Annotated in this window: 50 protein-coding genes (2 of these 50 only partly in view); 21 read left to right on the top strand and 29 right to left on the bottom strand. The window is 73.2% G+C overall.

Going from position 1 to position 56,081, the window contains the following annotated elements:
* The 3 genes from ACZ6WH_RS11335 to ACZ6WH_RS11325 all read right to left on the bottom strand — a co-directional run.
* Positions 1-1,082 carry the 5' portion of a hypothetical protein gene (locus ACZ6WH_RS11335; RefSeq protein WP_469727636.1) on the bottom strand. 901 nt of this gene lie to the left of the window's left edge, so only the first 1,082 of its 1,983 coding nucleotides appear in the window; the start codon lies at positions 1,080-1,082; its stop codon lies beyond the left edge, outside the window.
* A gap of 51 nt (positions 1,083-1,133) precedes the next feature.
* Entirely contained in the window at positions 1,134-1,370 is a 237-nt protein-coding gene (locus ACZ6WH_RS11330) for a DUF397 domain-containing protein (protein WP_361565653.1), read from the bottom strand.
* A gap of 133 nt (positions 1,371-1,503) precedes the next feature.
* Entirely contained in the window at positions 1,504-4,653 is a 3,150-nt protein-coding gene (locus tag ACZ6WH_RS11325; RefSeq protein WP_469727635.1) for an alpha-N-acetylglucosaminidase, read from the bottom strand.
* Positions 4,654-4,964: 311 nt separating this feature from the next.
* Here ACZ6WH_RS11325 and ACZ6WH_RS11320 point away from each other — a divergent pair, with 311 nt between their 5' ends.
* The 4 genes from ACZ6WH_RS11320 (at position 4,965) to ACZ6WH_RS11305 (ending at position 8,951) form a co-directional block, all read left to right on the top strand.
* Positions 4,965-5,753: a GNAT family N-acetyltransferase gene (locus ACZ6WH_RS11320; protein ID WP_469727633.1), complete on the top strand. Its 789-nt coding sequence runs from the start codon at positions 4,965-4,967 to the stop codon at positions 5,751-5,753.
* A complete protein-coding gene (locus ACZ6WH_RS11315) occupies positions 5,750-6,607 on the top strand; it encodes a lysophospholipid acyltransferase family protein (protein WP_469727632.1) in 858 nt (285 codons plus the stop codon). The genes ACZ6WH_RS11320 and ACZ6WH_RS11315 overlap by 4 nt, the downstream gene beginning before the upstream one ends.
* A gap of 63 nt (positions 6,608-6,670) precedes the next feature.
* The gene (locus ACZ6WH_RS11310; RefSeq protein WP_469727631.1) at positions 6,671-7,432 is read left to right on the top strand and encodes a hypothetical protein; all 762 of its coding nucleotides are present in this window, start codon (positions 6,671-6,673) and stop codon (positions 7,430-7,432) included.
* A 70-nt stretch (positions 7,433-7,502) separates the two neighbouring features.
* Complete coding sequence (locus ACZ6WH_RS11305; RefSeq protein WP_469727629.1) at positions 7,503-8,951, top strand: PepSY-associated TM helix domain-containing protein; 1,449 nt, start codon at positions 7,503-7,505, stop codon at positions 8,949-8,951.
* A gap of 64 nt (positions 8,952-9,015) precedes the next feature.
* On the opposite strand, the gene ACZ6WH_RS11300 is transcribed toward ACZ6WH_RS11305, so the two are convergent.
* The 3 genes from ACZ6WH_RS11300 to ACZ6WH_RS11290 form a co-directional block, all read right to left on the bottom strand.
* Positions 9,016-9,576, bottom strand: coding sequence for a winged helix-turn-helix domain-containing protein (locus ACZ6WH_RS11300; RefSeq protein WP_469727628.1), 561 nt, complete (start codon positions 9,574-9,576; stop codon positions 9,016-9,018).
* Between the two features lie 334 nt (positions 9,577-9,910).
* Complete coding sequence (glnII, locus tag ACZ6WH_RS11295) at positions 9,911-10,939, bottom strand: glutamine synthetase (RefSeq protein WP_432853403.1); 1,029 nt, start codon at positions 10,937-10,939, stop codon at positions 9,911-9,913.
* Between the two features lie 184 nt (positions 10,940-11,123).
* A complete protein-coding gene (locus tag ACZ6WH_RS11290) occupies positions 11,124-11,537 on the bottom strand; it encodes an organic hydroperoxide resistance protein (protein WP_469727627.1) in 414 nt (137 codons plus the stop codon).
* A gap of 198 nt (positions 11,538-11,735) precedes the next feature.
* On the opposite strand from ACZ6WH_RS11290, the gene ACZ6WH_RS11285 reads away from it, so the two are divergent.
* The 4 genes from ACZ6WH_RS11285 to ACZ6WH_RS11270 all read left to right on the top strand — a co-directional run bounded on the left by ACZ6WH_RS11285 (position 11,736) and on the right by ACZ6WH_RS11270 (position 16,158).
* A complete protein-coding gene (locus ACZ6WH_RS11285) occupies positions 11,736-12,245 on the top strand; it encodes a MarR family winged helix-turn-helix transcriptional regulator (protein ID WP_469727626.1) in 510 nt (169 codons plus the stop codon).
* Positions 12,246-12,437: 192 nt separating this feature from the next.
* Positions 12,438-13,310 (top strand): HalD/BesD family halogenase, encoded by an 873-nt coding sequence (locus ACZ6WH_RS11280; protein ID WP_469727624.1) that lies wholly within the window; start codon positions 12,438-12,440, stop codon positions 13,308-13,310.
* Positions 13,311-13,423: 113 nt separating this feature from the next.
* On the top strand, positions 13,424-14,305 hold the full coding sequence (locus ACZ6WH_RS11275) for a class I SAM-dependent methyltransferase (protein ID WP_469727623.1): 882 nt from the start codon (positions 13,424-13,426) through the stop codon (positions 14,303-14,305).
* An 89-nt stretch (positions 14,306-14,394) separates the two neighbouring features.
* Positions 14,395-16,158, top strand: coding sequence for a choline/carnitine O-acyltransferase (locus ACZ6WH_RS11270; protein ID WP_432864293.1), 1,764 nt, complete (start codon positions 14,395-14,397; stop codon positions 16,156-16,158).
* Between the two features lie 69 nt (positions 16,159-16,227).
* Here ACZ6WH_RS11270 and ACZ6WH_RS11265 read toward each other — a convergent pair whose 3' ends face one another.
* On the bottom strand, positions 16,228-16,500 hold the full coding sequence (locus ACZ6WH_RS11265; protein ID WP_469727622.1) for an effector-associated constant component EACC1: 273 nt from the start codon (positions 16,498-16,500) through the stop codon (positions 16,228-16,230).
* Positions 16,500-17,060, bottom strand: a complete 561-nt coding sequence (locus ACZ6WH_RS11260) for a hypothetical protein (protein ID WP_469727621.1) — start codon at positions 17,058-17,060, stop codon at positions 16,500-16,502. The genes ACZ6WH_RS11265 and ACZ6WH_RS11260 overlap by 1 nt, the downstream gene beginning before the upstream one ends.
* Positions 17,061-17,416: 356 nt before the next feature.
* Between ACZ6WH_RS11260 and ACZ6WH_RS11255 the strand changes: the two genes are divergently transcribed.
* A complete protein-coding gene (locus ACZ6WH_RS11255) occupies positions 17,417-18,172 on the top strand; it encodes a GNAT family N-acetyltransferase (RefSeq protein ID WP_432853383.1) in 756 nt (251 codons plus the stop codon).
* A 116-nt stretch (positions 18,173-18,288) separates the two neighbouring features.
* On the opposite strand, the gene glnA is transcribed toward ACZ6WH_RS11255, so the two are convergent.
* Positions 18,289-19,698 (bottom strand): type I glutamate--ammonia ligase, encoded by a 1,410-nt coding sequence (gene glnA, locus ACZ6WH_RS11250; protein ID WP_432853351.1) that lies wholly within the window; start codon positions 19,696-19,698, stop codon positions 18,289-18,291.
* A gap of 306 nt (positions 19,699-20,004) precedes the next feature.
* Here glnA and ACZ6WH_RS11245 point away from each other — a divergent pair, with 306 nt between their 5' ends.
* A complete protein-coding gene (locus ACZ6WH_RS11245; protein ID WP_399708260.1) occupies positions 20,005-20,472 on the top strand; it encodes an RDD family protein in 468 nt (155 codons plus the stop codon).
* A gap of 84 nt (positions 20,473-20,556) precedes the next feature.
* On the opposite strand, the gene ACZ6WH_RS11240 is transcribed toward ACZ6WH_RS11245, so the two are convergent.
* The 4 genes from ACZ6WH_RS11240 to lipB all read right to left on the bottom strand — a co-directional run bounded on the left by ACZ6WH_RS11240 (position 20,557) and on the right by lipB (position 23,738).
* Positions 20,557-21,255, bottom strand: coding sequence for a DUF4191 domain-containing protein (locus tag ACZ6WH_RS11240; protein WP_432853348.1), 699 nt, complete (start codon positions 21,253-21,255; stop codon positions 20,557-20,559).
* 10 nt (positions 21,256-21,265) lie between these two features.
* On the bottom strand, positions 21,266-21,502 hold the full coding sequence (locus ACZ6WH_RS11235; protein ID WP_432853345.1) for an SCO2195 family GlnR-regulated protein: 237 nt from the start codon (positions 21,500-21,502) through the stop codon (positions 21,266-21,268).
* Positions 21,503-21,867: 365 nt separating this feature from the next.
* Positions 21,868-22,818: a lipoyl synthase gene (gene lipA, locus ACZ6WH_RS11230; RefSeq protein WP_361565591.1), complete on the bottom strand. Its 951-nt coding sequence runs from the start codon at positions 22,816-22,818 to the stop codon at positions 21,868-21,870.
* 137 nt (positions 22,819-22,955) lie between these two features.
* Positions 22,956-23,738 carry a lipoyl(octanoyl) transferase LipB gene (gene lipB, locus ACZ6WH_RS11225; RefSeq protein ID WP_361565588.1) on the bottom strand — a complete coding sequence of 261 codons (783 nt, stop codon included), beginning with the start codon at positions 23,736-23,738 and terminating at the stop codon, positions 22,956-22,958.
* 876 nt (positions 23,739-24,614) lie between these two features.
* Here lipB and ACZ6WH_RS11220 point away from each other — a divergent pair.
* Positions 24,615-26,126 (top strand): regulator, encoded by a 1,512-nt coding sequence (locus tag ACZ6WH_RS11220; RefSeq protein WP_469727619.1) that lies wholly within the window; start codon positions 24,615-24,617, stop codon positions 26,124-26,126.
* A gap of 342 nt (positions 26,127-26,468) precedes the next feature.
* Here the strand turns inward: ACZ6WH_RS11220 and ACZ6WH_RS11215 are convergent, their stop codons facing one another.
* Positions 26,469-28,055, bottom strand: a complete 1,587-nt coding sequence (locus tag ACZ6WH_RS11215) for an NAD(P)/FAD-dependent oxidoreductase (protein WP_469727618.1) — start codon at positions 28,053-28,055, stop codon at positions 26,469-26,471.
* Positions 28,056-28,879: 824 nt separating this feature from the next.
* Between ACZ6WH_RS11215 and ACZ6WH_RS11210 the strand changes: the two genes are divergently transcribed.
* Positions 28,880-29,206 (top strand): hypothetical protein, encoded by a 327-nt coding sequence (locus ACZ6WH_RS11210; protein ID WP_469727617.1) that lies wholly within the window; start codon positions 28,880-28,882, stop codon positions 29,204-29,206.
* Positions 29,207-29,220: 14 nt separating this feature from the next.
* Here the strand turns inward: ACZ6WH_RS11210 and ACZ6WH_RS11205 are convergent, their stop codons facing one another.
* A complete protein-coding gene (locus ACZ6WH_RS11205) occupies positions 29,221-30,123 on the bottom strand; it encodes a TIGR01777 family oxidoreductase (protein ID WP_469727616.1) in 903 nt (300 codons plus the stop codon).
* Between the two features lie 38 nt (positions 30,124-30,161).
* On the opposite strand from ACZ6WH_RS11205, the gene ACZ6WH_RS11200 reads away from it, so the two are divergent.
* The gene (locus ACZ6WH_RS11200; protein WP_469727615.1) at positions 30,162-30,671 is read left to right on the top strand and encodes a GNAT family N-acetyltransferase; all 510 of its coding nucleotides are present in this window, start codon (positions 30,162-30,164) and stop codon (positions 30,669-30,671) included.
* 210 nt (positions 30,672-30,881) lie between these two features.
* Here ACZ6WH_RS11200 and ACZ6WH_RS11195 read toward each other — a convergent pair whose 3' ends face one another.
* Entirely contained in the window at positions 30,882-31,409 is a 528-nt protein-coding gene (locus tag ACZ6WH_RS11195) for a DUF4240 domain-containing protein (RefSeq protein ID WP_361565847.1), read from the bottom strand.
* Positions 31,410-31,619: 210 nt separating this feature from the next.
* On the opposite strand from ACZ6WH_RS11195, the gene ACZ6WH_RS11190 reads away from it, so the two are divergent.
* Positions 31,620-32,567 (top strand): SDR family oxidoreductase, encoded by a 948-nt coding sequence (locus ACZ6WH_RS11190; RefSeq protein ID WP_469728005.1) that lies wholly within the window; start codon positions 31,620-31,622, stop codon positions 32,565-32,567.
* 10 nt (positions 32,568-32,577) lie between these two features.
* Here the strand turns inward: ACZ6WH_RS11190 and ACZ6WH_RS11185 are convergent, their stop codons facing one another.
* From ACZ6WH_RS11185 to ACZ6WH_RS11160, 6 genes are all read right to left on the bottom strand, one after another.
* Positions 32,578-33,597: a helix-turn-helix transcriptional regulator gene (locus ACZ6WH_RS11185; protein ID WP_469727613.1), complete on the bottom strand. Its 1,020-nt coding sequence runs from the start codon at positions 33,595-33,597 to the stop codon at positions 32,578-32,580.
* Positions 33,598-33,877: 280 nt separating this feature from the next.
* Positions 33,878-36,550, bottom strand: coding sequence for a pyruvate dehydrogenase (acetyl-transferring), homodimeric type (gene aceE, locus ACZ6WH_RS11180; protein ID WP_469727611.1), 2,673 nt, complete (start codon positions 36,548-36,550; stop codon positions 33,878-33,880).
* Between the two features lie 241 nt (positions 36,551-36,791).
* Positions 36,792-37,415: a GntR family transcriptional regulator gene (locus ACZ6WH_RS11175; protein ID WP_361565568.1), complete on the bottom strand. Its 624-nt coding sequence runs from the start codon at positions 37,413-37,415 to the stop codon at positions 36,792-36,794.
* 145 nt (positions 37,416-37,560) lie between these two features.
* A complete protein-coding gene (sucB, locus tag ACZ6WH_RS11170) occupies positions 37,561-39,306 on the bottom strand; it encodes a 2-oxoglutarate dehydrogenase, E2 component, dihydrolipoamide succinyltransferase (protein ID WP_469727609.1) in 1,746 nt (581 codons plus the stop codon).
* 54 nt (positions 39,307-39,360) lie between these two features.
* Positions 39,361-40,749 carry a dihydrolipoyl dehydrogenase gene (gene lpdA, locus ACZ6WH_RS11165; protein ID WP_399708235.1) on the bottom strand — a complete coding sequence of 463 codons (1,389 nt, stop codon included), beginning with the start codon at positions 40,747-40,749 and terminating at the stop codon, positions 39,361-39,363.
* 307 nt (positions 40,750-41,056) lie between these two features.
* Positions 41,057-42,586 carry a leucyl aminopeptidase gene (locus ACZ6WH_RS11160; RefSeq protein WP_469727608.1) on the bottom strand — a complete coding sequence of 510 codons (1,530 nt, stop codon included), beginning with the start codon at positions 42,584-42,586 and terminating at the stop codon, positions 41,057-41,059.
* Positions 42,587-42,902: 316 nt separating this feature from the next.
* On the opposite strand from ACZ6WH_RS11160, the gene ACZ6WH_RS11155 reads away from it, so the two are divergent.
* Positions 42,903-43,769, top strand: coding sequence for an endo alpha-1,4 polygalactosaminidase (locus tag ACZ6WH_RS11155; RefSeq protein ID WP_469727607.1), 867 nt, complete (start codon positions 42,903-42,905; stop codon positions 43,767-43,769).
* Positions 43,770-43,786: 17 nt separating this feature from the next.
* On the opposite strand, the gene ACZ6WH_RS11150 is transcribed toward ACZ6WH_RS11155, so the two are convergent.
* From ACZ6WH_RS11150 to ACZ6WH_RS11130, 5 genes are all read right to left on the bottom strand, one after another.
* Complete coding sequence (locus ACZ6WH_RS11150; RefSeq protein ID WP_469727606.1) at positions 43,787-44,602, bottom strand: adenosylcobinamide-GDP ribazoletransferase; 816 nt, start codon at positions 44,600-44,602, stop codon at positions 43,787-43,789.
* A 9-nt stretch (positions 44,603-44,611) separates the two neighbouring features.
* Positions 44,612-45,220, bottom strand: a complete 609-nt coding sequence (locus ACZ6WH_RS11145; protein ID WP_469727604.1) for a hypothetical protein — start codon at positions 45,218-45,220, stop codon at positions 44,612-44,614.
* Between the two features lie 357 nt (positions 45,221-45,577).
* On the bottom strand, positions 45,578-46,675 hold the full coding sequence (locus tag ACZ6WH_RS11140; protein ID WP_469727603.1) for a nicotinate-nucleotide--dimethylbenzimidazole phosphoribosyltransferase: 1,098 nt from the start codon (positions 46,673-46,675) through the stop codon (positions 45,578-45,580).
* 67 nt (positions 46,676-46,742) lie between these two features.
* On the bottom strand, positions 46,743-47,231 hold the full coding sequence (locus ACZ6WH_RS11135; RefSeq protein WP_469727602.1) for a hypothetical protein: 489 nt from the start codon (positions 47,229-47,231) through the stop codon (positions 46,743-46,745).
* A 63-nt stretch (positions 47,232-47,294) separates the two neighbouring features.
* Positions 47,295-48,533: a bifunctional adenosylcobinamide kinase/adenosylcobinamide-phosphate guanylyltransferase gene (locus tag ACZ6WH_RS11130; RefSeq protein ID WP_469727601.1), complete on the bottom strand. Its 1,239-nt coding sequence runs from the start codon at positions 48,531-48,533 to the stop codon at positions 47,295-47,297.
* A gap of 173 nt (positions 48,534-48,706) precedes the next feature.
* On the opposite strand from ACZ6WH_RS11130, the gene ACZ6WH_RS11125 reads away from it, so the two are divergent.
* Positions 48,707-48,940, top strand: a complete 234-nt coding sequence (locus tag ACZ6WH_RS11125) for a hypothetical protein (protein WP_432864284.1) — start codon at positions 48,707-48,709, stop codon at positions 48,938-48,940.
* 64 nt (positions 48,941-49,004) lie between these two features.
* On the opposite strand, the gene ACZ6WH_RS11120 is transcribed toward ACZ6WH_RS11125, so the two are convergent.
* Together ACZ6WH_RS11120 and ACZ6WH_RS11115 are read right to left on the bottom strand one after the other, a co-directional pair.
* Positions 49,005-49,712 carry a class I SAM-dependent methyltransferase gene (locus tag ACZ6WH_RS11120; protein WP_469727599.1) on the bottom strand — a complete coding sequence of 236 codons (708 nt, stop codon included), beginning with the start codon at positions 49,710-49,712 and terminating at the stop codon, positions 49,005-49,007.
* Between the two features lie 86 nt (positions 49,713-49,798).
* Entirely contained in the window at positions 49,799-50,398 is a 600-nt protein-coding gene (locus ACZ6WH_RS11115) for a DUF3043 domain-containing protein (protein ID WP_469727598.1), read from the bottom strand.
* A 268-nt stretch (positions 50,399-50,666) separates the two neighbouring features.
* Between ACZ6WH_RS11115 and ACZ6WH_RS11110 the strand changes: the two genes are divergently transcribed.
* From ACZ6WH_RS11110 to ACZ6WH_RS11090, 5 genes are all read left to right on the top strand, one after another.
* Positions 50,667-51,452 carry a PspA/IM30 family protein gene (locus ACZ6WH_RS11110; RefSeq protein ID WP_469728004.1) on the top strand — a complete coding sequence of 262 codons (786 nt, stop codon included), beginning with the start codon at positions 50,667-50,669 and terminating at the stop codon, positions 51,450-51,452.
* A gap of 54 nt (positions 51,453-51,506) precedes the next feature.
* On the top strand, positions 51,507-51,785 hold the full coding sequence (gene pspAA / locus ACZ6WH_RS11105) for a PspA-associated protein PspAA (protein WP_432853296.1): 279 nt from the start codon (positions 51,507-51,509) through the stop codon (positions 51,783-51,785).
* Between the two features lie 153 nt (positions 51,786-51,938).
* The gene (locus tag ACZ6WH_RS11100; protein ID WP_432853293.1) at positions 51,939-53,228 is read left to right on the top strand and encodes a sensor histidine kinase; all 1,290 of its coding nucleotides are present in this window, start codon (positions 51,939-51,941) and stop codon (positions 53,226-53,228) included.
* The gene (locus ACZ6WH_RS11095; protein WP_432853290.1) at positions 53,225-53,902 is read left to right on the top strand and encodes a response regulator; all 678 of its coding nucleotides are present in this window, start codon (positions 53,225-53,227) and stop codon (positions 53,900-53,902) included. The genes ACZ6WH_RS11100 and ACZ6WH_RS11095 overlap by 4 nt, the downstream gene beginning before the upstream one ends.
* A 159-nt stretch (positions 53,903-54,061) precedes the next feature.
* On the top strand, positions 54,062-56,081 hold the 5' portion of the coding sequence (locus ACZ6WH_RS11090; RefSeq protein WP_432853287.1) for an efflux RND transporter permease subunit. 1,142 nt of this gene lie beyond the right edge of the window; only the first 2,020 of its 3,162 coding nucleotides appear in the window; it begins with the start codon at positions 54,062-54,064; its stop codon lies beyond the right edge, outside the window.

Here is a 56,081-nt window from a genome sequence, read left to right as displayed (position 1 = left end):
AGCAGCACCACCGCCGCCCGGTCCACCTCGCCCGCGTACAGCAGCTGCGCCGGCCCGGCGGCGGGCCCGGACGGCGTGCCGGGCGTCGTGGAGACCTGGACCCGATCGCCGGGGCGGGCCCAGGCCGCCAGCGCGCGGCGCAGCAGGGCCGTGTCGTGCGTCCGGCCGCCGCGCGCCGGCCAGGCCGAGAAGTCCTCCCGCGCCGCGGTCCGCCAGGCGTCGGCCGGGACGCGGGTCAAGTCGCCCGGCTTCAGCGCCGCTTCGGCCGCGGCGTTGCGCGCGTACGGAGGCGCCGCCGCGCCGTCCCGCCCCCAGCCGTCGCCCGGCAGGGCCAGCAGCGCCCCGCACACCACCGCGGCGACGCCCGCCGCCAGCGCGACGCGTACGTGCTGGCGCCGCCGGATGAGGTCCGTCGGCCGCGCCTGGAGCGAACAGGGGTCGAACTCGGCGGAGTCCAGCAGCGAGCCGTCCCGGCTGCCCGCCGGGGCCGGGGCGCCGTCCGCCTCGGCCAGCGCCTCGCGCGGCTCCGCGATGCCCACCGCCGCCAGCACCCGCCGCACCTCGCGGTCGCCCATGCCCTCCAGGCCACGCAGTGCGTAGGCCGCGCGGGCCGGTGCCGACAGCGCGGAGAGCGCCTGGTCCAGGGCGAGTTCGTCGGCGCCGCCCGAGCGCGGGAAGAGCCGCAGCCCCCACACCTGGGGGAGCGGCGGCGGGAGCTGGGGGAGCGGCAGCCGCAGGCGCCCGAACCGCAGCGCCGGGCGGTCGGCGGCGAGTGCCGCGCGCAGCACCCGCTGCCGTACGAAGGCGTATCCCGGGTCCGGCGCCGGCCGGCCGCCGGCGCGCTGCGCGGGCAGCACGGTCTCCTCGGCGGCGGTGCGGTGCCGGGGGAGGGCCCGCTGGGCGACGGCGTGCGCGGTGAGCACGCGGCGATTGCGGCCGAGGCGGGGCGGCAGGACCAGATAGGCCAGCCGGACCAGCCGGGGATAGTGCTCCACGAGCGCGGCTTCCGCCTGCTCGACGTCGATGACGCCGAGCGGGGAGGTGCGGTCCGGTGGTGGGGTTATTGCCTGCTGCTGCTCCACGTTCCGTAGAACGAGTGATTCATGGGATGGTCACTTTGACCATCCGGCGGGTCAGCGCTGCCGGTCGAGGTCGAACTCGCCGTCCCGGGCGCCCAGGACGAAGGCGCGCCACTCGCCCTCGGTGTACCGCAGCACCACGTCGGGGTCGGTGGAGTTGCGCATGGCCACGGCACCGCGCTCCAGGAACGCGATCTCCACGGCCTCCTCGGAGTCGCCGGGGGCGCGCTGCCAGACGGCATCGGAGATGTCGAGGGCGTAGAGCCACTCCTTCTCAGCTGCGGCGCTCATGCGGTGCACTCCTCGCGATAGCCGGGACGGTACGGAGGTCAGCGTACGCCGAGCGCGGCGGCTACGGGGAGCGAACGAACGACCCCGGACGGTGCCGCACCGTCCGGGGTCGCCGTCTCGCCACCGCGTCGCGTCAGTCCGTCCGCCAGCCGCTGAACTCCACCCGGCCGCGGGCGCCCGAGCCGCCGTTGGCCGCCGACATGTGCAGGCCGGCGTCCTGTGCGGCGGCCGCGCCGGGCACGGTGGCGGTGGCCACGGTGCGCCAGGTGGCGCCGTCGTCCGTGGAGTACTCGCCCTTGAACGCGCCGCCCGCCTCCCGGGAGAGCCGGAGCGTCACCGGTGCCTTGACGCCCGTCACGCGCTCGTAGCGGTCCAGGGTGCCGTCGCCGTCGGTGTCGTAGGAGAGCGCGACACCGTTGTCCGGTGTGACGGAGAGGTTCACGAAGCCCGCCGAGCCCCCGGCGCCCAGGCTGTTGCGGGCGGCGATCCCGGCCCGTGCCCAGGGCCCGGTGACCGACTGCCCGGTGACCTTCACCGTCATCGAGCCGCCCGCGCGGAGCGCCTGCGGACGGTAGACGGCGCCGAACTCGGCGGTGGCCTTCCACAGGTCGGTGCCCGCCCCGTCGATGGCGAAGCGCCCGTCCAGCTGACCAAAAACCGCCTCGTTGGTGGTGACCGTGCGCAGGTCCTTGTCCAGCGGCCCGGCCACGAAGAGCGAGCCCGACTGCACCGCCGAGACCGCCGTCTCGCCCTTCGGCCCGTAACTCACCGTCAGTTCGTACGGCATCGGCTTGAGCGGCGACGTCAGTGGCTCGGCGGGTGCCGCGACCCGCCAGTCGACGTCTCCCTTGCCGCCGGCCGGTATCGACGGCAGCGAGACGGGGCCGCGGTCCTCGGCGTCCAGCCCGCTCAGCGCGAAGTCCACCCGGCCGGTGTCCCGCAGCCCGCTGAGGTTGTGCAGGGTCGCGGTGAGGGTGGTCGCGCCGCCCGGCTCCATGGTGGCCGGCTCGGCGGCGACGACGACCCGGCCCTGGTACGGAGCCTTGGCGAGCGCGTCGTGCACCCGCTGCGCGGTGCGGTGCGCGTCGGTGGTGGGCCGCAGCGGGTAGTCCTTGCGCTCCCGCGTCCACGGCTCCTCAAGGGCGTACCAGTCGAAGGTCTTCGGCTTGCGGCCGGCCGCGAGCGCGTCCTCCAGCTCGTCGAGGTACCGCTGCCACTGCGGGAGGTGGAAGTCGCCGATGAGGCCGTGCCAGTCGCGGTTGGCGTAGTTGGCGAGCTTCCCGCCGTCCGCGGTGGGCCGGTCGGCCCAGGTGGTGATCAGGGCCCGCGCGGAGTGCTCCAGCTGTGCCTTCTCCTTGTCGCCGGTCCCCATCCGCTTGGCGGCGTCCAGCCAGGGCCCGAGGAGGAAGTGCCGGTGCGCGCCCGTCATGTCCTCGCTGAGCCGCATCAGTTGCAGCCACAGCTTGGCGAGGGTGCGGAAGGCGTCGAGGTCCTTGCGCTTGTACGCGTCCTCCAGCTGCGGGATCAGCTGCCAGGATCGATTCGCCAGTGCCTGCCGGCCCAGGTCGGTCAGGTCCAGGCGGTAGGCGTCGCTGTTCCGCAGCGCGGGCCGGACGCCCAGCAGCGCGGCGAACGCCACGTCGAACCGCGCCAGGTCGAACGCGGGCGTGTGCGTGGCGTAGTGCGTGCCGGACCGGGCCGACAGCGACGGGCGCGCCGCGAAGATCGAGTCGTGCGGCCGGCCGTCCTTGCTGCTGATCTCGTACGTGCTCTCCCGGAGCGCCGCGAACGCCGCCCGGGCCTTGGCGTCCCGGCCGCCGTACCGCGCGTCCGCGTAGCCGTCGAACCACGCCGCGCGGTCCACCGGGTCGTCCCGCCAGGCCAGCTCGCTGAAGAGCTCGAACGCCGCCGGGTCCCGCTCGGCGGCCTCGGGCATGTACGCCGTGCCGACCAGCTTGCTGCCCTTCTTGTCCCGCCATGTGGTGAACCGCTCGGCCCACATGTGGGTCTTGGCCCCTATGGTCGTGCGGCCGCCGAAGTTCGGGATCGAGCCGAAGACGTAGGGAACGTTCCCCCAGTCCTTCTCCCGGTCCTTGACCGTCTCCAGGTCGGAGAGGCCGTCCACGATCAGCAGGTGCCCGGGATCGAGGGCGTCCAGCAGGTCGCGCCGCGGGTTCTCCTGCCAGCCGAGGATCACCCAGACGGCGTCCTTGTGCGCGGCGAGCATCGCCCGCTCCACGGCCTTCGCCGCGGCCGGCACCGGGACCTTGCCGGGGTCGCCGCCCTCGTGCAGCAGGTCCATCTTGAAGTGCCGGACGGTCCCGAAGACCTCCTTCTGGTGGCGGTAGAAGGACCGCGCCACCTTCGTGAAGACCGCGGTGCGCGGGTCCAGCCAGTCCGGGCGCTTCAGGCCCGACCAGGTGCCCTGCGGGACGACCGCGGCGCCGGGATTGCGCTTCACGAAGCCGTCCGGGACGGTGCCGAAGTAGCCCGGCAGGACCGGGTGCATGCCCAGCGACCGCAGCCGGTCGGCGATCCGGCGGCCGAGGTCGGTGCGCTTGGCGAGCAGTTCCTTGCTGACCGGGCCGCCGTAGCCGCTCATGTTCTGCAGCAGCCACCACGGCTGGTGGGTCGGGGCCGGCAGCCAGGCCCGTGCCTCGGCGTCGGAGTACCCGAAGTCCTTGAGCATCCGGTGGTACACGGCCTCCGAACCGGCCGTGACCAGCACCTCGTTCACACCGTGCAGCGCGAGGACGTCGATGGTCCGCTCCCAGTGCGCCCAGTCGGCGTACGGCGCGGTGTACCCGTCGTGCGTGTCGTTCAGCGCGAAGCGGTGGGGGAGCTTCGTGGCGCGTTCCAGCGGTGCCTTGGGCGCGGGAAGCTTCGCGGGGAGGTTCAGCTGCTCGCCGGCCCAGGAGATATGGGCCTGGCAGACGTACTTCAGGTACCAGTTGACGCCGGTCAGCATCGCGGCCGGGCTGGTGCCGGTGACCTCGATGCGGCCGGGGGAGCCGGTGACGCGGAACCGCTCGGAGGTGCCGGCGGCCCGCTTCTGGGGGGTGAGACGGAACTGGTCGGCGTGCCGGGGGAGGAGGCGGTGGAGCGCGGCGCGCGCCGGTGCGGAGTCGAAGGGAGCTGCGAGGGGGGAGCCCGTCGGGCCCGCGGGGCGCGCCGGCCCCGGTACGGCGGAGGCGGCCATGGCGGGGGTATGCCCGCCGACCGCCGCGGCGACACCCAGGGCGCCTGCGGTACCCAACACGTTGCGTCTCGTGACGTGGCTCACACATGCCCCCACTGCTCGGCAGTATCAACGGTTACGTGCGAGGGGAAACGCTAACGGTCGATCAGCTCGTAACCAAGGATGCTGATACGACCAGAACGCGCCGAATGTCGCTGCTGTGGACCAGTGGAGTGAAAGGGGGCCGGCATGCACCCGGACACCCTCGTGGCGGCGGCGCCGGGCGTTGCCCCGGCCCTTCGGGGGCCAGTGTTCGGCGGTTTCTTACCCGCGCTCCTTCTGGGCTTCACGCGACGGGGCGGCGGACGGGGGGACAGTCGGCCGGGCGGACCCCGCTCAACCGGATCGGAGCTGTCATGTCCACATCTCTTCCGACGACGACGCCGTACCCGCAAGGCCGGCCCACCCCGCCCGCCCCCGCCGCGTACACCACCACCATCGCCGACTCCACCGCGCAGATCCGCGCCGCGCAGCGGCTGCGCCACCGGGCCTTCGGCGAGGAGATGGGCGCCACGCTGCACTCCCCGCTGCCCGGCCACGACATCGACGCGTACGACGACCTCGTGGACCACCTGATCGTGACCGAAACCGCGACGGGCGAGGTGGTCGGCACCTACCGGCTGCTGCCGCCCGGCCGCAGCGAACGGCTCTACTCCGACGGCGAGTTCGACCTCTCCGCGCTGGCCGGGCTGCGCCCCTCGCTCATCGAGGCCGGCCGCTCCTGCGTCCACCCCGACCACCGCACCGGCGCCGTCATCAACCAGATGTGGGCGGCCCTCGCCCGCTACACCCTGCTCTCCGGCCACCGCTATCTCGCCGGCTGCGCCTCCGTCCCGCTCGCCGACGGCGGGCAGTGTGCCCGGGCCGCCTGGGAGCTGGGCCGCACCAAGCACGCCGCGCCCGACGAGCTGCGCGTCCGGCCGCTCCGCCCCTGGCTCCCGGACGCCGGCACCGCCACCGCCGGCGGGGCCGCCGCCTACGCGCAACTCCCGCCGCTGCTCCGCGGCTACCTGCGGGTGGGCGCGTGGGTGTGCGGGGCGCCCGCGCACGACCCCGAGTTCGACGTGGCCGACTTCTTCGTCGTCCTGGACATGGACCGGCTCAGCGACCGGTACCGGCGGTTCTTCCTGGGCGACCAGCGGTGAGCGCGCACAGCGCGGCCCCCGCCGCCGTCCGGCCCGGCGTCTGGGACACCCTCTCCACCTGCACGTCCGGATGCATCGCGCACGGCGCGCCCCGGGTGCCGCTCGCCGGGACCGCGCGCCGCGCCGCGTCCTTCGCCCACGTACTGCTGCGGGCCGCGGCCGACCGGGACCGGCTCGCCGAACCCGGCCGGCTGCGCCGCCACGCCCGTGCCGCACTCGGCGCGCTGGAGGTGGCGCTCGACCACGACGGCCCGCTGCTGACGGTCGCGCCGGAGGAAGCGGGCGGCGGCGCGGGGACCGGCACGCTCGTCGTCGCCAACCACATCTCCTGGCTCGACATCCTCGCGCTGCTCGCCGTCGAACCGGTCCCGATGCTCGCCAAGCGCGAGGTCGCCGGTTGGCCCGTCATGGGGCCGCTCGCCCGGCGCGCCGGCACCCGCTTCCTCGACCGCGGCAGCCCGCGCGCCCTGCCGCTCGCGGTGGCCGACCTCGCGGCGGCGCTGCGCGGCGGCCGGTCGGTGGTGGTCTACCCGCAGGCCACGACCTGGTGTTCGGCGACCGACGGGGACTTCCGGCGGGCCACGTTCCAGGCGGCCATCGACGCGGGCGCGCCGGTACGGCCGGTCACCGTCCGGTACCTCCAGCACGGCGCGCCCTCGACGGTGGCCTCCTTCGTCGGCGAGGAGGACCTGGCGTCCTCGCTGCGCCGGGTGCTCGCGGCGGGCGGGCTCACCGCCCGGGTCACGGTGCACCCGCCGCTGCTGCCGGACGGGCGGGACCGGCGGGAACTGGCGGCGGCCGCCCAGGCGGTGGTGCTCGGCCGACGGTACCGGGAGCCGGCCCGGCCCGCGTGACGCCGCCCGGTACGGCCCACCCGGGGACCGGCGGGCCCCTCCCGGGTGACAGGATTGCGGCCCGTGACCTCCGATGCCCGCCCGCCGTTCCGCGCCGTGCGCGCCGCGCTCTTCGCGGCCGTGTGCGTGACGCTGGCGGCGGCCGGGCACGCGGTCATGTCCGGGCACGGCATCCCGCCCGGGGTGCTGGGCGCGGCCCTCGCCGTCGTCGGCGCGGCGGCCTGGCTCGCCGCGGGCCGGCAGCGCGGCCTGCCCGCCATCACCGGCGGCGTGCTGACCGTACAGGCCGCCCTGCACCTGGCCTTCGCCGCGGCACAGGGCTCCGGGGCCGGCGCCCCGATGACGTGCGGCATGTCCGGTACGGCCGGAGCGCACGGTGCCACGGGTACGCACGGCGCGACAGGCATGCACGGGATGACGGGCGCGCACGACATGGCGGGCATGCACGCCGGCCATGACATGGCGGGCATGTCCGGTGGCGGCGCGGCCATGGGCACCGGGCACGACATGGCGGGCGGGATGTCCGCCGGCATGACGGCCGCGCATCTCCTCGCCGCCCTGCTGTGCGCGCTCTGGCTCCGGTACGGCGAGGCCGCCTTCTTCCAGCTGCTGCGCTGCGTGGCAGCGCCGGCCTTCCGGGCGCTGCGGCTGCTCGTCGTGATCTGCCGCGGCCCGGCGCCGGAACGCCGCACGCGCGTCCCCGCACGTACCCGGCCGCGCGTGCCCCGCTGGGAACTGATCGCCGACGCCGTCAGCCGGCGCGGCCCGCCCCCGGGCGCGGTGCTTCGTATCACCGCGCCCGCCGGACCGCCCCTGCCCCGCTGACGACCGGGCCGGGACACGGCCGCGGCGCGGACATTCCGCATGTTCGCCGCTGAAAGGTGAAGGCATCACCATGTCCGTACCCGCCCCTGCCCGCACACCCGCGGTCGCCGAGCCGCCGCCCCGGCCCTCCGGATGGCCCGCGCTGCGCCCGCTCGTGCTGCGGCTGCACTTCTACGCGGGACTGCTGATCGCCCCGTTCCTGCTCGTCGCCGCCGCGACGGGCCTGCTCTACGCCGGCTCCCTCCAGGCGGAGAAGATCGTGTACGCGCACGAACTCCGCACCGAGCCCGGCGGTACCGCCCTCCCGCTCTCCCGCCAGGTGGACGCCGCACTGCGCGCGCATCCCGAGGGCACGGTGACGGCGGTCCGGCCGCCCGACGGTCCGGACGCCACGACCCGGGTGATCCTCGACGCGCCGGGCCTGCAGGACGACAACTCCCTGGCCGTCTTCGTCGACCCGTACACCGGCACGGTGCGCGGCGCGCTGGAGAGCTACGGCAGCTCCGGCGCGCTGCCGCTGCGTGCCACCATCGACCACCTCCACCGCGACCTGCTGCTCGGCGAGCCCGGCCGGCTCTACAGCGAACTGGCCGCCAGCTGGATGTGGGTGGTCGCGCTCGGCGGAGTGCTGCTGTGGCTCGGCCGGCGGCGCTCCGCACGCCGGCTGCGCGGCACGACGGGGCGGCGGCGCACGCTGTCCTGGCACGGCACGGTCGGCCTGTGGTCCGCCGTGGGCCTGCTCGCGCTGTCGGCCACGGGCCTGACCTGGTCGGCGTACGCGGGCGAGCACATCGGCCGGCTGCAGGACGCGCTCGGCGGTGCCACCCCCGCCGTGTCCACGCAGGTGCCCGGCGCCCCCACGGAGATGCCGGGCATGGACCACGGCACGCACGCCGGACACGAAGGCCACACCGGGCATGAGGGGCATGCAGGGCACGAGGGGCATGGTGGCGGAGCCGACCGGCCGCTCGCCGGCCTGGACGCCACGCTGCGCACGGCGCGGGCGGAGGGCCTGTCCGGGCCCGTCGAGATACGCGTACCGACCGCCTCGGCACCCGCCTTCGTCGTCCAGCAGACCGACAAGGAGTGGCCCGCGCACCTGGACTCGATCGCGGTCGACCCGGCGAGCGGCCGGGTCACCGACCGGCTGGACTTCGCCGACTACCCACTGCTCGCCAAGGCCACCCGATGGGGCATCGACCTCCACATGGGCCTGCTGTTCGGCCTCGCCAACCAGGTGGCGCTGGCCGCCCTGATGATCGCGCTGATCCTGCTGATCGTCTGGGGTTACCGGATGTGGTGGCAGCGCCGTCCGCGCCGGGACGCCGGGCTCCGGGGCGGCCGCGCCCACCCGCGCGGGGCCTGGCGGCGGGTGCCGGTGACGGTACTGCTGCCGCTGGCGGCGGCGACGGCCGTACTGGGCTGGTTCCTGCCGCTGTTCGGCATTCCGCTGGCCGGCTTCCTGGTGCTCGACGCGTGTGCCGGGGCACTGTCCCGGCGGCGCGCACGGGCCGCCTGAACCCGGCGTCCCGCAAGGAGACCCGTGGGGCCCGGCCGGTGCGGCCGGGCCCCACGGCCCGCGGTCAGGAGACCGGCACGTACTTGTAGCCGACCCGCCGCACCGTGACGATCGACGAGCGGTGCGCCGCGCCCAGCTTGCGGCGCAGCCGGGCGATGTGGACGTCGACCGTGCGGCCGTCGCCGACATGGCCGTAGCCCCACACCGTCGTCACCAGCTGGTCGCGGGTGTGCACCCGCTGGGGGTGCGCCACCAGGTGGGCCAGTAGCTCGAACTCCAGGAAGGTGAGCTCCAGTTGACGTCCCTCGACGTGGACGGTGCGGCGCTCGGGATCGACCTGGACGCCCCCTTCGCCGTAGATGGCGGCCGGGGTGGCGGGGACGGCCGGTGCCTCGGGCTCGGGCCGCTTCTGCTCGGCGGCGGGTACGAGCACGAGGTAGCCGACCATCGGGGGCCGGCCCGGCAGCTCGGGCAGGGTGTGCGGGGGAGCCGGCAGCCAGGTGGCGTCGGCGCCGAACAGGTCGGCGACCGGCGGTACCTCGCCGGGTGTCACCGCACGCAATCGGGGCGGGGCGGGAACGGTGGCCGTCGGAGGAGTGGCAGGAAGGGTGCGGAGATTCGTCATGAGGGTCGGCTCTTTCGCGCAGAGGGGCGTCGTGGGGACGTCGTCGTGCGCGGGGCTGCCGCTTCAGGTGCGTTGCGGGCCCGCGCTCAATGCGCGCGGCAACACAGACGGTCGAAGAGGTGATCCTGCCGGGACGGCCAGAACGGCTCCAGGTCGGTGCGACCCGTCGCGCTGTCGTTGAGGCTGGCCATGTCCCCATTGAACCAGACCGGACGTGATCTGTCCTTCGTCCGCCCGTCACACGGACCGGCATGCGCGAGGGGCGCCCCGCATCAAGCGGGGCGCCCCTCAAGGGAGTTGCGTGGCCGGGGCCCGTTGTCCGGCCGGGCCCGGATCAGACCTGGAGGGCCTTCGCCAGTGCGGTGCAGCAGGTGTCCACCATCAGGCGGGTGACCACGTACGGGTCGACGTTCGCGTTCGGGCGGCGGTCCTCGATGTAGCCCTTCTTGTCCCGCTCGACCTGCCACGGGATGCGGACCGAGGCGCCGCGGTCGGACGCGCCGTAGCTGTACTCGTCCCACGGGGCGGTCTCGTGGGCGCCGGTCAGGCGGTCCTCGATGCCGGTGCCGTACTGCTTCACGTGCTCCAGCGGCTTGTCGCCCTCGCCGAGCGACTCGCACGCGGTGATGATCGCGTCGTAGCCCTCGCGCATCGCCCGGGTGGAGAAGTTGGTGTGCGCGCCCGCGCCGTTCCAGTCGCCCTTGGCCGGCTTGGCGTCCAGGGTGGCGGAGATGCCGAAGTCCTCGGCGGTGCGGTAGAGCAGCCAGCGGGCGACCCACATGTGGTCGGAGACCTCCAGCGGCGGCAGCGCGCCGACCTGGAACTCCCACTGGCCGGGCATGACCTCGGCGTTGATGCCGGAGATGCCCAGGCCCGCGGCGAGGCAGTTGTCCAGGTGCTTCTCGACGACGTCGCGGCCGAAGATCTCGTCGGCGCCGACACCGCAGTAGTAGCCGCCCTGCGGGGCGGGGAAGCCGCCCTCGGGGAAGCCGAGCGGGCGCGTGCCCTCGAAGAAGGTGTACTCCTGCTCGATGCCGAAGATCGGCTCCTGGTCCGCGAACTTCTCCGCGACCTCGCGCAGGCCCGCGCGGGTGTTGGAGGCGTGCGGGGTCATGTCGGTGTTGAACACCTCGCACAGGACGAGGATGCTCTCGCCGCCGCGGATCGGGTCCGGGCAGCTGAAGACGGGCTTGAGCACGAGGTCGGAGGCGTGGCCCTCGGCCTGGTTGGTGCTCGAACCGTCGAAGCCCCACAGCGGCAGCTCGGCAAGCTCGGTGGGCTCCGAGAGGATCTTCGTCTTCGAACGGAGCTTGGCCGTCGGCTGCGTGCCGTCGATCCAGATGTACTCGGCCTTGATGGTCACGGGGGCTTGCCCTTCCTGCGGGGTAGTACGAATACGCGTGCGGGCGTACTCATGCACCCTGGCAATGAGCCGTTTCCCGGCCATTGCTCGAATGTGAACCCCGTGTTACTCGGGCCCTTCCGTGACGCACCCCACCCCGGGAGGGGCGGGGCGTTCGCGGTGATAAAGGGTCATAGCGCCCCGGTCACTCGACGACGATCTCCACGGGAATGTTGCCGCGGGTGGCCTTCGAGTACGGGCAGACCTCGTGCGCCTGCTCGATCAGGCGGGCGCCGGTCCCGTCGGCCAGCGCGTCCGGGAGCTCCACGCGCAGGGTGACGGAGAGGCCGAAACCGCCGGCCGGATCGGAGCTGATGCCGACCTCCGCGGTCACCGACACGTCCTTGGTGTCCACCTTCGCCTGCCGGCCGACCAGCCCCAGCGCGCTGGCGAAGCAGGCGGCGTACCCGGCCGCGAACAGCTGCTCCGGATTGGTGCCCGCGCCGTCGCCGCCGAGCGCGGGCGGCATGGCCAGCGCCAGGTCCAGCTGCCCGTCGGAGCTCACGGCCCGGCCGTCGCGTCCGCTGGCGGTGGCCACGGCGGTGTACAGAGCGCTCATCAGAACCATCCCTCTCCGAGGTGCGGGGCCGGCCGGCCGTTCGTCCCGGCCCGGTCTCCCTGATCGTGCTGCCACTACAGCACACAATTAAATGGTGCACAACTTAAACGTGTGTCACTGTGATGTGCGCAATGAAGCTGTGCCCGATAGGGCCGCGCACGATAAGAGCGTGCGCAAAGTGGCAGGTAGGCTGTGCGTATGGAGGAGAAGAAGGCCGGCCGGGCGGACGCGGGACCGGCGGCGGAGGCCGCGCCGCAGGACTATCTCCGGCTCGACCAGCAGATCTGCTTCGCGCTGCACGCGGCGACCCGCGCCTTCGGCGGCCTCTACCGCACCGCCCTGCGCGACCTCGGCCTCACCTACCCCCAGTACCTGGTCATGCTGGTCCTCTGGGAGCACGGCGAGATGCCCGTGAAGCAGATCGGCGCCCACGTGCGGCTCGACTCCGGCACCCTCTCCCCGCTGCTCAAGCGCCTGGAGGCGGCCGGCCTGGTGCGCCGGGAGCGCAGCGCGGCCGACGAGCGCTCCGTCACCGTACGGCTCACCGCCGACGGAGCGGCTCTGCGCGCCCGGGCCGAGGAGGTGCCCCGCCGGATCGCCGGCGCCACCGGCCTCCCCCTCGCCGAACTGGCCGATCTCCGCGGCCGGCTGAACGCCCTGACGGAGACCCTCGACGCCGCCGCCCTCGACGGCCCCGGCTGCGACTGACCCGGCTGCGACCGGCCGGGCTGTGACGGGCCCGTCCGCCCCGGCCGGCCGCCGGACGCTCCCCCTCCGCGCCCCCGGACATGCCTGCCGGGGCCGTGTGCCGTGTCACAGCCGCAAAGTTGCGACTGTGATACCTCAACTGCGTTACCCATCCGTAGAGTTGGGGCGTCCGCCCCGCGTGGAGAGGATCGCATGAGCACTCTGGAAGCCCTGACGCTCGACCAAGTGGTCGACACGGCCCGCTATCCCTTGACGGCACTGGACGGAGCCGAGGGCCGGGCCGTGATCGACCGGGCCCGCCGGGACCTGGCCGACGTCGGCTGCACCGTACTGCCGGACTTCGTCCAGCCGGCCCTGCGCGACCTGCTGCGGCAGGAATGCTCCGCACTGGCGTCCCGGGCGCACTACGACGTCGAGACGGTCAACGTCTACAACATAGCCGTCGACGACTCGCTGCCCGCCGACCACCCCGGCCGCATCCCCTTCGAGCGGGGGAACGCCTTCGTCGCCAGGGACCGCATCCCGCGGGCCGCGCTGATCAGCCAGCTCTACACCCACGAGGCGTTCCGCACGTTCATCGCGCGCTGCTTCGGCCTCGCCGAGCTGCACGAACTCGCCGACCCACTCGCCGGACTGGTCCTCAACGTCGTCGAGCCGGGCCGGGAACACCCCTGGCACTTCGACACCAACGAGTTCACCGTCAGCATGCTCACCCAGGAAGCCGAGACCGGCGGCGCCTTCGAGTACTGCCCCGGCATCCGCTCCGCCGACGACGAGAACTTCGACGACGTCCGCGACATCCTCTCCGGACGGGGCGGCCGGCCGGTACGCCGCCTCCCGCTGCACACCGGCGACCTCCAGCTCTTCAAGGGCCGCTACTCCCTGCACCGCGTCAGCCCCGTGGCGGGCGGCACATCGCGGCACTCGGCGATCTTCGCGTACAGCGAGCGCCCCGGCGTCATCGGCAGCGTGGCCCGCACCCGCCAGCTCTTCGGCCGGGTGCTCCCCGAACACCTCGCCGCAGCCGAGAAGCGCGCCGTGCGCGGCGACCGACTGCTGGACTGACCCGCCACGGGGCATCCTCCGTAGGACAGGGCGCCCCGACGCACACCGCAGGAGACCCCACAGCACCACCCGCAGGACGTTTTCCCATTCGCGATCCACGGAGGAGCAACCCCGTGCGCTTCGACACGACCGGAAAAGTCTCGCTCGACCACATCTACACGCAGCCCGACCCGCGTGCGTACTACACCGTGCTCCGCACGCTGGACTACTGCGTGCCGCAGCTCGCCAAGCCGTACTTCGCCAAGCTCGTCAAGGAGTACCGCGAGGACCACCGGGTGGCGGCGCCGAAAGTCGTCGACATCGGCTGCTCGTACGGCATCAACGCCGCCCTGCTGAAGTACGACGTGGGCATGGACGAGCTGTACGCGCGCTACGGCGACGAAGCGGCCGCCGGCCTCTCGCGCGAGGAACTGCTGGCCCGCGACCGCGAGCTGTCCCGCGCCCGCCGGCCCGCGCACCCCACCCGCGTCGTCGGCCTGGACTCCTCCGGGAACGCGCTGTCGTACGCGCGGGAGGCCGGCTTCCTCGACGACACCGTCCACGCCGACCTGGAGAACGACGACCCCACGCCGGACCAGCGGGCCCGGATGGCCGGCGCCGACCTGGTGTTCTCCACCGGCTGCATCGGCTACGTCACCGAACGCACGCTCACCCGCGTCATCCGCGCGCAGGGCGCCCACCGGCCCTGGATGGCCCACTTCGTGCTGCGGATGTTCCCCTTCGACCCGGTCGAGCGCGCGCTGGCGGGCCTCGGCTACGAGACCACCCGCGTCGACGGGATGTTCAAACAGCGGCGGTTCGCCTCTCCGGAGGAACAGACGCTCGTCCTGGACACCATGTCGGAGGCCGGAGTGGATGCGACCGGGCTGGAGGCGGAAGGCTGGCTCTACGCACAGCTCTACGTCTCCCGCCCGTACGGCCCGGCAGGACGCGCCAGGCCCCTCGGACGCACCAGGTCCCTTGATCGTCACGACCCGAATCGAGAGCAGCTTTGAACCCCAGTCGGTCCACGGCCACCGCCCCCTCGGGCAGCGCCGCCCCGTCCGTCTCCGCACCTCCGTCCACCTTCGCCCACGAGGACACCCTGCCGCGGGTGCCGCTGCCGACGCTGGCGGACAGCTGTACGCGGTTCCTCGACTGGTGCGGTCCGCTGCTGACCCCCGAGGAGCGGGCGGCGACCGAGGCGGAGGTGGCCGCCTTCAGCGGCCCGGACGGACCCGGCCCGGCACTCCAGGCGGCGCTGGAGGAGTACGACCGCACCCCCGGCGTGCACAGCTGGCTCGACACCTTCTGGCCGTACCGCTACCTCGGCCGCCGGGACCGCATCGCCCTCAACGCCAACTTCTTCTTCCTCTTCCAGGACACCGGGCTGCCGCAGCTGGAGCGGGCGGCCGGGCTGATCGCCTCGGCCGTCGCCTACAAGCGGCGGCTGGACCGGGAGGAGATCCCGCCGGTGCTGCTGCGCGGCGCGCCGCAGACGATGGAGCAGAACAAGTACCTCTTCTCCACCACCCGCATCCCGGGCGCCCAGCAGGACACGGTCCGCCACCCGTACTCGGCGGAGTGGCCGGGCCCGTCCGACGCGCGCCACGTCGTGGTGTTCTTCCGGGGCGCGATGTACCGGATGGACGTCCTGGGCGCCGACGGCACCCCGCACACCCCCGCCGACCTGGAGGCGGGGCTGGCCGCCGTCATGAAGGCGGGTGCGGAACCGGCGCCGCGGGACACCTCCGTCGGCCATCTCACCACGATGGCCCGCGCCGACTGGGCGGCCACCCGCGAGACGCTGCGCGCGCACCACCCCGGCAACGCGGCGGCCCTGGACGACATCGAGACCGCCCTCTTCTGTGTCTGCCTGGAGGACTTCGCGCCCGCCGACACCCAGGAGACCTGCGACGAACTCCTCTACGGGGACCGCGGCAACCGCTGGTTCGACAAGGCCGTCTCCTTCGTCGTCTTCGCCGACGGCCGGGCCGGCATCAACGTCGAGCACTGCGGCCTGGACGGCACGACGATCCTCAGCTTCGTCGACACCCTCCTCGGCACGCCGGCCGAGGAGCAGTCCCGGCAGTCGGGCGCCCGCTCCCAGGGCCGCCCGGAGTTCTCCGCGCTCACCTGGCACCTGGACGACGCCCTCCGGGCGCGCGCCCGCGCCGCCGCCGAGGCCTTCGCCCAGTACGGCGCGGACACCGCCACGCAGACCGTTACCTTCGAGGACTTCGGCTCCACGGCGGCCAAGGCGCTGCGGGTCTCGCCCGACGCGTTCGTGCAGCTCGCGTACCAGCTCGCCCACCAGCGCGCGAAGGGCAGGCTGGGCGCCACGTACGAATCGATCGCCACCCGGCAGTGGCGGCGCGGCCGTACCGAGGCCATGCGCGTCGTCACCCCCGAGATCCAGGCGTTCGTGGCGGCCATGGAGGACCCGGCGACCGATGCCGGGACCCGCCGGGCGGCCTTCCGCGCGGCCGCCACGGCGCACGTCACCCGGGCAAAGGAGTGCCAGGCCGGGGACGCCCCCGAACAGCACCTCTGGGAGCTGGAACTCATCCAGCGCCGCCGCGGCACCGAGCTGGGCATCACCGAACAGCCCGCCCTCTACCGCTCCCCGGGCTGGCTGACGATGCGCGACGACTACCTGAGCACCAGCTCGGCCCCGTCCGAGAACATCCAGTTCTTCGGCTTCGGCTCCACCAGCAGCCGCTGCATCGGCATCGCGTACGTCCTCCTGCCCGACCGCTTCAACCTCTACCTGAGCACCCCCCGCCCGGTGGCCGACCAGATGCACGCCTTCGCCACCCACCTCCGCACCACAGTCACCGAACTCCGGGAACTGCTGGCGGGGGAGTAGCAGGCACTCTCGATCGCCGTACGGCCGCCGCCCCGCATCCGGAGCGGCGGCCGTGCCGGTCCGCGGGCCTCACTGTTCCCGGGGCGTTGCGGACTGCGGGCCGTCTCCGTTCGCGTGGCCCGAGCCCTCGACATCCTCGGCGTCCAGACTCGCCAGCGCCCGGTGGACCTGCTCCGCATCGGCTCCGGAGACCGTGATGCGCACGCTTCCGCTCTGCCGGGTCACCACGACATCGGGATGGTGGTCCCGCTTTCCGCGCCACAGCCGGAAGGCGATGGACGTGGCCACGGCGCTGATGCTCGCGCCGAGCCCGGCCGCGATCTCAGGGATGAGTGCCCACATCAGGCCTGCTCCCATTCTGCGATGAAGGTGCTCGCGCCGGCGGTGACGAAGGTCGCGATGAAGAGGACCAGCGAAGACCCGGTAACGGATCCCTGGTCCAGCTTCTGGCTGACCTGCGGGGCCGAGGTGACAAAGGCGAAGAGGCCCGCTGTCACGCACGCCATGGCGATGTTCGAGAACGCCAGGAACCCGACGATGTTCCGCAGGCCCGAGCCCGACCGGGTGATGATCTGTCCCGCGGCCGCGGCGGCGAGACTGGTGGTGACGATCAACAGCTCGCCCCGGCTGAGGATTTCCGACAGGCTGACCCCGCGGTGGGTGAAGGAATTCATGACGTAGCCGAGGCCGATCGGCAGGACGCCGAAGCCGACACCGAAGAACAGCCAGTGCAGCATCTTCGGCCCCACGACCGCCCACGGCGACGGAGCTGTGGCGGTGGGCCCCACGGGTGCGCCCGCCGTATCGGCGGTGGACGTCCCGTTCGGTTCGCCCACCGCATCCGCTGGTGATCCCGCTTGCCCGGTGACGACCGGGTCATGGGGCTGCTGCGAAGTCGCCACTCACGTCCCCCTGCTTCGATGCCCGCTCGTCCGCCCCGCCCGGAGCATGTGCGTCGGCATCACGTTCTTACCCCGATGACACGTCGGAGCGCAGTGGTTCGACCGAACCGGTACGCACCCGGCACGGGGTGGCGGCCCTCATGGATGTATCACTCATGAATGTGCTGGTGGGGCCGGATTTGCCCCGGCCCCGGGGCGGTATGTCACAGTGGGCCGTCCTGGTGGGCCGGGCGCGCGCGTGCGCTGCCGCTGCCGGGAAACCCCCTATCTCAGACGAGCCTTCCGGTCGCGCCTGCCACGTGCCCGGAATGTCGGAGTCTGCGCATCTTCCTGTCCCTACCTCCCCTCAGAGAGCGATGCTGGCAACGACTCTTGTCCCCCGGACCGCCGACCTGTTCGACCAGGGCCTGGAGAGCCGTACCGGCTCGGCCCTGTTGCGTTTCGGCGCCGCGCGGCAGCGACCGGCCGGCCGGGCCGGCTGGACCGGCGACGGTGCCGCCGCCTGGCTCGACGACGCCCGCGGCCATGTGTGGAGCGTCGGCGAGCCGGAAGCCGCCGCCGGACTCGTCCTGCGCGCGGCCCTGGGCCTGCCCGACCGGGTGCGGGAGTTCACCGGCCCCCGCGGCACCGAGACCCTGGTCGGCCGCCACCTCCCGGTGACCGGGATCGTCGAGTGGATCTTCCGCTGGACGATGGACGAGCCGCCCGTCCAGCGCGGCGAGGACCGGGTCGTCGCCCTCGACGAGTCCCACCACGACGAGCTGCTCGCCTTCCTCAACGCGCACAGCCCCGCCCACTCCACCGGCCCCGGCGCCGAGGGCGTCAGCCTGTGGGCCGGCATCCGCGACGCGGACGGCCGGCTGGTCGCCTGCGGCGCCCTGAGCAGCCTCCGGGACAGCGGAGCCCCGCTGATGGCCTCCGTCGCGACCGACGCCGCCCTCCGCGGCCAGGGCCTCGGCGCCGCCCTCACCTCCTGGCTCACCCGCTACGCAGTACGCCGCCACGGCTACTGCACCCTCTGGCAGCTCACCGACAACACCCCGGCCGAGCGCCTCTACGACCGCCTCGGCTACCGCAACGAGGACCCCTGCGTCTCGGCGCGCATCGCCTGAAGCGAAAGCGGGAGCGGAAGCACCGAAGCGGAAGCACCGGAAACGGCCGAGGGCCGGCAACCCCCTGCGGGGTGCCGGCCCTCGGCCGTGCGAGCGGCGCTCTTCAGCGGTGTTTTTTAGATGTCGAAGTACAGCTCGAACTCGTGCGGGTGCGGGCGGAGCTGGATCGGGGCGATCTCGTTGGTGCGCTTGTAGTCGATCCAGGTCTCGATCAGGTCCGAGGTGAAGACGCCGCCCTGCTGGAGGTACTCGTTGTCCGCCTCCAGGGCGTCGAGGACCGCGGGGAGCGAGGTCGGGACCTGCTGGACGTTCGCGTGCTCCTCGGGAGCCAGCTCGTACAGGTCCTTGTCGATCGGCTCGGCCGGCTCGATCTTGTTCTTCACGCCGTCCAGGCCCGCGAGCAGCAGCGCCGAGAAGGCGAGGTACGGGTTGGAGGACGGGTCCGGGGCGCGGAACTCGACGCGCTTGGCCTTCGGGTTCGAGCCGGTGATCGGGATACGCATGGCCGCGGAGCGGTTGCGCTGCGAGTACACCATGTTGACCGGGGCCTCGAAGCCGGGGACCAGGCGGTGGTAGGAGTTCACCGTCGGGTTGGTGAAGGCCAGCAGCGACGGGGCGTGCTTGAGGATGCCGCCGATGTAGTAGCGGGCGGTGTCGGAGAGACCCGCGTAGCCCTGCTCGTCGTAGAAGAGGGGCTCGCCACCGGACCACAGGGACTGGTGGACGTGCATGCCGGAGCCGTTGTCACCGAAGATCGGCTTGGGCATGAAGGTCGCGGTCTTGCCGTTGCGCCAGGCGACGTTCTTCACGATGTACTTGAAGAGCATCAGGTCGTCGGCCGCGGCGAGCAGCGTGTTGAACTTGTAGTTGATCTCGGCCTGGCCGGCGGTGCCGACCTCGTGGTGCTGGCGCTCGACCTTCAGGCCCTGCTTGTCCAGCTCCAGGGAGATCTCCGCGCGCAGGTCGGCGAAGTGGTCGACCGGCGGGGCGGGGAAGTAGCCGCCCTTGTAGCGGACCTTGTAGCCGCGGTTGTTCTCGACCGCGCCGGTGTTCCAGGCGCCGGCCTCGGAGTCGATCTCGTACAGCGAGCGGTTCGCGGAGGTCTCGAAGCGGACCGAGTCAAAGACGTAGAACTCGGCCTCGGGGCCGAAGAACGCGGTGTCGGCGATGCCGGTGGAGGCGAGGTAGGCCTCGGCCTTCTTCGCCACGTTCCGCGGGTCGCGGCTGTACTGCTCGCCGGTGATCGGGTCGTGGATGAAGAAGTTGACGTTGAGGGTCTTGTCCCGGCGGAACGGGTCGACCCGCGCCGTGGACAGGTCCGCGCGCAGCGCCATGTCGGACTCGTGGATGGCCTGGAACCCGCGGATCGAGGAGCCGTCGAACGCCAGCTCCTCCGTCGGGTCGAACGCCTCCGCGGGCACCGTGAAGTGCTGCATCACACCGGGCAGGTCGCAGAACCGGACGTCGACGAACTTGACGTCCTCATCCGCGATGAACTTCTTGGCCTCGTCGGCGTTCTGGAACATCCAACTCCTCCTAGCCCGGTCACCGGTCGGCGGCTCGGGGTTGCTCCTCGGATCGCGACCATGTGCGGTGGCGCGCTCGCCCGACCTTAGGTAGGCGGGATTTCCCAAGCATGACCCATTTGTTTCGCTCAGGTTAACCGGCGCGCGGTGGCCGTGGCCCGTAGTGCCGGGCGGCCGTGGCCCGGTGTGGTGGCCGTGCCACGTACCGGTTCGGCCGTGTCATGCCGTACGGCGGGGCGGCCCCCGTACCCCGTTCCGGACGCCCCGCCCGGCGGGAAATGTATGCGGTCGCAGTACCGTGGACGGGTGGACAACAGGCAAGCAATGGGATCGTGGCTCTCGGGGCCCCGCGCGGCGGCCGAGGACATGGGCATCGACTTCGGTTACCGGGGCCAGCAGCTGGGGCTGCCGGAGCACGGACCCGGCTCGATCGCCCGGCCGGGCCGCCGGATCGTGGCCCTCCTCGTCGACTGGGCGCTGTGCATGCTCATCGCGTACGGGCTCCTCAGCGGCGGCAAGGCGAACGCGGCGAGCAACTGGGCGCTGCTGGTCTTCCTCGTCCTGAGCCTGCTCACCGTCGGCACGGTCGGCTTCACGCCCGGGAAGCGGCTGCTGGGCCTGCGGGTCGTCGCCGAGGGGGGCGGCCGGCTCTCGCTGCCGCGGGTGCTGGCCCGGACGATCGCGCTGATGATCGTCATCCCGGCCGCGATCTGGGACCGCGACGGCCGCGGCCTGCACGACCGCCTGGCCCGGTCCGTACAGGTACGGATCTGAGGCGTCGTTCCGGCACAATCGAGAGCGGCCCGGGACCATGAGGTCCCGGGCCGCAGCCGTGTCGTCACAAGGACGCCGGAGGCGTCACCGCATCCGGCCGCCCTTCGGCATCCGCATGCCCTTGGGCATCGGCCCCTTCGGCACCGGCATGTTGCTCATCAGGTCGCCGAGCGCCTTCAGCCGGTCGTTGGTGGCCGTCACCTGGGCGCCGGGAAGTACGCGCGGCAGCTTCATCAGCGTCGTGCGCAGCTTCTTCAGCGGGACCTGGCCCTCGCCGTCACCGACCACGAAGTCGTGGACCGGGGCGTCGGAGACCGTACGGGCCATCCGCTTCTTCTCCGCGGCCAGCAGGCCACGGAGCCGGTTCGGGTTGCCCTCGCCGACGAGCACGATGCCGGGCTTGCCGACCGCACGGTGCACGACGTCCTGGTTGCGGTTCATCGCGACCGCGGGCGTCACCGACCAGCCGCGGCCGATGTTCTCCAGTACCGCGGCCGCGGCTCCCGGCTGGCCCTCCATCTGACCAAAGGCGGCCTTCTCGGCGCGCCGGCCGAAGATGATCGCCATCGCCAGGAAGGCCAGCAGGAAGCCCAGGATGCCGGCGTACACGGGGTGGCCGATCAGGAAGCCGATGGCAAGGAGAACGCCGAAAACGACGATGCCCACGCCCGCGACGACAAGACCGACCTTGGAGTCGACCCGACGGGTCATCTTGTAGGTCAGGGCGATCTGCTTGAGCCGCCCGGGGTTCGCAGAGGTGTCTGCGTTTTCCTTCCTCGCCATGTACGGAAGTTTACGTGGCCGAGGTGCTCCGGGTCGCCGCGGCCTCCAGTACGTACTGGGCGGCCCTTCGGTCCTCCGCCCGGCGCCGGTCCTCAAGGACGGCAGTCCAGGCATTTCGGCGGGCGGTGCGCTGACCGTTGCGCATCAGCAGCGACTCCACGGCGCGCAGGGCGCCGGTGACGGACGGGATCGGCAGAGCAGCCGGGGTGGGCAGAGCAGCGGTGTCGCGGACGGGCGCGGCCTGCATGGCGTGAGTCCCCTTCGGGGTGGTGGGAACAACGGGGGTGTGAGCGGTGCGTGCATCCATCGTCACTGAAAGCCTTACGGAACGGTGTTACCAACGGATGACCGCACGGTCAAACGCCCATGAAACGTCAGTGCGGCCCGCACCCCTCCAGCCTGGGAGAAGTGCGGGCCGCACCGTCCGGCGTGTGCCGGGATTCACATCCCCTGGGCCCGAAACGAGCGCTCACGAATGCAAAGAATTCACGAATGATCATGCGGATGGGCGGCGCCCGAAGGTGATCGACGTGGTGCGACGGCGCCCCGTCCACCATGCGGGCGCTTCCCGATGGTGATCACACTGCCGGGCGTCCCCGCCCGGCGGAGTGCTCACACCGCCGGGCGCTCCGCCTCTTCCGCGCGCTTGTCCATCGCCTGCTGGTAGAGCCGGCCGGCCCGGTACGAGGAGCGGACCAGCGGCCCGGACATGACGCCCTTGTAGCCGATCTCCTCCGCCTCCTCCTTCAGCTCGACGAACTCCTGCGGCTTCACCCAGCGGTCGACCGGGTGGTGCCGCACCGACGGGCGCAGGTACTGGGTGATCGTGATCAGCTCGCAGCCCGCGTCGTGCAGGTCCTGCAGCGCCTCGCTGATCTCCTCACGGGTCTCGCCCATGCCCAGGATCAGGTTCGACTTGGTCACCAGGCCGTCCTTGCGGGCCTCGGTGATGACCTTCAGGGACCGCTCGTAGCGGAAGCCCGGACGGATCCGCTTGAAGATCCGCGGCACCGTCTCCACGTTGTGGGCCAGCACCTCCGGGCGCGAGGAGAAGACCTCGGCCAGCTGGTCGGGCTCCGCGTTGAAGTCCGGGATCAGCAGCTCCACGCCCGTGTCGGGCATCAGGCCGTGGATCTGCCGGACGGTCTCGGCGTACAGCCAGGCGCCGCCGTCGTCCAGGTCGTCACGGGCGACGCCGGTGATCGTGGCGTAGCGCAGCTCCATGGTCTGGACGCTCTCGGCCACGCGGCGGGGCTCGTCGCGGTCCAGCTCCTGCGGCTTGCCGGTGTCGATCTGGCAGAAGTCGCAGCGGCGCGTGCACTGGTCACCGCCGATGAGGAAGGTCGCCTCGCGGTCCTCCCAGCATTCGAAGATGTTGGGACAGCCCGCCTCCTGGCAGACCGTGTGCAGGCCCTCGCTCTTCACCAGGCCCTGCAGCTGGTTGTACTCGGGGCCCATTTTCGCCCGGGTCTTGATCCACTCGGGCTTGCGCTCGATGGGGGTCTGGCTGTTCCGGACCTCCAGGCGCAGCATCTTGCGTCCGTCGGGTGCGACAGCGGACACTCCGGCTCCCTAAGCTTCGTTTCTTCGGCGTACCCAGGGTACGCCCGTTGATTCGCACGTCTTTACGTGCTGCGCAACCCGCTACCGCCGGGCTGCATTCCGCCGGGCCCCCTCGTGGGAGGCGCCGGCGGGCCGGGTCAGACGGCGCGGGGCAGGAGCTCGGCGTTCTCCAGCACGTCCGCCAGGTGCTTCTCGGCGACCGGCAGTACTTCTTCGATGGTGACCTCACGGCCCAGTTCGTACGAGAGCGAAGTCACGCCCGCGTCCCGGATGCCGCACGGCACGATCTTGTCGAACGAGGTGTTGTCCGGGTTCACGTTCAGCGCGAAGCCATGCATGGTGACGCCCTTCGCCACCCGGATCCCGATCGCGGCCAGCTTGCGGTCCTCACGGCGCTGCCCGGCGTTGGACGGGGCGTACTCCGGACCGTTCAGCCGCGGGTCGAACAGCTCGTCGTTCACGCGCGGGTCGAAGTCGAGGTTGAGGCCGCCCAGGGCCGCGCGCTGCTCCACCGGGTCGCCCAGCACCCAGACGCCGCTGCGGCCCTCGATACGGGTGGTCGCCACGCCGAACTCCGCCGCCATGAGGATCAGCGCCTCTTCGAGGCGGCGTACGTGCGCCACCACGTCCACGGGGCGCGGCAGCTTCTGGATCGGGTAGCCGACCAGCTGGCCCGGGCCGTGCCAGGTGATCTTCCCGCCGCGGTCCACGTCGACGACGGGGGTGCCGTCCAGCGGGCGCTCGTTCTCCGCCGTACGCCGGCCCGCCGTGTACACGGGCGGGTGCTCCAGCAGCAGGCAGGTGTCCGGAATCTCGTCGGCGAACCGGGCGGCGTGCACCCGGCGCTGCTCCTGCCACGCCGTCTGGTACTCCACGGCGTCGGCGCCGAAGCCCATCCGGACAAAGCGCAGCTCACTCATGGCGGCTCCTCTTATCGCAACCTTCGCGCCCGTCCCCACTGTACGGCCGTGCCCGAAAAGCACGTCGGGCGGCCGGTTACGAGGCGGTACGGGGGCCGGGAGCGGGGTGGTGCGGGGGCCGGTGGCCGCCGGTCGCGGGGGGCGGAGGTCGGTCACGGGAGGGTGCGTCGGCCGGTCATGGGATGGCGGGGCCGGGCACGGGACGGTGCGGTGGCCGGTCATGGGAGGGTGCGGGCGCCGGTTGCGGGACGGTGTGGCGGGGCCGGGCACGGGATGGTGGGGCCGGGCACGGGAGAGTGCGGCGGCCGGTCACGGGCGGTACGGGCGCGCGCGGAGCCTGCCGGGCCTCCTTGCTCCCCGCGCGCACGGCGCTCGCCGCATGTGCCCTTGCCCCGCGCGCACGGCGCTCGCCGCACGTCCTCGTTTCCCGCGCGCACGGCGCTCGTCCCGCCGTGGGGTTCCGGCGTGCGCCGCCGCGGGTGGCTGTGGAGGCGGCCCGGCACGCGTGCGGGTGATCGTCCTCCACTGTGCGTGCGGACGGCCGTCAGATGTGCATGCGGGCAGCCCTCCGGTGTGCGTGGCGGCGGTCGCGACGAGGGACGGCGGCGGCTCTCGGGAGGGCGACCGGGCAGGAGCCGGGGGGGCGGTCGGGCGGGGTGTCAAGAGGGAGCGCGGAACCGGACACCAGGTGTGGACCGCGGGGAGCCGCGTCGGCCTGCGGAGCTGTGCTCACACGATCGGATGAACGCGGACGAATCGTGGCCGGAAGTCCCCCTTGGGCCGCTACATTCACGCCGTTCCAGGAGGGCGAAAGCGCCGGACGGTGTCGACCGGGCCCGGGCGGCGCGGCCCGGAAGGCAGGAGACCGTAAAGCTGATGACGGAACGACCCGACCCAGGCCCACAGCTTGAGGGATCGCCGCAACGCACACCCAACCGCAGACTCGCCGCGCTGATCGCGGAGGCGGGTTTCTCCAATGCCGGTCTGGCCCGCCGGGTGGACCAGCTGGGGCTGGAACACGGGCTCGACCTGCGCTACGACAAGACATCGGTGACCAGATGGCTGCGCGGCCAGCAGCCACGCGGCACCACCCCCGCGCTGATCGCCGAGGTGTTCACCCGCCGTCTCGGACGCCGGCTGTCGGCACAGGACCTGGGACTGGACGCCTGCGCACCCGTGTACGCAGGGCTGGAATTCGCAGCGACCCCCACCGAAGCGGTGGACATCGTCAGCGGCCTGTGGCGCAAGGACTCCGGCAGCCACGCCGAACTGCGGAAGATCGCGTTCACCCCGGCCGGTCTGGTCGTCCCCAGCCGCGACTGGCTCATCGGCCGCGCCGACGAACGCGTCGCGCGCGGCGAACCGGCCCCCGAGGGCGGGCTGCCCGCACCGGCCGGGCAACCCCGGGTGCCCGCGCAGGTCCGCGCCGGAGTGCCCCGGCAGCGCCGCCCCGACCGTACGGAGCGCCCGGACCCGGCGCACGGCTACCGCGTGTCCAGCGGCGACATCGCCGCCCTGCGCTCGGTCGGCGAGCTGTTCAGGACGCTGGACCACGCCTACGGAGGCGGTCACGCCCGCCAGGCCCTCGTGCGCTACCTGGAGCACGAGGCCGAGCCCATGCTGCGCGGTTCGTACAGCGAGGCCACCGGACGCCGGCTCTTCTCCGCCGCCTCCGACCTCACCCGGCTCGCCGGCTGGACCTCGTACGACATCACCGCCCACGGACTCGCGCAGCGCTACTTCGTGCAGGCGCTCCGGCTGGCCCAGGCGGCGGGCGACCGCGCCTACGGGAGCTATGTCCTCATCACGATGAGCCGCCAGGCGGTGTACCTGGGCCACGGCCGGGAGGCGGTCCAGCTCGCCCGCGTGGCCCAGCAGGGCATCGGCAGCGGTCCGCCGCCCCTGGTCCAGACACTGCTGCACGCAGCCGAGGCCCGTGGCCACGCCGTACTGGGAGAGGTGCGCGCCTGTACCGCCTCCCTGGCCCGCGCCGAACGGGCCCTGGAGGCCGCGCGGCCCGGGGACGAGGTGCCGCACTGGGCACGCCTCTTCGACGAAGCGCAGCTCGCGGACGAATTCGGGCACTGCCACCGCGACCTCCAGCAGTACCGCGCGGCGGCTCAGCACGCCGAGCGCTCGCTGCAGCTCCGCGGCGCCGGCTACGCCCGCAGCCGGCTGCTCTGCCGCATCGTCCTGGCGACCGCCCGGCTCGGCCTCGGCGAACTGGAACAGGCGTGCACACTGGGCGCGGAGGCCGCCGTACAGGCCGCGGAGATGCGTTCCGTACGGGTGCATGAGTACGTACGGGACTTCGAACGCAGACTGGAGCCGTACCGGGACGCCGCAGCCGTACGCGGCTACCGGGACAAGGTGACCGCGCTGGGTTGAGTACGGGGTCGCCTTGAGTACCGGGTTCCGTTGAATGCCGCGTTGCCTTGAGCGCCGGGAGCACTGGGGGTACCTGGGGTGCCGGGTGGGCGCCCGGCGGAAGGGCCCGGGGCGTCGGCGGGCGGGACCGCGGCGGGGGCCGGGGCGCGGACCGGGAAATGGGGCCGGAAGGCGGGGCCGGAAAGCGGGGCCGGGACGGCGAGGGTGCCGTCCCGGCCCCGCCGCGTGGGGTGGCGGAGCCGACGGGGCCGGGCCCTGCGGGCGGTGTTTGGCTTCGGCGGGGGCCGGGCTGTGCCGCGGACCGGGCTTCGGGGGTGGCGGGACGCCGGGCCCCGGTGGCTCTCAGGCGGCGTCGAACAGGGCGGGGGCGGAGTCGTCCGCCATCGCCATGCCGAAGTCCTGCAGCAGCGCGCGGGCGGCCCGGCGGCCGGAACGCAGCGCGCCCTGGACGGTGCCGGTGTCGCGATGGTCGCCGCAGACGTACAGCCCGGCCAGTACGCGTACCGGCCGCAGCGGATCGTGCGGCGCGGGCATGGCCGGCACGGCGTACGGATCGTGGTGCGCGGCGAGCAGCCGCCAGCCGTCGGTCGCGGTGCCGTACAGCCGCTCCAGCTGCGGCCGGACCGTCTTGTCGAGCGCTCGGGCCGGCAGCGTCGCGGCGGAGCCGAGCACCGCCGTGGTGATCAGCGACCGGCCGGGCGGCGTACGCGAGGGATCGACCGCGCTCGCGACGTAGCTGTACGCCACCGGCCCGTCCGTCGGCAGGAACAGCGTCGCGTCCTGCGCCTGTGGATAACTCAGGGTGCTGTCGGCGGTGTGGTGCAACATGGTCACCGGATGGAAATCGGGGACCCGGAGCCCCGGCAACAGCTCCGCGGCATCGCGGGCCCCCGTGGCCACGAGCGCCGCGCGGCACCGCAGTTGACGCTGATCGGAGGTGGTGACGAGCGTGGTGGAGACGGAGACGGCACGGACGGACGTGCGCACGGTGCCCGGCGGCAGCGAGGCGGCGAGCAGCTCGGGGACGCTCGCCGCACCTCCCGCCGGAAGACAGAGCCGCCCGGTCGCGAAGGCCTCGAGCGTGAGGGCCGCGCCGAGGCTGGAGCCCTGCAGCGTGGGGTCGCCGAGCAGGGCGGTCAGCAGCGGCCGGAGCGCGGCCGCGCGGGGCGACAGGACATCGAGGACGGGCTGGTCGCGGCCCGGGGCCGAGGCGGTCCGCGACGCTCGCTGCGCGCTCGGGGCAGTGCGCAGCGCCTGGAGTCGGGAGGAGCCGAGCGAGGGCAGCCGGTTGGCGCCGAGACCGAGTCCGGGGAGCCGGGATGCTCCGAGGGACGGCAGGCGGGCGGTGCCGAGCGGTCCCAGCTGGCCGAGCGTGCCGAGCGACCGTATGGGGCCCAGCTGCCCGAGGCTGGGCAGGCGGGGCGTGACGAGTGAGGGGAGACGGGAGGCCGCGCTCTGCGGCGCTCTGGACGAGGGCAGGCGGGGACCGGGGAGCGAGGGGATACGGACGCCGGAGCGCGGCGCGGGGCGTGCGGAGGCGCGCGAAAGGGCGCGCGCGGTGGAGAGTGCGACCCTCGTGCTCCGTACGGCGCCGATGCGTTGGGTGCGACGCCCGTTGTGCAGGCAGATACCGGGGGCGAAGGGCCGCAGTGCGAGGTCGCCGAGCGCCGGGGTGCCGCTCAGCTCCGGATAGGAGGTGACCAGCAGCTGGCTGCCATGGTCCAGGCGGTAGCCGTCCAGCTCCTCGGTGGTCGCGCGGCCACCGACGCGGTCGGCGGCCTCCAGGACGGCGACCGTGGCGCCGGCGCGGGTGAGGTGGTGCGCGGCGGCCAGTCCGGCCACTCCACCACCGACGATGACGACGTCCACGGTGTCCGGCGGAGGCGCCGGCTGGGGCGAGGGGTTTCGGGAAGCGGGGGTGCGCGGCACGTGTCCCTCCCAGGGTCGGCCGGGGTTTCGGCCCACGTCTCATGCCCTTCGCGAGCCTCCCTGATACCCACCCCCGCACCCGGACCGACGCACACGGGGTCGCACGCCGCCCATGCACCCCGCGCGTGCCAGAGGCAACCCGCACAACAATCCAAAGACCGAAACGAAGGGGGGTGGGGGAGGGGGGAGGGGGCCCCACCACCCGCCCCAACCCCAGCCCCCGAGGGGCCCACCGCCCGCCCCAACCCTGTAGTGCGTCGTTGGAGGGAACCGGCGGGGCGGTGTTTGCCTCTGGTGGTGAGGTGGGGGTGTCGGCTTTGGGGCGGCGCCGTGGGGTGAGGTGGGGGTGTCGGCTCTGGAGCGGCGCCGTGGGGTGAGGAGGGGTGGGGCGTGTTGGTGGGGATCGGGTTGTTGTTGGCCGTCGGGGGGTGGTTGGTGGTCGGGGTGCCCTGTTACGTGGTCTGGAAGCTTCGGCGGCGTCCGGCGCGGCACCGGCGGTGGCTGGTGCTCGGAGCGAGCGTGGTGGCCGTGGGGTACGCGCACACGCTCGCGTACGGGTTCGCGCTGACACAGCCGGAGGCGGTGTGCGGCCGGCGGACGCTCGACGACGACTACCTGCTGACCGGCGTCCGTGTCGACATGTTCCCGCCGCGGCTGGCGTGCTACTGGACGGACTCGGGCACGTTCGGACCGTCCCACTTCCCACCGCCGCGGGCGGGTGGGCGATGTGGTGCGGGGCCGCCCTGCTGGTGGCGGGCGCGGCTGCCTGGGCGGTCGACCGGCCGCTCTCGCGCACGCCGCGCTGGGCGAGAGGGGGCGTGATCGTGGCGCCTGCGGTCGGCGCCACGATCTGGCTCACCCGAGTCGACCGGCTGATGGGCCTGTCCTCCACCGACCTCGGCAATGAGTGCTTCAGGTGGCAGGTCAGGCATCTGCACACCGCGCCGGGCGGGGAGATCGTAGGAGCCGACCGGAGCGTTGTGCCGCCGGTCGTCGACTGCGTCTTCACCGACGGCGTCGCCAGTCTCATCCGAGTCGAAGCCCTCGGACTGTGGTGCTGTTTCCTCGCGTGGCTCGTGTGCGGGGCGGTACTTCTCGTGCCGGTGGCTCGAAGCCGGGTGCGCGGCCGCGCCGCGGGCCTTGCCGAGTAGCCGCCCCGCAGCCCTCAGTCGCGCTCCGCTGCCCTGATGGCCGAGGTGATGCTGGGGTGGGTGAAGGTGAAGCCGGAGTCCTGGAGGCGGGTGGGGACGACGCGCTGGCTCTGGAGGACGTCCTCGGCGAACTCGCCGAGGGCCAGCCGGAGCGCCTGGGGCGGGACGGTGAAGAGGGTGGGGCGGCGCAGGACCTTGCCCATGGCGGCCGTCGCCTCGCGGTTGGTGACCGGCTCCGGCGCGGTGAGGTTCACCGGGCCGGACAGCGTGGCGTCGTCGATGAGGTGGCGCAGGGCGCGGATGTGGTCGTGCAGGGAGATGAACGACCAGTACTGGCTGCCGTTCCCGAGCCGGCCGCCGAGCCCGGCCTTGAAGATCGGGAAGAGGCGGCCCCAGGCGCCGCCGGAGCGTGAGACGACCAGGCCGGTGCGGGCGAAGGCGGTACGGATCCCGGCCTCGACGGCAGGCTCGGCCGCGGCCTCCCAGTCGACGCAGACCCCGGCGAGGAAGCCGTCGCCGGGCGGGGCGTCCTCGTCCACGCGGCGTGACCCGGTGTCGCCGTAGTAGCCGATCGCGCTGCCGCACACGAAGGAGCGCGGCGGGGTGTCGAGGGAGGCGAGGGCCTCGGCGATCGCGGCCGTGCCCAGGACCCGGCTGTCGCGGATCTGCTTCTTGTAGGCGGCCGTCCAGCGGTGGTCCCCGACGCCGGCGCCGGCGAGGTGCACGACGGAGTCGCAGCCCGCGAGCGACGCGGTGTCGACGGTCTGCCGTTCGGGATCCCAGGCGACTTCGTCCGTCGCGCGTGGCGCGCGCCGGACGAGGCGCAGTACCTCGTGCCCGTCCGTGCGCAGTGATTGCAGGAGCGCCGTGCCGATGAGACCGGTCGAGCCGGTGATCGCGATCCGCATGGTCCCCATACTGCCGGTCGTGACGGGTGCGTGGCACAGTGACCCGCATGCCCGAGCTGATCGTACGTACCGCCGTGCCCGCCGATGAGGCGGCGCTGGGGGCCCTGGACCGGCGTACCTGGTCGCCGCTGCACTCCGTCCAGCCGCGGCCGGAGCCGCCGTACGACCCGTTCTTCGACGCCTGGCACGTACCGGACGACTTCCTGGTGGCGGTGGTGGACGGGCGGATCGCGGGCTATCTGCGCCTGGTGCGGCCGACGCCGCTGGACTGCAATGCCCATGTGCGGCAGATACAGGGGCTGGCGGTGGACGACCGGGTGCGCGGGCGCGGGGTGGCCCGCGCGCTGCTGGCCGCGGCGGTCGACCGCGCGGTGGCGGAGGGCGCGGAGCGGATGACGCTGCGGGTGCTGGGGCACAACGCGCCGGCCCGGCGGCTGTACGAGTCGGCGGGGTTCCGGGTGGAGGGCGTGCTGCCGGGGGAGTTCCGGCTGGAGGGGCGGTACGTGGACGACGTGCTGATGGGGCGGGGTCTGAACGGGGTGGGGGAGGGGGACTGAGGTGGCTGAGGGCCACCGGCCTCCGTCACCACCGGCCGTGCCCCGAGTACCACCGGCCGTGCCCCGAGTACCGCCGGCCGCGCTCCGAGTCGGGCCACGAGTACCACCGGCCGTGCCCCGAGCCAGGCCCACGAGCGGCCCGGGCGTGCGGCTGAGGGCGGTCGACGTCGTTCCTCACGTTGCCGTCGTTCCTCACGTCACCGTCGTTCCTCACCACGAGGTGTCGCGGAAGCGTTCCCAGAGGGCGGGGAAGCGTTCCTCCAGGGCGGCGTCGTCCTCGAAGTCGATCACGGTGCCGAGCGGCTCCCGGGGGGCGGGGGCGATGCCGAGGTCGGGCATCACGGCGCCGGTGAGGCGCTCGTACGCCTCGTCCGCCGCGTACCCCAGGTCCTCGGCGTCGCCGTCCTCCTCCTCGTCGAACTCCGGGAGCAGGTCGGCGAGCCGGTCGGGGTCGTGCAGCGCGCCCTCGAAGACCTCGCGGCCCTGGCCGATGAGCCAGCAGCGGAAGTAGTCGAAGGCGTCGTCGCTCGCGCCGTCCAGCAGGATGGCGGCGGCGGCCCACAGGTCCCAGGAGTAGGCGCGGTTGTAGCGGGCCTCGAAGTGCCGGGCGAAGTCGATCACGGCGTCGGGGTCGCGCCGCATCAGCCGCTCGACCAGCAGATCGGCCTGTTCCTCGGGGTCGCCCTCGGCGGCCTCGCGGGAGTCGTCGATGAGCTCCCAGAACTCCGTCTCGTCCATCACAGGGTCCAGCATCCAGCCTGCCGCCCGGCGACGCACGCGGAGCGCGAGCATCCGTCCGGGTCGTTACCGACACGGAATTCCACGGAAAACCGGACAGGAGGTGACGGGATGCGGTGCGAAAGTCGCGCCACGCGAAGGAAAGAGGGAGAAGAAGTGGGCGCAAAAGCGACGGGGAGCAGCGGCGGGGCGGCGGAGGCCACGGGCACCATGGCGGAGGCCACCGGCGGCACGGCGGCAGGGGCCGGGGCACTGGCCGGCAAGGTGGCGCTGGTCGCCGGGGCCACCCGGGGCGCGGGCCGGGCGATGGCCGTGGAGCTGGGGCGGGCCGGCGCGGTCGTCTACGTCACCGGGCGTACGACACGGGACCACGTCAGCGAGGTGGGCCGGGCCACCGAGACGATCGAGGGCACGGCGGAACTGGTCAGCGCAGCCGGGGGCACCGGCATCGCCGTACCGGTCGACCATCTGGAGCCGGACCAGGTGCGCGCGCTGGTCGAGCGGATCGAGCGGGACCACGGGCGGCTGGACGTGCTGGTCAACGACCTGTGGGGCGGGGACCGGCACGTCGAGTGGGACAAGAAGGCATGGGAGCACGACCTCGACAAGGGGCTGCGGGTGCTGCGGCTCGGTGTCGAGAGCCACCTGATCACCAGCCGGTACGCGCTGCCGCTGCTGATCCGGCGGCGCGGCGGGCTGCTGGTGGAGGTCACGGACGGGACGGCCGAGTCCAACCGGGAGTACCGCAAGCCGCTCTACTACGACCTGGCGAAGAGCGCGCCGATCCGGATCGCGCAGGACCTCGCGGAGGAGCTGGCGGAGTACGGCTGCACGGCGCTCTGCCTCACGCCGGGGTGGCTGCGCTCGGAGGCGATGCTCGACACGCACTTCAAGGTGCCGGAGGAGAGCTGGCGGGACGGGTGCGCGCAGAACCCGCACTTCGCGATCTCGGAGTCGCCGACGTTCGTGGGGCGGGCGCTGGCGGCTTTGGCCACCGATCCGGACGTGGCGCGGTGGAACGGGCAGTCGCTGTCCAGCGGCGGGCTGGCCGGGAAGTACGGCTTCACGGACGCGGACGGTTCGGCGCCGGACGCCTGGCGGTACATGAAGGAGGTGCAGGGGCCGGGGAAGCCGGCGGATGTGACGGGGTACCGGTAGACCACCGGTCTCACGGCCCGTACAGCTCAGCCATGCGCCGGCCCGCCTCTGCGAAGCGGGCGCGCAGCTCGGGCGGGGCCAGGACCTCGGCCTCGGGGCCGAGGCCGAGCAGCTGGGAGCAGGCGACATCGGGGGACTCGACGGCGAGTGTGACGGTGATCCGTCCCTGGCCGTCGGGGGCCGGCGCCGCGTCGAGGGCCTCCCGGGCCGCCACGCGGTCGGTGACGTGCGGCAGCCGGCGCGCGCCCGCCGGCGTGAGCCGCACGGTCACCTCGTCCCGCAGGATCGAGCGGGCGAACTGGGCGGCGCGCTCCTCCCAGAAAGCGGGCAGGTCGAAGTCCGGGTCGCGGACGAAGCGGTCCGCGCCGGCGGCGACGGAGCGGAAGCGCTCGACCCGGTAGACCCGGCAACGGGCCCTGTCGCGGCCACCGTCACCGGCACGGTCAGCCGTACCGGCACGGCCGTCCGCCGCTTCGGCCGCGAGGTACCACACGCCCGCCTTCAGGACGAGCCCGTACGGCTCCAGGACGCGGTCGACCTCGGTGCCCTTGCGGTCGTAACGGGCGGTCAGCACGCGGTCGTCCCACAGTGCCTCGGCGATCGTGGGCAGCAGCTCGGGGGTGCTCGGCTCCTGATACCAGCCGGGCGCGTCCAGGTGGAAGCGCTGCGCCGCGCCGGTCGCGGCGTCCCGCAGCTCGGGGAGGAGGGCGGCGGAGACCTTCAGACGCGCGGCGGAGGCGGCGTCGGCCAGGCCCAGCTCGCGCAGCGCGGAGGGCACGCCGGCGAGGAAGAGGGCCTCGGCCTCGCTGCGGCCCAGGCCGGTGAGGCGGGTGCGGTACCCGCCGATGAGGCGGTAGCCGCCGGTCCGGCCGCGGTCGGCGTAGACGGGGATGCCGGCCTCGGAGAGGGAGAGGACGTCCCGGGCGACCGTGCGCTCCGAGACCTCCAGCTCGCGCGCCAGCTCGGCCCCCGTCATCGAGGACCGGGACTGGAGCAGCAGCACCATCTTGATCAGCCGGGCAGCACGCATGCGTTCATGATGCCGCTCACCACCGACAGCCGGGCCGCTGCCGCCGTCGGCGGGCAGCGGTCCGGCTGGAAAAGGTTTCCCGTGCGGAGGTCCGGGCGCGGGTGGTTGCCTCCGCACGGGAGCTGGGGGGCGTACGGGCGCGTGGCCCGTACGCCGGGGGTGGCGCCGGGGCTCCCTCACGGCCCCGGCGCCCACCGGGAGGCACGGTCCCGGTGCTGACCGGAGCGCTACGGCCCCGGCGTCCTGCGGGTACGGCACTCGGGCCGTACGGGGGTACGGCTCACAGGCCGTACTTCTCGGCGGCCTCCTTGACCGTCTCCGCCTTGACCTCGCCGCGCCGGGAGAGCGCCGCGAGGACCTGGACGACGACGGACTGCGGGTCGACGCCGAAGTAACGGCGGGCGGCCTCACGGGTGTCGGAGAGACCGAAGCCGTCGGTGCCGATGGAGACCCAGTCCTGCTCGACCCAGGGGGCGATCTGGTCGGGCACGGCCCGCATCCAGTCGCTGACCGCCACGACCGGACCCTCGGCGCCGGCCAGCGCGCGGGTCACGTACGGCACGCGGTCCTCGCCCTTGAAGCGCGCGGCGTCGCACTCCAGCGCGTCGCGGCGCAGCTCCGTCCAGGACGGCGCGGACCAGACGTCGGCCGCCACGTCCCACTCCTCGGCGAGCATCCGCTGCGCCTCAAGGGCCCAGTGGATGGCGGTGCCGGAGGCCAGCAGCTGGGTCTTCGGGGCCTTGTCGGTGGCGCCCTCGGCCTGCTTGAAGCGGTACAGGCCCTTGAGGATGCCCTCCTCCACGCCCTCGGGCATGGCCGGCTGCACCTTGGTCTCGTTGTAGACCGTCAGGTAGTAGAAGACGTCCTCGGCGTTCTCGCCGTACATCCGGCGGAGGCCTTCCTTGACGATCACCGCGACCTCGAAGGCGAACGCGGGGTCGTAGGAGAGCGCCGCCGGGTTGGTGGAGGCGATGAGGTGGGAGTGGCCGTCGGCGTGCTGGAGGCCCTCACCGGTCATCGTCGTACGGCCGGCGGTCGCGCCGATGACGAAACCGCGGCCGAGCTGGTCGGCGAGCGCCCAGAACTGGTCGGCGGTCCGCTGGAACCCGAACATCGAGTAGAAGATGTAGAACGGGATCATCGGCTCACCGTGGGTGGCGTACGCCGTGGCCGCGGCGGTGAAGTCGGCGAGCGAACCGGCCTCGGTGATGCCCTCGTTCAGGATCTGACCGTTCTTGGCCTCCTTGTAGTACAGGAGCTGGTCACGGTCGACCGGGTCGTACGTCTGGCCCACGGGGGAGTAGAGGCCGGCGGACGGGAAGAGGGACTCCATGCCGAAGGTGCGGGCCTCGTCGGGGACGACGGGGACCCAGCGCTTGCCGGTCTCCTTGTCCCGCATCAGGTCCTTGACCAGGCGGACGAACGCCATCGTCGTGGCGATCTCCTGGCTGCCGGAGCCCTTCTTCAGTGCGTCGAACGCCTTCTCCGACGGCATCGGCAGCGGCTTCGGGGTGACCTTGCGGGCCGGGGCCGGGCCGTCGAGCTCCGCGCGGCGCTTGCGGAGGTACTCCATCTCGGGGGAGTCCTCGGCGGGGCGCCAGTACGGCACCAGCTTGTCGTCCAGCGCGCTGTCCGGGATGGGCAGCTCCAGGAGGTCCCGCATGGCGCGGAACTCCTCGCCGGTCAGCTTCTTCATCTGGTGGTTGGCGTTGCGGGACTCGAAGCCCGCGCCGAGGGTGTAGCCCTTGACGGTCTGCGCCAGGATGACGGTCGGCGCGCCCTTGTGCTCGACGGCGGCCTTGTACGCGGCGTAGACCTTGCGCGGCTCGTGGCCGGCGCGGGAGGTCTGGAACAGCTCGATGAGCTTGGCGTCGGACAGGCCCTGGCCGATGGCCTTGAGGGCGTCGTTCGCGCCGAAGAAGTGGTCGCGGATGTAGGCCGCGTCGCGGGTGGCGTACGTCTGGAACTGCGCGTCCGGGGTCTCCCGGAGGCGGCGGACCAGGGAGCCGTCGGCGTCCTGGGCGAAGACCTCGTCCCAGGCCCGGCCCCACAGGGATTTGATGACGTTCCAGCCGGCCGCGCGGAACTGGGCCTCCAGCTCCTGCACGATCTTGAAGTTCGGGCGGACCGGGCCGTCCAGACGCTGCAGGTTGCAGTTGATGACGAAGGTGAGGTTGTCCAGGCCCTCACGGCCGGCCAGCGCCAGTGCGGCGGTCGACTCGGGCTCGTCCATCTCGCCGTCGCCCAGGAACGCCCAGACGTGGGAGTTCGAGGTGTCCTTGATCTCGCGGTGCTCCAGGTAGCGGTTGAAGCGCGCCTGGTAGATCGCGGAGATCGGGCCGAGGCCCATCGAGACGGTGGGGAACTCCCACAGCCAGGGGAGGCGCCGCGGGTGCGGGTAGGAGGGCAGGCCCTCGCCGCCGGCCTCGCGGCGGAAGTGGTCGAGGTGGTCCTCGGTGAGCCGGCCTTCGAGGAAGGCGCGGGCGTAGATGCCGGGGGAGGCGTGGCCCTGGATGTAGAGCTGGTCGCCGGAGCCGTCACCCTCCTTGCCGCGGAAGAAGTGCTGGAAGCCGGTCTCGTAGAGCCAGGCCGCCGAGGCGAAGGTGGCGATGTGGCCGCCGAGGCCGTCCTTGGAGCCGCGCGTCACCATGGCCGCCGCGTTCCACCGGTTCCAGGCGGTGATGCGGGCCTCCATCGCCTCGTCGCCGGGGAACTCCGGCTCGTCGGCGGTGGGGATGGTGTTGACGTACTCGGTCTCCAGCAGAGCGGGGAGGGTGGACCCCTCGGCCTGCGAGGCGTGCTCCAGAGCGCGGCGCATCAGGTAGTCCGCGCGCTGCGGGCCCGCTGCCTTGGTGACGGCGTCCAGCGACTCGCGCCACTCGGCCGTCTCCTGCGGGTCCCTGTCCGGGAGCTGGTCGAGCTGGCTGTACGCGGGGCGTACGGGATCGGGCATGGGTGGCCCCTTTCCGGACGGAGGGAGGGAGGGTGCGAGGTTGTGCTGGCAGGCAGGTGTCGCGCCCCGCTGACCGACGATACGCCCCTGATCGATGATCGATCAACGCTCATAGGCGGAAAAACCCCAGGTCGGCACGGGGTGTCGCCAATTTGGGCACCGCGTGCCAGGCTCAGATGAGCCCCCGGAGGCTCACTCCGGTACGTCCGTCAGCGTCGCCTCCGGACCCCTCCGGCACCCCTCAGACGCGAGGTGCGCAGCTCAGGACGTGTGTCCGCAGGATTTCCCCGATCTTGGGGTCGCGCCGCCGGAACGCGTCGACGATCTCCTGGTGGTCCTGGGCGTGCGACCGCGGGTCGGGCGAGAACCAGCGGATCGACAGCGTCGTCCACACCTCCACGCCGAGCGACTCCCAGGTGTGCAGCAGCACGCCGTTCTCCGCGGCCCGAATGATCTCACGGTGAAAGGCCACGGTGTGCCGCACCTGCGCCTCGCCGTCCGCCGCCGCGTCGGCCGTGGTGAGCGCCGCCACCTCGCGCTCCAGGGCCGCGGTGTCGTCCGCCAGCCGGCCGGCCGCCAGCTCCGCCGCGACCTGCTCCAGCCCCGCCCGGACGGGATAGCTCTCCTTGAGGTCGGCCGCGGTCAGGTTCCGTACGCGTACGCCCTTGTTCGGGGCCGACTCGATCAGCCGCAGGCTCTCCAGCTCGCGCAGGGCCTCCCGTACGGGCGTCTGGCTGACTTCCAGTTCCACCGCGATGCGCCGCTCGACGATCCGCTCGCCCGGCTGCCAGCGACCGCTGACGATCCCCTCGAGGATGTGCTCGCGGATCTGCTCGCGCAGCGAGTGGATGACGGGTGGGGTCATGCGGTGCTCCTTAGCGGCGGACGGGCCGGCGCACGGGACGGGCGGGCCAGCGTTTCATTATCTGCGGAAGCGCAACGGGGGACGGCCCCGGTTCGTACGAACCGGGGCCGTCCCCTTCGTCACACCTGCTGACGACCGGGCGGGATCAGAGACCGATCTCGGTCTCGAACTCGGCGGCCTCCAGGATCTGCTTGACCGTGGTCAGGTAGCGGGCGGCGTCCGCGCCGTCCACCAGACGGTGGTCGTAGGAGAGCGACAGGTACGTCATGTTGCGGACCGCGATGGTCTCGCCCAGCTCCGGGTGGTCCACGACCACCGGACGCTTGACGGTGGCGCCGATGCCCAGGATGGCGACCTGGTTCGGCGGCACGATGACGGTGTCGAACAGCGCACCGCGCGAGCCGGTGTTGCTGATCGTGAAGGACGCGCCCGACAGGTCGTCCGGGCTGATCCTGCTCTCGCGGACCTTGCCGGCCAGCTCGGCGGTCTTCTTCGCGATGCCCGCGATGTTCAGGTCGCCGGCGCCCTTGATGACCGGGGTCATCAGGCCCTTCTCGTTGTCCACCGCGATTCCGACGTTCTCGGAGTCGAAGTAGGAGATGGTGCCCTCGTCCTCGTTGATCCGGGCGTTGATGACCGGGTGGGCCTTCAGCGCCTGGACGGCGGCCTTGACGAAGAACGGCATCGGGGACAGCTTGACGCCCTCACGGGCGGCGAAGGCGTCCTTGGCCTTGTTGCGCATCCGCATGATCTTGGTGATGTCCACCTCGACCACGGAGGTCAGCTGCGCCTGGCCGTGCAGGGCCTTCATCATGTTGTCGCCGATGACCTTGCGCATCCGCGGCATCTTGACGGTCTGGCCACGCAGCGGCGAGACCTCCAGCGCCGGCGCCTTGGGCGCGGCGGAGGCGGCCGGGGCGGCAGCAGCCGGAGCAGCAGTCTTCGCGGCCTCGGCGGCGGCGATGACGTCCTGCTTGCGGATGCGGCCACCGACGCCGGTGCCCTGGACCGAGGCCAGGTTCACGCCGTTCTCCTGGGCCAGCTTGCGGACCAGGGGGGTGACGTAGGCACCGTCGGGCTCACCGGCGGGGGCCGCCGGCGTGACGGGGGCGGGCTGCGCGGCGGGAGCCGGAGCCTGCGCCGGGGCGGCCTGCGGAGCCGGAGCGGGGGCCGGGGCCTCCTGCTTCGGCGCCTCCTGCTTCGGGGCCTCCTGCGGGGCGGGCTGCTCGGCGGCGGGGGCCGGAGCCGGAGCGGCCGGGGCCTCGGCCGGAGCCGGGGCAGCACCCTTCTCGCCGATGACGGCGAGCTTGGCGCCGACCTCGGCGGTCTCGTCCTCGCCCACCACGATCTCCAGCAGGGTGCCGGCGGCGGGGGCGGGGATCTCGGTGTCGACCTTGTCGGTGGAGACCTCCAGCAGCGGCTCGTCGGCCTCGACCGACTCGCCGACCTCCTTCAGCCACCGGGTGACGGTGCCCTCGGTGACCGACTCGCCCAGCGCGGGCAGCACGACGTCGGTACCGGAGGCACCACCGGCCGGGGCGGCAGCGGGCTGCTCGGCCGGGGCCGGAGCGGCCTCGGCGGCGGGCTGCGGCTCGGGCTCGGCGGCCGGAGCGGGCTCCTCGGCCGGAGCCGACTGCTCGGCCGGGGCGCCGGAGCCGTCGTCGATGATGGCCAGCTCGGCGCCGACCTCGACGGTCTCGTCCTCGGCGACCTTGATGGACGCCAGAACGCCGGCGGCGGGGGCGGGGATCTCGGTGTCGACCTTGTCGGTCGACACCTCCAGCAGGGGCTCGTCGGCCTCGACGCGCTCACCCTCGGCCTTGAGCCATCGGGTGACGGTGCCCTCGGTGACGCTCTCGCCGAGCGCCGGAAGGGTTACGGAAACCGCCATGGTTTCTGTTGCTCCTAACGAATGGTGCGGATGTGGTCGCGCCCGGACTGGGGGTCAGTCGTGGGAGTGGAGGGGCTTGCCGGCCAGCGCCAGGTGGGCCTCGCCGAGCGCCTCGTTCTGCGTGGGGTGCGCGTGGATGAGCTGCGCAACCTCGGCCGGCAGTGCCTCCCAGTTGTAGACCAGCTGGGCCTCGCCGACCTGCTCGCCCATACGGTCACCGACCATGTGGACGCCGACCACGGCACCGTCCTTGACCTGGACGAGCTTGATCTCGCCCGCGGTCTTGAGGATCTTGCTCTTGCCGTTGCCCGCGAGGTTGTACTTCAGAGCGACGACCTTGTCGGCGCCGTACAGCTCCTTGGCCTTCGCCTCGGTGATACCGACGGAGGCGACCTCCGGGTGGCAGTACGTCACGCGCGGCACGCCGTCGTAGTCGATCGGCACGGTCTTCAGACCGGCCAGCCGCTCCGCCACCAGGATGCCCTCGGCGAAGCCGACGTGCGCGAGCTGGAGGGTGGGAACGAGGTCGCCGACCGCGGAGATGGTCTCCACGTTCGTCCGCATGTACTCGTCGACGAGGACGTAGCCGCGGTCCATGGCGACCCCGGCCTCCTCGTAACCGAGGCCCTGCGAGACGGGGCCGCGGCCGATCGCGACCAGCAGCACCTCCGACTCGAAGGTCTTGCCGTCGGCGAGGGTGACCTTCACACCGTTGTCGGTGTACTCGGCCTTCTCGAAGAAGGTACCGAGGTTGAACTTGATGCCCCGCTTGCGGAAGGCGCGCTCCAGCAGCTTGGAGCTGTTCTCGTCCTCGACCGGGACGAGGTGCTTCAGGCCCTCGATCACCGTGACGTCGGTCCCGAAGGACTTCCACGCCGAGGCGAACTCGACGCCGATGACGCCGCCGCCCAGGATGATCGCGGACTCCGGCACGCGGTCCAGCGTCAGCGCGTGGTCCGAGGAGATGATGCGGTTGCCGTCGATCTCCAGACCCGGCAGCGACTTCGGCACGGAGCCGGTCGCCAGCAGGATGTGGCGGCCCTGGACACGCTGGCCGTTCACGTCGACGGAGGTGGGGGAGGACAGCCGGCCCTCACCCTCGATGTAGGTCACCTTGCGGGAGGCGACCAGGCCCTGCAGACCCTTGTACAGGCCCGAGATGACCTCGTCCTTGTACTTGTGGACCCCGGCGATGTCGATGCCCTCGAAAGAGGCCTTGACACCGAACTGGGCGGCCTCACGGGCCTGGTCCGCGATCTCACCGGCGTGCAGCAGCGCCTTGGTGGGGATGCAGCCGTTGTGCAGGCAGGTGCCGCCGAGCTTGTTCTTCTCGATCAGGGCGACGTCCAGGCCGAGCTGCGCCCCGCGCAGGGCAGCCGCGTAGCCGCCGCTACCGCCTCCGAGAATCACTAGGTCGAAAACGGTGCTGGCGTCGTTCGCCACGTCACGTCCTCCATGCATGGGTACGCCGGAGCCGGTCTCCGATGACCGGACGGCGGCTGTTGTTCGGCCGCTTGGTTACTTCGGCCCTGGGTAAGGGGGGCCCTGTCCTGCCAGGCCCCATCTTCGCACTTGTTGAACACGGACGGGACGGCGGGCCGGGCTCAGGGCCCGCCGATCGGCTGCCCGGGCCGCGTACCCAGCCGCACGACCGTGCGGATTTCGTCGAGAGCGAACATCGGCGTCCGCGCGCACGGGAGGCCCCGGGCACAGCGCCCGGGGCCTCCCGAAATGTGGCCTGCGCCGCAGGTCAGAGCAGGTCGCCCGCCGCGGTGCGCTCGGCCAGCCGGACCAGGGTGCGGACCGCGGAGCCGGTGCCGCCCTTGGGGGTGTAGCCGTACGGTGCGCCCTCGTGGAAGGCCGGGCCCGCGATGTCCAGGTGCGCCCAGGTGATGCCCTCGCCGACGAACTCCTGGAGGAAGAGGCCGGCGACCAGGCCGCCGCCCATCCGCTCGCCCATGTTCGCGATGTCGGCGACCGGGGAGTCCATGCCCTTGCGCAGCTCGGCGGGCATCGGCATGGGCCAGGACTGCTCGCCCACCTCGGTCGCGATCTCGTGGACGGAGGTGCGGAAGGCGTCGTCGTTGGCCATGATCCCGAAGGTGCGGTTGCCCAGGGCGAGCACCATGGCGCCGGTCAGCGTCGCGACGTCGACGATCGCGTCCGGGGTCTCCTCGGAGGCGCGGGTGATCGCGTCGGCCAGCACGAGCCGGCCCTCGGCGTCGGTGTTCAGGACCTCGACGGTCTTGCCGCTGTACATGGTCAGCACGTCGCCGGGGCGGGTGGCCGAGCCGGAGGGCATGTTCTCCGCCAGCGCGAGCCAGCCGGTGACGTTGACCGGGAGGTCCAGGCGGGCCGCGGTGACGACCGCGGCGAACACGGCGGCGGCGCCGCTCATGTCGCACTTCATCGTCTCGTTGTGACCGGCCGGCTTCAGGGAGATGCCGCCCGAGTCGTAGGTGATGCCCTTGCCGACCAGCGCCAGGTGCTTCTTGGCCTTGGCGTGGGTGTGGGTGATCTTCACGAGCCGGGGCGGGTTCTCCGAGCCCTGGCCGACGCCCATGAGGCCGCCGTAGCCGCCCTTCTTCAGCGCCTTCTCGTCCAGCACCTCGACCTTGAGGCCGTACTCCTTGCCCGCGGCCTGCGCCTCGGCGGCGAAGGTCTTGGGGGTGAGGCCGTTGGAGGGGGTGTTGATCAGGTCGCGGGCGCGGTTGATCTCCGCGGCCAGGGCCTGCGCGCGCTCGGCCGCGGCCTTGTGGGCCTTGTCGCGCGGCTTGGCACCCAGGACGGCGACGTCGGTCAGCGGCGCGGACTTGTCGGCCGCGCCCTTCTTGGCGTCGCTGTTGCTGCGGTACGCGGTGAAGCTGTACGAGCCCAGGAGCGCGCCCTCGGAGACCGCGGCCACCGCGTCGGCGTCCTCGACCGGCAGCGCGAAGGCGGCCTTCTTGGTGCCGGTCAGCGCGCGGGCCGCGGCACCGGCGGCGCGGCGCAGCGCCTCGTTGTCGTAACCCTCGCCCTTGGCCGGTGCCTCGCCCAGGCCGACCGCCAGCACGACCGGCGCCTTGAGTCCGGAGCCGGCCGGGACCTTGGTCACCTCGCCCTCGGCGCCGCTCGCGCCCAGGGTCTCCAGGACGTCGGCCAGCTTGCCGTCGAAGGCCGCGCCCACGGCGTCGGCGCCGGGCGCCAGGACGGGTCCCTTGTCACCCTTGGCCAGGCCGATGACGACGGCGTCCGCGCGCAGCGTCGCGGCGGAAGAAGTACTGAGGGTCAGTGCAGTCACGGTATTGAAGGTCCTGTTCCGTCCGGGGAATCCATGAGCGCTCGTGGCGCCGCTGGCGCCGAGCCTACGCTTGGGTGCCCCGCGGGGTCCCGCGCGATGCCATACCCGTTCCCCCGGCTGACCGGTCGAAATGCCGTACGCGGTGACGAACTCTTTTGTTTTTACCGTTACTTGGGCGACATCTGGGCGTTGTGGCGGATTGCTCCGGAGGGGACGGCGCCGTGCCGGGGCAACCGCCCGGCGCCGATCACCGTCACCCAGGACGGACGCGCACCCGCGCGCACGGCTGCACAACAGGAAAGTGGAGAATCCCTCAGTGGAACGACCGGCCTCCCCCCGAAGACTGCTGCCCCGCCGCCTCCGCCGGGCGCCCCTCCTGCTCGGCGTGGCGGGCCTGGTGCTCGCCCTCGCCACGGCCTGCGGCCCGGCGCCGTCCGGGGACGGGGAAGACGGGGGAGACGGCACGAAGGACCGGGCGGCGGGGGAGCGGTGGCAGCCGAAGCCCGGTACGGACTGGCAGTGGCAGCTGACCGGCCGGCTCGACCGCGGTGTCGACGCGCCCGTCTACGACATCGAGGGCTTCGACCACGGCAGGGCCACCGTGGCCGGCCTGCACCGCGACGGCCGCAAGGTGATCTGCTACCTCAGCGTCGGCGCCTGGGAGGACTGGCGGCCCGACGCCGACGACTTCCCGGAGTCCGTCATCGGCCGGTCCAACGGCTGGAAGGGCGAGCGCTGGCTGGACATCAGGAAGCTCGACGTCCTGGAGCCGCTGCTCGCGAAGCGCTTCGACATGTGCCGCGACCGGGGCTACGACGCGATCGAGCCGGACAACGTCGACGGCTACGCGAACCGCTCCGGCTTCCCCCTCACCGCCGCCGACCAGCTGAAGTTCAACCGCATGGTGGCCCGGCTCGCGCACGAGCGCGGCATGGCGGTCGGCCTGAAGAACGACCTCGACCAGATCCCGCAGCTGGTGAAGGACTTCGACTTCGCGGTGAACGAGCAGTGCGCGCAGTACGGCGAGTGCGACCGGCTCACCCCGTTCATCCGCGCGGGCAAGGCCGTCTTCCACGTGGAGTACGAGCTGCCGGCGGACCGCTTCTGCGCCACCTCCCGGAAGCTGAGGCTCAGCTCGCTGGAGAAGAAGATGGACCTGACGGCGTGGCGGCGCACCTGCTGACCCGCCGGTCCGGGGCGTCAGCCGAGGGCCAGCACCACGACCGTCACCAGCCCGGCGGTCTCCGCCAGCCCGCCGAAGACGTCGCCGGTCACCCCGCCGAACCGCCGCCGGCAGTGCCGCAGCAGCAGCTCGGCGGCGCCCAGGCCGAGCAGCACCGCGAGCACGACGTGCAGCGCCCCCGCGGCCCCGCCGTACGTCCCGTACCCGGCGGCCGCCGCCACGGCGGCCACCAGGACGCCCGCGACGGCGGCGGCGCGCGGGGAGACCGTCCCGGCGACCGCGGCCCCCAGCCCCTCCGGGCGGGCCGCCGGTACGCCGGTGCGGGAGGCGAGGGTGAGGGCCAGCCGGGCGGTGACCGCCCCGGCCACCGCCGCCACCGCGCCCGCCGACCGGTCGGCCGCGTACAGCTCGGACACCGCGGCCACCTGCGCGAGCAGGGCCAGGAGCAGCACGATCACGCCGAACGGGCCGATGTCGGACTGCTTCATGATGCGCAGCGCGTCCGCCGCCGGCTTGCCGCTGCCCAGCCCGTCGGCGGTGTCCGCGAGCCCGTCCAGGTGCAGGCCGCGGGTGAGCGCGGCGGGCACCGCGACCGTGCCGACGGCCGCCAGCAGCGGGCCGCCGCCGAGCAGGAGCAGGACCGTGCCGAGCGCCGCCGCGCACCCCCCGACGACCAGCCCGGCGACCGGCGCGCAGAGCATCCCGCCGCGGGCCGTCGCCCGGTCCCAGCGGGTCAGCCGTACGGGCAGCACGGTCAGCGTCCCGAAGGCGAACCGCAGCGCGTCGCCGACGGTCGGGGGGCCGGCGGGGGACTCGGTGGGGGTGGCGCTCATCGCGGCAGGCTAACCCGGCTCCCATGCCCCCTCGCCGTCCGGGGCGGCCCGTACCCGGCCGTACCCGGCCTGCCGCCGGAGTTCCGCGGCGCCGCACAGCGCGAGCACCGCCACGATGGCCGCGAGGTGCTCCTTGCCCGCGAGGTTGGCCTTGACGAGGACCTCGGCGATCATCAGGGCCGCGACCAGCGCACCGGTCAGCCACGCCCGGTGGCGCCAGCACACCGCCATGGCGAGGCCGACCACGGCCGCCGACGGGCCGGTGTCCACGACCTGCGCGTCGGTGGCGGGCAGCCCGAGGGGGAAGCCGGGGCCGATGGCCACGCCGAGGCGCGCGTACAGCGTGCCGGCCAGCGACGCCGTGTACGCGATCAGCAGCGTCCGGCGGCGGCCCAGGACGAGCTCCGCGATCCCGAAGACCACCAGGATCTGTGCCAGCGCGCCCCACACCGGCAGGTCCAGGGCCGGTACGAACAGGGAAAGCGGCGTCCGCAGCAGGGCGAGCCGGAGCGGGTCGGCGGCGCGGACGCAGCCCAGCTGCTGGATGATCCCGTATCCCCAGTGCTGGTTCTGCGCGAGCTGGCAGAACGCGGTGAGGGCCACGGCGGCGAGCGTCATCGGGACGGCCCGCCACGTCCGGCCGGCCCGCGCCTCCCGCACGGCCGCCAGCAGCGGGCCCCATTCGGCACGCGCGGCGCGTCCCGCACGGTCGCGGAGGTGCGATTCGATGGGACACCGCCAGGGGGTGAGGACAGGCGGCGCACGCGCCGTCGGCGGCACCGGGTGCGCGCCGGCCGCGCACCGTCTCTGTAGACCCGTCCTCGCGGCCGGAAGTTCACCCGGCGGCCGAGTGATCTCCGCCTCGGCCGCCGCGCGCCGCCGTGACTCCGGCCGCGGCGGCAGGGCCCGGCGGTGTTCGACCGGGCGGCCCGGCGCACCGAGGCCGGTGCCGCCGCCGGCCGCCGGCCCGGCGGATCAGTCCTCCGCGGGGTCCTGCCCCGGTGCGTCCTCGTCCTTTTCGTCCGCCGGTTCCCGTACCGGCAGCTCGGCCGCCAGCGACGCCGCCGCCTGGACCAGGGGAAGGGCCAGCAGGGCGCCGGTGCCTTCGCCGGCGGTCACGCCGTGGTCGAGCAGCGGCGTGAGCGCGATCCGGTCCAGCGCCTTGGCCTGCGCGGGCTCGCCGCTGGCCTGGCCGGCCAGCCACCAGTCCGGCGCGCGGAACGCGATCCGCTGCGCCACCAGCGCGCACGCCGCCGAGACCACGCCGTCCAGGATCACCGGCGTCCGGCGCACCGCGCTCTGGAGCAGGAAGCCGGTGGCCGCGGTGAGGTCGGCGCCGCCGGTGGCGGCCAGCAGCGCGAGCTGGTCGCCGAGCACCGGGCGGGCCCGGCGCAGCGCGTCGCGGATCGCCGCGCACTTGCGCATCCAGGCCAGGTCGTCGATGCCGGCGCCGCCGCGTCCTGTGACCACGGAGGCGTCCGTGCCGCACAGCGCGGCGATCAGCGTGCCCGCCGCCGTGGTGCCGCCCACGCTCAGGTCGCCGAGCACGACCAGGTCCGTACCGGCGTCCGCCTCCTCGTCGGCGATCGCCATGCCCGCGCGGAACGCCTGCTCGGCCTCCTCCGCGGTCAGCGCGTCCTCGATGTCGATCCGGCCCGAGCCGCGGCGCACCCGGTGCCTGGTGACGTCCTCGGGCAGCTCACCGGCGTCGCAGTCCAGCGCCATGTCGACCACGCGCGGCGCGGCACCGAACCGGCGCGCCAGCACCGCGGCCGGGCTCGTCCCGTCCAGCACCGCACGCACCAGCTCGGTGGCGCTGCTCGCTGGCCGCCCGGAGACGCCCAGCTCCGCCACCCCGTGGTCGCCCGCGAACAGCACCGTGCGGACCCGTTCCAGGGGCCGGACCGGAACCTGCTGCTGTACGGAGGCCAGCCAGTCGCCCAGCTCGTCGAGGCGGCCCAGCGCGGCCGGCTGGACGAGGCGGCGCTCCCGCCGCTCCTCGGCGTCCCGGCGCCGGCCGCCGTCGGGACGCTCGATCAGGTTCGCGAAGTCATCGAGGTTCAGGGCGCTCATTCGGCGCAGGTTACCGGCAACGCGCCGTTCGGTGCGCGGGCGGTCGGTGCCGGGCTGGGCGGCGGCTTCAGAAGCGGAATTCGGTGGGGGCCGGCGCCGCGGTCCGCCGCGGCGGACCGGCGCGGCCCGGCCGGCCGGCGGCCGCGAGGCGTTCGAGCGGCGCGTCCAGCAGCAGCGTCGCGCCGGGCAGCCGGCGGGCGCACAGCGCGCACAGCTCGTGCAGCACATCGGCGGCGGGCGGCCCGAAGGCGAGCACCAGGACGCCGAGCGCGGGACGGGCGACGGCGGCGGGCCAATGGGGCCCGGCGGGCCGCCCGGTGAGGGTGCGCCACCTCGGCCCGTCCGGCAGCAGCATCCGGCGCAGCGCCGCGGTCGCCGGCTCCTCGACGGTCAGCCAGCGCAGCTGCCCGTTGTCCACCCGCCAGAAGCCGGGGTCCAGGCCCTCGCCGAGCGCCACGACCGTGGCCTGCGGGCGGTCGCGCAGGTACCGGCGTACCGCGTCGTCGAACCGGCCGCCGTCGGAAGGCGGTGCCAGGCCGCCGCGGGACGGTGTCATGGCGCCAGGTGACGGTACGGAGCGCCGTCCGGCAAGCGGGACACGGGCGGGCGCCCGCGCGCGTCACCCGCGCAGCGTAATGGCCTGCCCCGCGACGACCAGCAGGACGTGCTCGCACTCGGCGGCGAACGCGGCGTTCAGGCGGCCCAGTTCGTCCCGGAAGCGGCGCCCGGCGGGGGTCGCCGGCACTACCCCGGAGCCGACCTCGTTGCTGACCGCGACCAGCGGCCTGCGGGTGGCGCGCACCGCGGCCACCAGCTCGTCCGCCCGCTCCCGCAGCGCCCGTTCGCCGCCGCCCGCCCAGGTCTCGTCGTCCCAGGCGCCGACGTCGTCCATGGCGTGCGTCAGCCACAGGGACAGGCAGTCGATCAGCAGCGGGGAGGCGGCGGTCTTCTCCGCGCCGGGCCCGCCGCCGGCCTCCTCCTCGCCCGCCAGCAGGGGTACCAGGTCGCAGGTCTCGGCGGTCCGCCAGGAGGCCGGGCGGCGCTCGCGGTGGAGGGAGACCCGTGCCGCCCACTCCGCGTCGCCGTTCCGCAGCCCGCCGGTCGCGACGTAGAGCACGTCGGGGAAGGCCGCGAGCCGCCGCTCGGCCTCGACGGACTTGCCGCTGCGCGCGCCGCCCAGCACCAGCGTCCTGCGCGGCAGGTCGGGCACCGCGTGGTACTCGCCGACCAGCAGCGACGTGCCGTCCGGCACCGCGCGGGCGCCCAGCGCCGCCAGCCGCCGGTGCAGCTCGGCGCCGGGCGGGGTGTCGTGGTCGAGGTGCACCGCGAGCACGTCGGTCGCCGCGTCCACCGCGCCGCTCGCCCGCAGCCGGGCCAGCGCGTCGGGCCGCCCGAGCACGTCCAGCACGACCATCTCGTAGGGCCCCTTGCCCTCGGAGGCCCCGGCGGGCGCCGCGCCGGGCGGCAGGTACAGCAGCCGCTCGCCGTAGGGGCCGCCGATCTCGTACCCGGTGCCCGGCACGTCCACCGCCACCGCCCGGACCCGGTGCCCGTCCAGCAGCGCCAGCTCCCGCCCGTCCGCGACCCGGCCCGGCTGGGGGAGTCCGGTCGGGACGTCGACGGCGGGTCCCTCGTGCGGGTGCGACAGGAGCACTTGGCGTACCCCCGTGAGTGACTGCCCTGCACGGGCCGCGGCGAAGGCGGCCCCCGGGGTGAGGTCGAGGAGCAGTGCGCCGTCCAGGAGCAGTGCGGTCGCCGCCCGCGCCGCGCCGCCCGTGGCGCCGGCGCAGGAGGCGCAGGGGCAGCCGGGGCGGGGCAGCCCCTCGGGGGCGCCGGTGCCGAGCAGTGTCAGTTCCACGCGCCGATTTTCTCCTGTCCGCGGCCGCCGGGCGCGCGGGGGGACGTCTCGACACGGCCGTTAGGCTGCTGATCAGTACCACAGGACATGACACCTGAGCGGCAGAACAGGGCATGACCACTGCACGGCACCAGCACGAGCAAGCACGTACCAGGTGGGACCAGGAGGCGGACATGGCGTGGACGTGGCGGTTCGAGAAGGCCGACGGTACGGAGGCCAGTGCGGGAACGGACCCGGAGGACTTCTCCACGCAGGGGGACGCGGAGTCCTGGATCGGTGAGGAGTGGAAGTCGCTCCTGGACTGCGGCGTGGACCAGGTGACCCTGTTCGAGGACGGGGCGAAGGTCTACGGCCCGATGAGCCTGCACGCCGACGACAACGAGGGCGCGGAGGCCGCTGAGGCCTGAGCGCCGTGCCGGCACACGCGAGGGGCGGCGGGCTTCCGGGCCCGCCGCCCCTCGTCGCCTTGTGTCAGCCGCGTACGCCGCAGACGTGCAGCAGGGCCGCCACCGCGCGGTACGGGTCGGTGCGCCCGGCGCGTTCCTCGGCGGCCAGCAGCCGGGTCAGCTCCTCGACGGGCGGCGGCACCGCGTCGTCGGCCGCGAGGTCGGTGAAGAGCCGCACGCCGTACCAGGCGTGCAGCGGGGCACCGATGCCCGCGAGGGTGGTGGTGAGCGCCGCCAGCCGGTCGGCGCGCACGCTCAGCCCGAGCCGGTTCTTGTAGCGCGGCGAGTCGAAGGCCGACAGCGCCGTGTCCCAGTCGCCGGACAGCCCGGAGCGCAGCGCCAGCGCGTCGGCGTTGCGCACCAGGACGGAGAGCAGGCCGCCGGGCGCCAGCACCCGGGCGAGCCCGGCCAGCATCGGGTCGGGCTCCTCGACGTACATCAGGACGCCGTGGCAGAGCACCACGTCGAAGGTGCCGGGCAGGAAGTGCACGCCGGTCTCCCGGCCGTCGCCCTCGATCAGCCGGACCCGCTCCTGGATGCCGGCCGGCTCGCCGGCCAGCGTGGCGCGGGCCGCGGCGAGCATCTTGGGGTCCGACTCCAGGCCGGTGACCTTGTGCCCGGCGCGGGCGAGGCGCAGTGCCTGGGTGCCCTGGCCGAGGCCGACGTCCAGGATGCGCAGCCGCTGGCCCACCGGGAACCGCGCGGAGATCTGCTCCTCCAGTTGCCGGGCCACCAGCTCCTGCCGGACGGTGTTCCGGACTCCCCCCAGCTCGTCCAGCCAGGGCTCGGCCCCTCCGGCAAAGCCGGAGGAACCGGTGCTCAGGGCCGTTCTCCCCGCTTGACCTGCGGCTTGGGCAGCCGCAGTCGACGCATCTGGAGGGTGCGCATCAGGGCGTAGGGCTTGACGCCCTTGAGGTTCTCGTTCGGGAACCGCTGCTTGAGGCGCTTGGTCAGGCCGGTCCACACGACGATCGAGTCCAGCACGATCAGCAGGATGACGACCAGCCACAGGATGAGCGCGATGCTCTGGATCTGCGGGACCCGGACCATGGTCAGCACGAGGATGATCACGGCCACCGGGAGGAAGAACTCCGCGACGCACCAGCGCGAGTCGATATAGTCGCGCGCGAAACGGCGGACGGGGCCCTTGTCCCTTACGGGGAGGTACCGCTCGTCACCGTTGGCCAGCGCTTCGCGCTGCTTGGCCATGTCGGCGCGGCGTGCCTCCCGCTGGGCCTTGACGGCCTCCTTGCGGTTGGCCGGCGCCGACTGCGCGCGGGTGCGGCGCTGGGACTGCGCCTGACTGCGCTTGGGCGTCGGGCGGCCCTTGGGGGCCTGCGGGTCGCGGGGCTGCTGGGGCTGGTCCGCGGTCACCTTGGAGGTCGCGGCCTGCTCTTCCTTCGAACGGCTTCGGAACACAGAACCCAAGGGTACGCGGTCGCCCTCCGTGAGCCAGAGCCCGAGGGGAACGATCCGGCAACGGCCGGGGCGGGTACACGTACTACGCCTACTCCCTGCGCCTGAGAAAAGGAGCTGCGTGATCGTCCTGCAGGAGGAGCACATCCGGGTCCAACCAGTGCGGTAATGGAACCGGGGCCCGTACTGTGGGGTCTGTAGATGTGCTGGAGCCGAAGCCCGAAGTAACTCGGTGAGAAGGGGGCGCGCGAGGCCCATGAGCGACGGTGTCATGAAGCGGATGGGGATGATCTTCCGCGCGAAGGCCAACAAGGCCCTGGACCGGGCCGAGGATCCGCGCGAGACCCTCGACTACTCCTACCAGAAGCAGCTGGAGCTGCTCCAGAAGGTGCGGCGCGGCGTCGCCGACGTCGCGACGTCCCGCAAGCGCCTGGAGCTCCAGCTCAACCAGCTCCAGGGCCAGTCCTCCAAGCTGGAGGACCAGGGCCGCAAGGCGCTCGCGCTCGGCCGCGAGGACCTGGCCCGCGAGGCACTCTCCCGCCGTCAGGCCCTGCAGCAGCAGGTCACCGACCTGGAGACGCAGCACCAGACGCTGCAGGGCGAGGAGGAGAAGCTCACCCTCGCGGCGCAGCGCCTCCAGGCCAAGGTGGACGCCTTCCGTACGAAGAAGGAGACCATCAAGGCCACCTACACCGCGGCCCAGGCGCAGACCCGGATCGGCGAGGCCGTCTCCGGCATCTCCGAGGAGATGGGCGACGTGGGCCTGGCCGTGCAGCGTGCCGAGGACCGCACCGCGCAGATGCAGGCCCGGGCCGGTGCGATCGACGAACTGCTGGCGTCCGGCGCGCTGGACGACCCGACCGGCATGGCCAAGGACGACCTCACGGCCGAGCTGGACCGGATCTCCGGCGGCGGCGACGTCGAGCTGGAGCTGCAGCGCATGAAGGCCGAGCTGGCCGGGGGCTCCGCCGCGGGCCAGCAGGCCATCGAAGGGGGGCAGGGCGGCCAGGCCCAGCAGGCCCCGCATCAGGACCAGCCGCGCTTCGACAAGCAGTGACCGGCGGACGCGGATAGCCTCGTCGGGACGCCGGACCGGACCAGAGGAGACGTCATGATCGTACGGATCATGGGCGAGGGGCAGGTAAGGGTGGCGGACAGCCACTTCATCGAGCTCAACAAGCTGGACGACGAGCTGCTCGCCGAGATGGAGAGCGGCGATCAGGACGGCTTCCGGCGGACCCTGGGCGCGCTGCTCGACGCGGTGCGCCGGCTGGGCGAGCCGCTGCCCGAGGACTCCCTGGAGCCCTCCGAACTGATCCTGCCCGGCCCCGACGCCACCCTCGAAGAGGTCCGCGAAATGCTCAGCGACGACGGCCTCATCCCGGGCTGACCCGGCCCGGCCCCGGCGATCCGGCCCCGTCCCGTACGGGACCGCGACCGCCCGGCTTCTTCCAGCAGGGCAGCGCCCCGGCCACCGTCGCCGCCGCCCGCCGACACCCTCGGCGGGCCGCGGCCGGTGACCGGGGCGCTACCGTTTCTCCTCGTGACTCCCCTCGCCACCGGGCAGGGCCCGCGGCCCGGGCCCGCGCTGCTCGCCCGGCTCCGCGCCCACCCCGTCGTGCTCGACGCGGTCCTGGCGGCGGCCGTGCTCGCGGTGATCCTGACCGGCGCAGCGGCCGGCCCGCACGGCCGGTACGGGCCGCGCTTCGGCGACCGGCCGCTGGAGGCGTCCACGGTCCTCCTCGCGACGCTGGCCTGCGGCGCGCTGGTGCTGCGCCGCCGGTACCCGCGCACCGTCCTCGCCTTCACGGGCGCCATGACGCTGGCCGAGCTGGTGACCTCCACCAGCGAGCCGCGCGGCCCGGTCGCCGCCGCCTCGGTCATCGCGGTCTTCACCGTCGCCGCGCGTACCGACCGCCCCACCACCTGGCGGATCGGCGCGCTCACCGTGCTGGTGCTCACCGCCGCCGCCATGCTCACCAGCGCCCACCCCTGGTACGCCCAGGAGAATCTGGCGATCTTCGCGTGGACCGGCATGGCGGCCGCGGCCGGCGACGCGGTCCGCAGCCGCCGCGCCTTCGTCGACGCGATCAGGGAGCGGGCCGAGCGGGCCGAACGCACCCGCGAGGAGGAGGCCGGGCGCCGGGTCGCCGAGGAGCGCATGCGCATCGCGCGTGAGCTGCACGACGTCGTCGCGCACCACATCGCGCTGGTCAACGTGCAGGCCGGGGTCGCCTCGCACGTCATGGACAGCCGCCCCGACCAGGCCAAGCAGGCCCTCGCCCACGTCCGTGAGGCGTCCCGCTCGGCGCTGGAGGAGCTGCGCGCCACGGTCGGCCTGCTGCGTCAGTCCGACGACCCGCAGGCCCCCACCGAACCGGCCCCGGGGCTCGGCGTCCTCGACCAGCTGATCGACGGGTTCGTACGCGCCGGGCTCCCCGTCGAGCTGGAGCTGCCGCCCGGCAGCCCCGAGGGCCTGCCCGCCTCCGTCGACCTGACCGCGTACCGCATCGTCCAGGAGGCGCTGACCAACGTGCACAAGCACGCGGGGGAGGGCGCGCGTGCCACGGTGCGCATCGTCCGCTCGGCCGAGGCGCTGACGCTGACGGTGCTGGACGACGGCGGCGGCGGGCCCGCCCGGCCCCGCCCGCGCCCCGGCGCACAGGAGGAGCCGGCGGACCGTACGGACGGCGGCGGGCACGGCCTGATCGGGATGCGCGAGCGGGTCGCGGCGCTGCGCGGCTCGGTGGAGACCGGGCCGCGCCCGGCCGGTGGATTCAAGGTACGGGTACGGCTGCCGCTGCAGACCGCACGCACGGGGGAGACAACATGACGATCAAGGTGCTGCTCGCGGACGACCAGGCGCTGCTGCGCAGCGCGTTCAAGGTGCTGGTGGACTCCGAGCCCGGGATGCGGGTGGTGGCCGAGGCGTCGGACGGCGCCGAGGCGTACGAGCTGACCCGCGCCACGGCGCCCGACGTGGTCCTGATGGACATCCGGATGCCCGGCGTGGACGGGCTGGCCGCCACCCGCATGATCAGCGAGGACCCGGAGCTGGCCGGGGTGCGCGTGGTGATCCTGACGACCTTCGAGGTCGACGACTACGTGGTGCAGGCGCTCCGGGCGGGCGCGAGCGGCTTCCTCGGCAAGGGCGCCGAGCCGGACGAGCTGCTCAGCGCCATCCGGGTCGCGGCGGCCGGGGAGGCGCTGCTGTCCCCGGTGGCGACGAAGGGGCTGATCGCCCGGTTCCTCGCCCAGGGCGACGGCGAGGACGGCACGGCGGGCCCGGACGCCGAGCGGCTGGCGACGCTGACCGGCCGGGAGCGCGAGGTGCTGGTGCTGGTCGCGGGCGGGCTGTCCAACGACGAGATCGCCGAGCGGCTGTCCGTCAGCCCGCTGACCGTCAAGACGCACGTGAACCGCGCGATGGCCAAGCTGGGCGCCCGCGACCGGGCCCAGCTGGTGGTCATTGCGTACCAAAGCGGACTCGTCCGCCCGCGGGTGTAGCAGCGGGTGGAGCGGGGCGTACTGCGGACGCGGTACGCCCCGGCCCCGGAAATGGACCTGGGTGCTAGGGAAACAGCGCCGCGCGTGCCGGATGGTGTAAGCGGGCCCGCCATGGGCCGTTGCCGGAAGCGTTCAGAACAAAAGAGAGAGACCCCACCCATGTTCAGGCTGTCCCGACTCAGCCTCGCACAACGGGGCCTGATAGCACTGATGTCGATCGTCGCGATCGTCTTCGGGGCCATCGCGATCCCACAGCTGAAGCAGCAGTTGCTGCCCTCCATCGATCTGCCCATGGTGTCCGTCGTGGCGCCGTACCAGGGCGCCTCGCCCGATGTCGTCGAGAAGCAGGTCGTCGAGCCGCTGGAGGACGGCATCCAGGCGGTCGACGGGATCACGGGCGTGACCTCGACGGCCAGTGAGGGCTCGGCCGTGGTCATGGCCGAGTTCGACTACGGCAACGACTCCAAGACGCTGGTCGCCGACGTCCAGCAGGCCGTCAACCGGGCCCGCGCGCAGCTGCCCGACGACGTCGACCCGCAGGTCGTGGCCGGCGGCACCGACGACCTGCCGACCGCGGTGCTGGCCGTCGCCTCCTCCGGGCAGGACCAGCAGGCCCTCGCCGACCGCCTGGACCGCAGCGTCGTCCCGGCCCTGAAGGACATCGACGGCGTCGGCCAGGTCAGCGTCAACGGCGTGCGCGACCGGGTCGTCGCGGTCACCCCCGACGACGCGAAGCTCGCCAGGGCGGGGCTCACCCCGGCAGCCCTCGGCCAGGCCCTGGAGGCCGGCGGCGCCTCCGTACCGGCCGGCTCCTTCGCCGAGGACGGCAAGAGCCGCACCGTCCAGGTCGGCAGCGGCTGGACCTCGCTCCAGCAGATCAAGGACCTCACCGTCTCCCCGGCGGCGGCCGGTGCCGCGGCGGGCAAGGCCGGGGCCGGCGCGCCGGTACGGGTCGGCGACATCGCCACCGTGAAGCAGGAGTCGGCCACCCCGACCTCGCTCACCCGCACCAACGGCAAGCCCAGCCTCGCGGTCCAGATCACCATGGACCAGGACGGCAGCGCCGTCGCCATCTCCGACGCGGTCAAGGACAAGCTGCCGCAGATCCGCGCCGACCTCGGCAAGGACGCGGACGTCACGGTCGTCTCCGACCAGGGCCCGCAGGTCTCCAAGTCCATCGAGTCCCTCACCACCGAGGGCCTGCTCGGCCTGGTCATGGCCGTGATCGTGATCCTGGTCTTCCTGCTCAGCCTGCGCTCGACGCTGGTGACCGCGGTGTCCATCCCGCTGTCCGTCGTCATCACGCTGATCGTGCTGTGGACCCGCGACCTGTCGCTGAACATGCTGACCCTGGGCGCGCTGACCATCGCCATCGGCCGGGTCGTGGACGACTCCATCGTCGTCCTGGAGAACATCAAGCGGCACCTGGGCTACGGCGAGGAGCGCAAGCACGCCATCCTCACCGGCGTCCGCGAGGTGTCCGGCGCGATCACCTCCTCCACCCTCACCACCGTGGCGGTCTTCCTGCCGATCGGCGTGGTCGGCGGCATGGTGGGCGCCCTCTTCGGCGACTTCTCGATCACCGTCACGGTGGCCCTGCTGGCCTCGCTGCTGGTCTCCCTCACCGTCGTCCCGGTCCTCTCCTACTGGTTCCTGCGCGCCCCGAAGGGCGCCGAGGACGCCGACCCGGAGGCGCTGCGCAAGGCCGCCGAGGAGAAGGAGAGCCGCAGCGCCCTGCAGCGGCTGTACGTACCGGTGCTGCGCTTCGCGACCCGGCGCCGGGCCACCAGCCTCGTCATCGCCGCGGTCATCCTCATCGGCACCTTCGGCATGGGCCCGCTGCTGAAGACCAACTTCTTCGACCAGGGCACGCAGGACACCCTCTCCATCCAGCAGGAGCTGGCCCCCGGCACCAGCCTCGGCGCCGCCGACAAGCAGGCGAAGCGGGTCGAGAAGCTGCTCGCCGACACCGACGGCGTGCAGGACTACCAGGTCACCGTCGGCTCGTCGGGCATGATGGCGGCCTTCGGCGGCGGCGCCAACGCCAACCAGGCGTCGTACCAGGTCAAGCTGGCGAACGCCGACGACTCCGACCGGGTCGTCGCGGACATCCGGGACGGCCTCGCGAAGCTCGGCAAGGACATCGGCGACACCACCGTCTCGGCCGGCCAGGCCTTCG

The sequence above is a fragment of the Streptomyces sp. NPDC050806 genome (assembly GCF_055586425.1).
The sequence above is the reverse complement of the archived record's forward strand: the minus strand, read 5'-3'. Positions and strand labels throughout refer to the sequence as shown.

Excerpts from the sequence above, each read along its gene's own strand:
- ACZ6WH_RS11220 (WP_469727619.1), top strand. The coding sequence starts at position 24,615 with ATGACGGAACGACCCGACCCAGGCCCACAGCTTGAGGGATCGCCGCAA.
- ACZ6WH_RS11185 (WP_469727613.1), bottom strand. The coding sequence starts at position 33,597 with ATGCGTGCTGCCCGGCTGATCAAGATGGTGCTGCTGCTCCAGTCCCGG.
- ACZ6WH_RS11290 (WP_469727627.1), bottom strand. The coding sequence starts at position 11,537 with ATGAGCGCTCTGTACACCGCCGTGGCCACCGCCAGCGGACGCGACGGC.
- ACZ6WH_RS11265 (WP_469727622.1), bottom strand. The coding sequence starts at position 16,500 with ATGTGGGCACTCATCCCTGAGATCGCGGCCGGGCTCGGCGCGAGCATC.
- ACZ6WH_RS11300 (WP_469727628.1), bottom strand. The coding sequence starts at position 9,576 with ATGACGAATCTCCGCACCCTTCCTGCCACTCCTCCGACGGCCACCGTT.
- ACZ6WH_RS11235 (WP_432853345.1), bottom strand. The coding sequence starts at position 21,502 with ATGCAGGCCGCGCCCGTCCGCGACACCGCTGCTCTGCCCACCCCGGCT.
- ACZ6WH_RS11190 (WP_469728005.1), top strand. The coding sequence starts at position 31,620 with ATGGCGGAGGCCACCGGCGGCACGGCGGCAGGGGCCGGGGCACTGGCC.
- ACZ6WH_RS11200 (WP_469727615.1), top strand. The coding sequence starts at position 30,162 with ATGCCCGAGCTGATCGTACGTACCGCCGTGCCCGCCGATGAGGCGGCG.
- aceE (WP_469727611.1), bottom strand. The coding sequence starts at position 36,550 with ATGCCCGATCCCGTACGCCCCGCGTACAGCCAGCTCGACCAGCTCCCG.
- lipB (WP_361565588.1), bottom strand. The coding sequence starts at position 23,738 with ATGAGTGAGCTGCGCTTTGTCCGGATGGGCTTCGGCGCCGACGCCGTG.
- ACZ6WH_RS11305 (WP_469727629.1), top strand. The coding sequence starts at position 7,503 with ATGTCCGTACCCGCCCCTGCCCGCACACCCGCGGTCGCCGAGCCGCCG.
- sucB (WP_469727609.1), bottom strand. The coding sequence starts at position 39,306 with ATGGCGGTTTCCGTAACCCTTCCGGCGCTCGGCGAGAGCGTCACCGAG.
- ACZ6WH_RS11140 (WP_469727603.1), bottom strand. The coding sequence starts at position 46,675 with ATGAGCGCCCTGAACCTCGATGACTTCGCGAACCTGATCGAGCGTCCC.
- ACZ6WH_RS11205 (WP_469727616.1), bottom strand. The coding sequence starts at position 30,123 with ATGGGGACCATGCGGATCGCGATCACCGGCTCGACCGGTCTCATCGGC.
- ACZ6WH_RS11195 (WP_361565847.1), bottom strand. The coding sequence starts at position 31,409 with ATGGACGAGACGGAGTTCTGGGAGCTCATCGACGACTCCCGCGAGGCC.
- ACZ6WH_RS11330 (WP_361565653.1), bottom strand. The coding sequence starts at position 1,370 with ATGAGCGCCGCAGCTGAGAAGGAGTGGCTCTACGCCCTCGACATCTCC.
- ACZ6WH_RS11320 (WP_469727633.1), top strand. The coding sequence starts at position 4,965 with ATGTCCACATCTCTTCCGACGACGACGCCGTACCCGCAAGGCCGGCCC.
- ACZ6WH_RS11095 (WP_432853290.1), top strand. The coding sequence starts at position 53,225 with ATGACGATCAAGGTGCTGCTCGCGGACGACCAGGCGCTGCTGCGCAGC.
- ACZ6WH_RS11150 (WP_469727606.1), bottom strand. The coding sequence starts at position 44,602 with ATGAGCGCCACCCCCACCGAGTCCCCCGCCGGCCCCCCGACCGTCGGC.
- ACZ6WH_RS11145 (WP_469727604.1), bottom strand. The coding sequence starts at position 45,220 with ATGACGCTCGCCGCCGTGGCCCTCACCGCGTTCTGCCAGCTCGCGCAG.
- glnA (WP_432853351.1), bottom strand. The coding sequence starts at position 19,698 with ATGTTCCAGAACGCCGACGAGGCCAAGAAGTTCATCGCGGATGAGGAC.
- ACZ6WH_RS11175 (WP_361565568.1), bottom strand. The coding sequence starts at position 37,415 with ATGACCCCACCCGTCATCCACTCGCTGCGCGAGCAGATCCGCGAGCAC.
- ACZ6WH_RS11285 (WP_469727626.1), top strand. The coding sequence starts at position 11,736 with ATGGAGGAGAAGAAGGCCGGCCGGGCGGACGCGGGACCGGCGGCGGAG.
- ACZ6WH_RS11255 (WP_432853383.1), top strand. The coding sequence starts at position 17,417 with ATGCTGGCAACGACTCTTGTCCCCCGGACCGCCGACCTGTTCGACCAG.
- ACZ6WH_RS11125 (WP_432864284.1), top strand. The coding sequence starts at position 48,707 with ATGGCGTGGACGTGGCGGTTCGAGAAGGCCGACGGTACGGAGGCCAGT.
- pspAA (WP_432853296.1), top strand. The coding sequence starts at position 51,507 with ATGATCGTACGGATCATGGGCGAGGGGCAGGTAAGGGTGGCGGACAGC.
- ACZ6WH_RS11280 (WP_469727624.1), top strand. The coding sequence starts at position 12,438 with ATGAGCACTCTGGAAGCCCTGACGCTCGACCAAGTGGTCGACACGGCC.
- ACZ6WH_RS11135 (WP_469727602.1), bottom strand. The coding sequence starts at position 47,231 with ATGACACCGTCCCGCGGCGGCCTGGCACCGCCTTCCGACGGCGGCCGG.
- ACZ6WH_RS11240 (WP_432853348.1), bottom strand. The coding sequence starts at position 21,255 with ATGGCGAGGAAGGAAAACGCAGACACCTCTGCGAACCCCGGGCGGCTC.
- ACZ6WH_RS11110 (WP_469728004.1), top strand. The coding sequence starts at position 50,667 with ATGAAGCGGATGGGGATGATCTTCCGCGCGAAGGCCAACAAGGCCCTG.